At 72.6% G+C, this 54,776-nt stretch carries 55 protein-coding genes and 1 pseudogene (1 of these 56 running past the window's edge); 27 read left to right on the top strand and 29 right to left on the bottom strand.

Annotated elements, in window-relative coordinates; all coding sequences use genetic code 11:
• Positions 1 to 192 precede the first annotated feature (192 nt).
• The 5 genes and pseudogenes from ACZ3J7_RS20120 to ACZ3J7_RS20140 all read right to left on the bottom strand — a co-directional run bounded on the left by ACZ3J7_RS20120 (position 193) and on the right by ACZ3J7_RS20140 (position 3,017).
• Positions 193 to 417, bottom strand: coding sequence for a hypothetical protein (locus ACZ3J7_RS20120; RefSeq protein ID WP_465622818.1), 225 nt, complete (start codon positions 415 to 417; stop codon positions 193 to 195).
• Positions 410 to 1,657, bottom strand: a complete 1,248-nt coding sequence (locus ACZ3J7_RS20125; protein WP_465622820.1) for a PIN domain-containing protein — start codon at positions 1,655 to 1,657, stop codon at positions 410 to 412. Before ACZ3J7_RS20125 ends, ACZ3J7_RS20120 begins: the two co-directional genes overlap by 8 nt.
• A gap of 92 nt (positions 1,658 to 1,749) precedes the next feature.
• A pseudogene (locus ACZ3J7_RS20130) lies at positions 1,750 to 2,028 on the bottom strand (IS256 family transposase); the annotation flags it as partial.
• Between the two features lie 167 nt (positions 2,029 to 2,195).
• Positions 2,196 to 2,624, bottom strand: a complete 429-nt coding sequence (locus ACZ3J7_RS20135; RefSeq protein WP_465622822.1) for a hypothetical protein — start codon at positions 2,622 to 2,624, stop codon at positions 2,196 to 2,198.
• Positions 2,625 to 2,657: 33 nt separating this feature from the next.
• A complete protein-coding gene (locus tag ACZ3J7_RS20140) occupies positions 2,658 to 3,017 on the bottom strand; it encodes a hypothetical protein (protein ID WP_465622824.1) in 360 nt (119 codons plus the stop codon).
• Between the two features lie 525 nt (positions 3,018 to 3,542).
• On the opposite strand from ACZ3J7_RS20140, the gene ACZ3J7_RS20145 reads away from it, so the two are divergent.
• Together ACZ3J7_RS20145 and ACZ3J7_RS20150 are read left to right on the top strand one after the other, a co-directional pair.
• Positions 3,543 to 6,395, top strand: coding sequence for an AfsR/SARP family transcriptional regulator (locus tag ACZ3J7_RS20145; protein WP_465623437.1), 2,853 nt, complete (start codon positions 3,543 to 3,545; stop codon positions 6,393 to 6,395).
• A gap of 203 nt (positions 6,396 to 6,598) precedes the next feature.
• A complete protein-coding gene (locus ACZ3J7_RS20150) occupies positions 6,599 to 7,084 on the top strand; it encodes a hypothetical protein (RefSeq protein ID WP_465622826.1) in 486 nt (161 codons plus the stop codon).
• Positions 7,085 to 7,456: 372 nt separating this feature from the next.
• Here the strand turns inward: ACZ3J7_RS20150 and ACZ3J7_RS20155 are convergent, their stop codons facing one another.
• Positions 7,457 to 8,803 carry a helicase associated domain-containing protein gene (locus tag ACZ3J7_RS20155; protein WP_465622828.1) on the bottom strand — a complete coding sequence of 449 codons (1,347 nt, stop codon included), beginning with the start codon at positions 8,801 to 8,803 and terminating at the stop codon, positions 7,457 to 7,459.
• Here ACZ3J7_RS20155 and ACZ3J7_RS20160 point away from each other — a divergent pair.
• Positions 8,796 to 9,038, top strand: coding sequence for a hypothetical protein (locus ACZ3J7_RS20160; protein WP_465622831.1), 243 nt, complete (start codon positions 8,796 to 8,798; stop codon positions 9,036 to 9,038). The genes ACZ3J7_RS20155 and ACZ3J7_RS20160 overlap by 8 nt on opposite strands.
• Before the next feature lie 139 nt (positions 9,039 to 9,177).
• On the opposite strand, the gene ACZ3J7_RS20165 is transcribed toward ACZ3J7_RS20160, so the two are convergent.
• The 3 genes from ACZ3J7_RS20165 to ACZ3J7_RS20175 all read right to left on the bottom strand — a co-directional run bounded on the left by ACZ3J7_RS20165 (position 9,178) and on the right by ACZ3J7_RS20175 (position 11,549).
• Entirely contained in the window at positions 9,178 to 9,612 is a 435-nt protein-coding gene (locus tag ACZ3J7_RS20165; protein ID WP_465622834.1) for a hypothetical protein, read from the bottom strand.
• Positions 9,609 to 11,168: a hypothetical protein gene (locus tag ACZ3J7_RS20170; RefSeq protein WP_465622835.1), complete on the bottom strand. Its 1,560-nt coding sequence runs from the start codon at positions 11,166 to 11,168 to the stop codon at positions 9,609 to 9,611. Before ACZ3J7_RS20170 ends, ACZ3J7_RS20165 begins: the two co-directional genes overlap by 4 nt.
• 204 nt (positions 11,169 to 11,372) lie before the next feature.
• Entirely contained in the window at positions 11,373 to 11,549 is a 177-nt protein-coding gene (locus ACZ3J7_RS20175; RefSeq protein ID WP_465622837.1) for a hypothetical protein, read from the bottom strand.
• A gap of 833 nt (positions 11,550 to 12,382) precedes the next feature.
• Here ACZ3J7_RS20175 and ACZ3J7_RS20180 point away from each other — a divergent pair.
• From ACZ3J7_RS20180 to ACZ3J7_RS20210, 7 genes are all read left to right on the top strand, one after another.
• Complete coding sequence (locus ACZ3J7_RS20180; RefSeq protein WP_465622839.1) at positions 12,383 to 13,216, top strand: lysostaphin resistance A-like protein; 834 nt, start codon at positions 12,383 to 12,385, stop codon at positions 13,214 to 13,216.
• Positions 13,213 to 14,445: a sensor histidine kinase gene (locus ACZ3J7_RS20185; protein WP_465622841.1), complete on the top strand. Its 1,233-nt coding sequence runs from the start codon at positions 13,213 to 13,215 to the stop codon at positions 14,443 to 14,445. Before ACZ3J7_RS20180 ends, ACZ3J7_RS20185 begins: the two co-directional genes overlap by 4 nt.
• Positions 14,442 to 15,113, top strand: coding sequence for a response regulator (locus ACZ3J7_RS20190; RefSeq protein WP_465622843.1), 672 nt, complete (start codon positions 14,442 to 14,444; stop codon positions 15,111 to 15,113). Before ACZ3J7_RS20185 ends, ACZ3J7_RS20190 begins: the two co-directional genes overlap by 4 nt.
• Before the next feature lie 100 nt (positions 15,114 to 15,213).
• Positions 15,214 to 15,510 carry a transposase gene (locus tag ACZ3J7_RS20195; protein WP_465622845.1) on the top strand — a complete coding sequence of 99 codons (297 nt, stop codon included), beginning with the start codon at positions 15,214 to 15,216 and terminating at the stop codon, positions 15,508 to 15,510.
• On the top strand, positions 15,507 to 15,647 hold the full coding sequence (locus ACZ3J7_RS20200) for a hypothetical protein (protein ID WP_465622847.1): 141 nt from the start codon (positions 15,507 to 15,509) through the stop codon (positions 15,645 to 15,647). The genes ACZ3J7_RS20195 and ACZ3J7_RS20200 overlap by 4 nt, the downstream gene beginning before the upstream one ends.
• Positions 15,648 to 15,699: 52 nt before the next feature.
• Positions 15,700 to 15,876: a hypothetical protein gene (locus ACZ3J7_RS20205; RefSeq protein ID WP_465622849.1), complete on the top strand. Its 177-nt coding sequence runs from the start codon at positions 15,700 to 15,702 to the stop codon at positions 15,874 to 15,876.
• A gap of 236 nt (positions 15,877 to 16,112) precedes the next feature.
• A complete protein-coding gene (locus tag ACZ3J7_RS20210; RefSeq protein WP_465622851.1) occupies positions 16,113 to 23,441 on the top strand; it encodes a LamG domain-containing protein in 7,329 nt (2,442 codons plus the stop codon).
• A 772-nt stretch (positions 23,442 to 24,213) separates the two neighbouring features.
• Here the strand turns inward: ACZ3J7_RS20210 and ACZ3J7_RS20215 are convergent.
• Both ACZ3J7_RS20215 and ACZ3J7_RS20220 read right to left on the bottom strand, forming a co-directional pair.
• Positions 24,214 to 24,753 (bottom strand): transposase, encoded by a 540-nt coding sequence (locus tag ACZ3J7_RS20215; protein ID WP_465622853.1) that lies wholly within the window; start codon positions 24,751 to 24,753, stop codon positions 24,214 to 24,216.
• Between the two features lie 26 nt (positions 24,754 to 24,779).
• Positions 24,780 to 25,055 carry a hypothetical protein gene (locus ACZ3J7_RS20220; protein ID WP_465622855.1) on the bottom strand — a complete coding sequence of 92 codons (276 nt, stop codon included), beginning with the start codon at positions 25,053 to 25,055 and terminating at the stop codon, positions 24,780 to 24,782.
• A gap of 501 nt (positions 25,056 to 25,556) precedes the next feature.
• Here ACZ3J7_RS20220 and ACZ3J7_RS20225 point away from each other — a divergent pair.
• Complete coding sequence (locus ACZ3J7_RS20225; protein ID WP_465622857.1) at positions 25,557 to 26,066, top strand: hypothetical protein; 510 nt, start codon at positions 25,557 to 25,559, stop codon at positions 26,064 to 26,066.
• 205 nt (positions 26,067 to 26,271) lie between these two features.
• Here ACZ3J7_RS20225 and ACZ3J7_RS20230 read toward each other — a convergent pair whose 3' ends face one another.
• Entirely contained in the window at positions 26,272 to 26,415 is a 144-nt protein-coding gene (locus tag ACZ3J7_RS20230) for a hypothetical protein (RefSeq protein WP_465622859.1), read from the bottom strand.
• 199 nt (positions 26,416 to 26,614) lie between these two features.
• Here ACZ3J7_RS20230 and ACZ3J7_RS20235 point away from each other — a divergent pair, with 199 nt between their 5' ends.
• Complete coding sequence (locus tag ACZ3J7_RS20235; RefSeq protein WP_465622861.1) at positions 26,615 to 27,049, top strand: Imm63 family immunity protein; 435 nt, start codon at positions 26,615 to 26,617, stop codon at positions 27,047 to 27,049.
• 274 nt (positions 27,050 to 27,323) lie between these two features.
• Here ACZ3J7_RS20235 and ACZ3J7_RS20240 read toward each other — a convergent pair whose 3' ends face one another.
• Complete coding sequence (locus tag ACZ3J7_RS20240) at positions 27,324 to 27,449, bottom strand: hypothetical protein (protein ID WP_465622863.1); 126 nt, start codon at positions 27,447 to 27,449, stop codon at positions 27,324 to 27,326.
• An 802-nt stretch (positions 27,450 to 28,251) separates the two neighbouring features.
• The gene (locus tag ACZ3J7_RS20245; protein ID WP_465622865.1) at positions 28,252 to 28,428 is read right to left on the bottom strand and encodes a hypothetical protein; all 177 of its coding nucleotides are present in this window, start codon (positions 28,426 to 28,428) and stop codon (positions 28,252 to 28,254) included.
• Positions 28,429 to 28,626: 198 nt separating this feature from the next.
• Between ACZ3J7_RS20245 and ACZ3J7_RS20250 the strand changes: the two genes are divergently transcribed.
• Both ACZ3J7_RS20250 and ACZ3J7_RS20255 read left to right on the top strand, forming a co-directional pair.
• Positions 28,627 to 28,947, top strand: a complete 321-nt coding sequence (locus ACZ3J7_RS20250) for a hypothetical protein (RefSeq protein ID WP_465622867.1) — start codon at positions 28,627 to 28,629, stop codon at positions 28,945 to 28,947.
• Between the two features lie 19 nt (positions 28,948 to 28,966).
• On the top strand, positions 28,967 to 29,278 hold the full coding sequence (locus ACZ3J7_RS20255; RefSeq protein ID WP_465622868.1) for a hypothetical protein: 312 nt from the start codon (positions 28,967 to 28,969) through the stop codon (positions 29,276 to 29,278).
• Between the two features lie 264 nt (positions 29,279 to 29,542).
• Here ACZ3J7_RS20255 and ACZ3J7_RS20260 read toward each other — a convergent pair whose 3' ends face one another.
• Positions 29,543 to 29,713 (bottom strand): hydrophobic protein, encoded by a 171-nt coding sequence (locus ACZ3J7_RS20260; protein WP_465622871.1) that lies wholly within the window; start codon positions 29,711 to 29,713, stop codon positions 29,543 to 29,545.
• A 150-nt stretch (positions 29,714 to 29,863) separates the two neighbouring features.
• Here ACZ3J7_RS20260 and ACZ3J7_RS20265 point away from each other — a divergent pair, with 150 nt between their 5' ends.
• Together ACZ3J7_RS20265 and ACZ3J7_RS20270 are read left to right on the top strand one after the other, a co-directional pair.
• A complete protein-coding gene (locus tag ACZ3J7_RS20265; RefSeq protein WP_465622873.1) occupies positions 29,864 to 30,037 on the top strand; it encodes a CsbD family protein in 174 nt (57 codons plus the stop codon).
• Positions 30,038 to 30,431: 394 nt separating this feature from the next.
• On the top strand, positions 30,432 to 30,854 hold the full coding sequence (locus ACZ3J7_RS20270; RefSeq protein WP_465622875.1) for a VanZ family protein: 423 nt from the start codon (positions 30,432 to 30,434) through the stop codon (positions 30,852 to 30,854).
• Positions 30,855 to 31,197: 343 nt separating this feature from the next.
• On the opposite strand, the gene ACZ3J7_RS20275 is transcribed toward ACZ3J7_RS20270, so the two are convergent.
• The 3 genes from ACZ3J7_RS20275 to ACZ3J7_RS20285 all read right to left on the bottom strand — a co-directional run bounded on the left by ACZ3J7_RS20275 (position 31,198) and on the right by ACZ3J7_RS20285 (position 33,683).
• Entirely contained in the window at positions 31,198 to 31,908 is a 711-nt protein-coding gene (locus tag ACZ3J7_RS20275; RefSeq protein WP_465622877.1) for a type 1 glutamine amidotransferase domain-containing protein, read from the bottom strand.
• A 146-nt stretch (positions 31,909 to 32,054) separates the two neighbouring features.
• The gene (locus ACZ3J7_RS20280) at positions 32,055 to 32,984 is read right to left on the bottom strand and encodes an acetoacetate decarboxylase family protein (RefSeq protein WP_465622879.1); all 930 of its coding nucleotides are present in this window, start codon (positions 32,982 to 32,984) and stop codon (positions 32,055 to 32,057) included.
• A gap of 123 nt (positions 32,985 to 33,107) precedes the next feature.
• Positions 33,108 to 33,683 (bottom strand): TetR/AcrR family transcriptional regulator, encoded by a 576-nt coding sequence (locus ACZ3J7_RS20285; protein WP_465622882.1) that lies wholly within the window; start codon positions 33,681 to 33,683, stop codon positions 33,108 to 33,110.
• A gap of 70 nt (positions 33,684 to 33,753) precedes the next feature.
• On the opposite strand from ACZ3J7_RS20285, the gene ACZ3J7_RS20290 reads away from it, so the two are divergent.
• Positions 33,754 to 34,962: a saccharopine dehydrogenase family protein gene (locus ACZ3J7_RS20290; protein WP_465622884.1), complete on the top strand. Its 1,209-nt coding sequence runs from the start codon at positions 33,754 to 33,756 to the stop codon at positions 34,960 to 34,962.
• Between the two features lie 453 nt (positions 34,963 to 35,415).
• Positions 35,416 to 36,339: an NAD-dependent epimerase/dehydratase family protein gene (locus ACZ3J7_RS20295; protein WP_465622886.1), complete on the top strand. Its 924-nt coding sequence runs from the start codon at positions 35,416 to 35,418 to the stop codon at positions 36,337 to 36,339.
• A gap of 170 nt (positions 36,340 to 36,509) precedes the next feature.
• Here the strand turns inward: ACZ3J7_RS20295 and ACZ3J7_RS20300 are convergent, their stop codons facing one another.
• On the bottom strand, positions 36,510 to 36,833 hold the full coding sequence (locus ACZ3J7_RS20300; protein ID WP_465622889.1) for a hypothetical protein: 324 nt from the start codon (positions 36,831 to 36,833) through the stop codon (positions 36,510 to 36,512).
• 274 nt (positions 36,834 to 37,107) lie between these two features.
• Here ACZ3J7_RS20300 and ACZ3J7_RS20305 point away from each other — a divergent pair, with 274 nt between their 5' ends.
• Both ACZ3J7_RS20305 and ACZ3J7_RS20310 read left to right on the top strand, forming a co-directional pair.
• On the top strand, positions 37,108 to 38,304 hold the full coding sequence (locus ACZ3J7_RS20305; protein ID WP_465622891.1) for a sensor histidine kinase: 1,197 nt from the start codon (positions 37,108 to 37,110) through the stop codon (positions 38,302 to 38,304).
• Positions 38,305 to 38,347: 43 nt separating this feature from the next.
• Entirely contained in the window at positions 38,348 to 39,046 is a 699-nt protein-coding gene (locus ACZ3J7_RS20310; RefSeq protein WP_465622893.1) for a response regulator, read from the top strand.
• A gap of 61 nt (positions 39,047 to 39,107) precedes the next feature.
• Here the strand turns inward: ACZ3J7_RS20310 and ACZ3J7_RS20315 are convergent, their stop codons facing one another.
• Positions 39,108 to 40,829, bottom strand: coding sequence for a protein kinase domain-containing protein (locus tag ACZ3J7_RS20315; RefSeq protein WP_465622894.1), 1,722 nt, complete (start codon positions 40,827 to 40,829; stop codon positions 39,108 to 39,110).
• Between the two features lie 510 nt (positions 40,830 to 41,339).
• On the opposite strand from ACZ3J7_RS20315, the gene ACZ3J7_RS20320 reads away from it, so the two are divergent.
• Positions 41,340 to 41,798: a hypothetical protein gene (locus tag ACZ3J7_RS20320; protein WP_465622896.1), complete on the top strand. Its 459-nt coding sequence runs from the start codon at positions 41,340 to 41,342 to the stop codon at positions 41,796 to 41,798.
• Positions 41,799 to 41,977: 179 nt separating this feature from the next.
• On the opposite strand, the gene ACZ3J7_RS20325 is transcribed toward ACZ3J7_RS20320, so the two are convergent.
• Together ACZ3J7_RS20325 and ACZ3J7_RS20330 are read right to left on the bottom strand one after the other, a co-directional pair.
• Positions 41,978 to 42,103 (bottom strand): hypothetical protein, encoded by a 126-nt coding sequence (locus ACZ3J7_RS20325; RefSeq protein ID WP_465622898.1) that lies wholly within the window; start codon positions 42,101 to 42,103, stop codon positions 41,978 to 41,980.
• Positions 42,104 to 42,299: 196 nt separating this feature from the next.
• Positions 42,300 to 42,551 carry a hypothetical protein gene (locus ACZ3J7_RS20330; protein ID WP_465622901.1) on the bottom strand — a complete coding sequence of 84 codons (252 nt, stop codon included), beginning with the start codon at positions 42,549 to 42,551 and terminating at the stop codon, positions 42,300 to 42,302.
• Positions 42,552 to 43,533: 982 nt separating this feature from the next.
• On the opposite strand from ACZ3J7_RS20330, the gene ACZ3J7_RS20335 reads away from it, so the two are divergent.
• Positions 43,534 to 43,836: a hypothetical protein gene (locus tag ACZ3J7_RS20335; protein ID WP_465622903.1), complete on the top strand. Its 303-nt coding sequence runs from the start codon at positions 43,534 to 43,536 to the stop codon at positions 43,834 to 43,836.
• 299 nt (positions 43,837 to 44,135) lie between these two features.
• Here ACZ3J7_RS20335 and ACZ3J7_RS20340 read toward each other — a convergent pair whose 3' ends face one another.
• Positions 44,136 to 44,483 carry a hypothetical protein gene (locus ACZ3J7_RS20340; protein WP_465622907.1) on the bottom strand — a complete coding sequence of 116 codons (348 nt, stop codon included), beginning with the start codon at positions 44,481 to 44,483 and terminating at the stop codon, positions 44,136 to 44,138.
• A gap of 523 nt (positions 44,484 to 45,006) precedes the next feature.
• Complete coding sequence (locus ACZ3J7_RS20345; RefSeq protein WP_465622909.1) at positions 45,007 to 45,624, bottom strand: TetR/AcrR family transcriptional regulator; 618 nt, start codon at positions 45,622 to 45,624, stop codon at positions 45,007 to 45,009.
• A gap of 108 nt (positions 45,625 to 45,732) precedes the next feature.
• On the opposite strand from ACZ3J7_RS20345, the gene ACZ3J7_RS20350 reads away from it, so the two are divergent.
• Complete coding sequence (locus ACZ3J7_RS20350) at positions 45,733 to 47,163, top strand: amidase (RefSeq protein WP_465623439.1); 1,431 nt, start codon at positions 45,733 to 45,735, stop codon at positions 47,161 to 47,163.
• Between the two features lie 140 nt (positions 47,164 to 47,303).
• Here ACZ3J7_RS20350 and ACZ3J7_RS20355 read toward each other — a convergent pair whose 3' ends face one another.
• On the bottom strand, positions 47,304 to 48,014 hold the full coding sequence (locus ACZ3J7_RS20355; RefSeq protein ID WP_465622911.1) for a TetR/AcrR family transcriptional regulator: 711 nt from the start codon (positions 48,012 to 48,014) through the stop codon (positions 47,304 to 47,306).
• Between the two features lie 56 nt (positions 48,015 to 48,070).
• Here ACZ3J7_RS20355 and ACZ3J7_RS20360 point away from each other — a divergent pair, with 56 nt between their 5' ends.
• Positions 48,071 to 48,580: a cupin domain-containing protein gene (locus ACZ3J7_RS20360; protein ID WP_465622913.1), complete on the top strand. Its 510-nt coding sequence runs from the start codon at positions 48,071 to 48,073 to the stop codon at positions 48,578 to 48,580.
• 27 nt (positions 48,581 to 48,607) lie between these two features.
• Here ACZ3J7_RS20360 and ACZ3J7_RS20365 read toward each other — a convergent pair whose 3' ends face one another.
• The 4 genes from ACZ3J7_RS20365 to ACZ3J7_RS20380 all read right to left on the bottom strand — a co-directional run bounded on the left by ACZ3J7_RS20365 (position 48,608) and on the right by ACZ3J7_RS20380 (position 51,132).
• The gene (locus ACZ3J7_RS20365; RefSeq protein WP_465622915.1) at positions 48,608 to 48,829 is read right to left on the bottom strand and encodes a hypothetical protein; all 222 of its coding nucleotides are present in this window, start codon (positions 48,827 to 48,829) and stop codon (positions 48,608 to 48,610) included.
• A gap of 355 nt (positions 48,830 to 49,184) precedes the next feature.
• Positions 49,185 to 49,634, bottom strand: coding sequence for an SRPBCC family protein (locus ACZ3J7_RS20370; RefSeq protein WP_465622917.1), 450 nt, complete (start codon positions 49,632 to 49,634; stop codon positions 49,185 to 49,187).
• Positions 49,635 to 49,720: 86 nt separating this feature from the next.
• Positions 49,721 to 50,749, bottom strand: a complete 1,029-nt coding sequence (locus ACZ3J7_RS20375; RefSeq protein WP_465622919.1) for a zinc-dependent alcohol dehydrogenase family protein — start codon at positions 50,747 to 50,749, stop codon at positions 49,721 to 49,723.
• Complete coding sequence (locus tag ACZ3J7_RS20380) at positions 50,746 to 51,132, bottom strand: nuclear transport factor 2 family protein (protein WP_465622921.1); 387 nt, start codon at positions 51,130 to 51,132, stop codon at positions 50,746 to 50,748. The genes ACZ3J7_RS20375 and ACZ3J7_RS20380 overlap by 4 nt, the downstream gene beginning before the upstream one ends.
• Before the next feature lie 95 nt (positions 51,133 to 51,227).
• Between ACZ3J7_RS20380 and ACZ3J7_RS20385 the strand changes: the two genes are divergently transcribed.
• The 3 genes from ACZ3J7_RS20385 to ACZ3J7_RS20395 all read left to right on the top strand — a co-directional run.
• Entirely contained in the window at positions 51,228 to 51,812 is a 585-nt protein-coding gene (locus tag ACZ3J7_RS20385) for a TetR/AcrR family transcriptional regulator (protein ID WP_465622923.1), read from the top strand.
• 280 nt (positions 51,813 to 52,092) lie between these two features.
• Positions 52,093 to 53,013: an NADP-dependent oxidoreductase gene (locus ACZ3J7_RS20390; RefSeq protein ID WP_465622925.1), complete on the top strand. Its 921-nt coding sequence runs from the start codon at positions 52,093 to 52,095 to the stop codon at positions 53,011 to 53,013.
• Between the two features lie 179 nt (positions 53,014 to 53,192).
• Positions 53,193 to 54,776, top strand: the 5' portion of a protein-coding gene (locus tag ACZ3J7_RS20395) for a prolyl oligopeptidase family serine peptidase (protein ID WP_465622927.1). 501 nt of this gene lie beyond the right edge of the window; the window shows 1,584 of its 2,085 coding nt (coding positions 1–1,584); the start codon lies at positions 53,193 to 53,195; its stop codon lies off the right edge, out of view.

Raw genomic sequence — 54,776 nt, forward strand, 5'->3', positions numbered from 1 at the left:
ACCGGGGCGGTCCGATGATCGTATGCGTGCCTGGAGCCGGGAGGAGCAGCGGAGTGGGGCTTGCTCATCGAACCGGTGGGCAAGCCCCACTCCGCGCCGTCAGGGCCCTCGGCGGGGTTGGTCTTCTTTCGCATGGAATTCCCAACTCCCTTCGGGGGATCCTGCGTTACGCCGGGATCCGGCCGGTGTCGGTCAGGCGGCCGGCTGCGGCGGGGCGGCGAAGCGGCCAGCGGGGGTGCGGTGCAGCCAGCCCCGGTCCGCCAGGCGCTTGAGCTTGTCGCGCACCGGCTCGACCTGCCCGGGCTGAGTGCCTCTGCCGCGCCTGACGCTGACGTCCTTGGCCGGGACCGGCTCCGGTGCCCCGGCCACGATCTTCACGATCGCCTGGTAGTCAGCGGGCAGAACGCTCTCATCCATGCCCTGTTCGCGGTGCGGGACCAGCAGCATCCCGCCCGCCCCGGGCGCGCTGGTGACCCGTTCCAACTTCGCGGCCATCTCCGGGTCGTCGGTCCACCCGGCACGCTGGGCGTCGGCGAACTGCCCGAACACCACCTCGGTCGCCTCCAGCCGCGATCCCGTGCCGGAGCCCCGCAAGAGCGAACGGGAGTGAAGACGCCGTGACCCACGGCTGCGTCAGGGTGTGCCAGGCCAGCACCCCCAGGTTCTGGTTGACGGCCCCAGGCGCCGACGCTTTCGCCATGCCAGTGGACGCCATGGCCAACCACTGGGTGATGTCCTGCGGATACTGCTCACTGACGTGGGAAATGCAGCCGAGAACGAACGAGGCCACCGATTGCGGCTCGGTCCATGCCTGTGGGCGAGACAGCGCTTCCGCGACGGCCTTCGCCCGCCAGCCGTCCGCAAGGGCGGCCGCAGTGTGGAGGTCGTGGGAGAAGCCGATGTCGACGTAGTAGTGGCGCAGGAGTTCTGCCTTGGCGAGCAGCACCTCGTCCTTACTGAGCTGGCCTGCTGCTGTTACTGCGTCGAGGAGGTCGAGAGTTCCGAACGCAGGGACCTCGCTGGAGTATGCGAGGGAGCGCAGCACTCGGTCGTCGGTCCACAGGACCAGCCTGTGTTCCTTCGCGTGGTCGAGTGCGGTGAGCCACTGGCCTGTGCGGTGCGCAGGGAGTGGGAAGCATCGCAGCTCCGGATGCGGGACCCTGGCAGTGGACTTCAGGATCTCGAGCACACGGCCCGCCGTGGAGCGGTACCGCTCCAGCTCGCCCTCTTCCTCCGGACGAACGCCCGGTTTCTGTCCTTCGGGATCCCAGATGAGCGTGAGGTCTGACTGCAGGGCCAGCGAGTCCTTCGCCTGCAACGCGTCCTGGAACAGCTGATCGGTGGTGACGACTCCATCAGGGATTCCGATCAGAATCTCGGCCAGCCGAGGATCCAGCGGCGCCAGAGTGTGGGCGACGGTCGGATCGATGACAGCGCGGGTGCTCTGGGCCACAGTGATTGCTTCAGCGCCTGCGGCATCGGCCGTGACGCCGCGGGCGTACACGAACCCGGCAGCGCGGCGCAGGCTGGCCTCGGTGCAGGTGCGGCCCACCACCGACGTCAGGATGCCCAGCGGAAGGTCGCCGCTGCCGATCTTCTCCCGAATCTCTTGGGTGCTCTCGTATGCCTGCCTCAGATCGTCGGCAAGGTTGACCAAGGGGTCGTCGTCGGGGCCCAGTCGCACCGCACGAAATTGGGAGCTGCCGGGGAAGCGTTCCAAGTAGCGCTCGGTGGCTTCTCGAAGGCGTTGAGTGCCGCCTTCCAACGGGTCATCCAGCGTTTGCGGCCGGCCCCGGTCGGATCGTGCCTCTCGTAGCCGAGATGGTCCGTCGTCTCACCTTCGAGGGCGGACTCCAGGAGCCTCTTCGTCAGCTGCTGGAGCAGGCCTCCGGTGCCGGTGAGCTGGAGCCCGCTTGCGCGGGCCCGGTCGACCAGCTGCCCGATCAACTGGTCGTCCAGGGCGTCCGGCTGCAACTCCGCCGGTCGTACGGCCTTCACGGCCTCGGCCGAGACGGTCACGTATGTCATCAGGTGCTACTTCCTTGATCGGGAGTTGCACCGTTCTTTTTACAGACCCGAATCCTCGGCCGGCGGAGGCGTGCAATCTGGTCCTGGCCCCCGGGTTGCCCTGGGCGCCAGGACCAGGGCGCGGCTGGGACTGTCGCTCCTAGCGGTTCGCCTGGATCGACTTGGCCCTATGGACGTCCGAAGATCTTGTACCAGCTGCCGCAGCTGTAGTCCGAGCCCTGCTCGGTGACGCACTCCATGACCTCGACCCACGCGGTGTCCGAGGCGAAGTTCCATGTGAACGTGTTGGTGACCTGGTTCCCGACCGCGTTGAGGTTTTCAGTGCGGTCGCTCCAGCCATCGCCGTAGGTCGCCCGAACGTACACGCGGGCACCGTGCCCGTCAGCCTTCGTGTCCTTGATGTTCGTCGTGACGTAGTAGCGGCCACCGCTAACGTCCCAGGTCCCCCAGGCGTGCGCTCCGACGACATCGGCCTGCGTGTACTGGGCGGTCCAGTTAGTGCCCGCCGCATTGGCAGTCCCGGCGGAGATACCCAGGGCCACTCCTGCGGCGACCGCGATCGTGCCACAAGACTGCAGAACTCGCTTTACGCGCATTTGCTCTCCTCAAGGTCGGTTGGGTGAAGGTGCTCAGCAGGGAGCGGTGACGTTGCCGCAGTAGATCCAGCCGTAGAAGGTGTGGGGGGTTCCGTTGCCGGTGACGTACTGGACGTAGTACCAGCGATTGCCGGAACTGCTGTTGTAGGCGTAGTGGCTCCAGCGCACCGTTTCGCCGGAGCCCGGCCGCCACACCTCGCCGCATGAGGCCGCGTAGCACTCCCTGATCGGGCCATTGTTCAGTGTGGTGGTCGGGGTCCACACGGCAGCAGAGATCTCGCGGGTATCGGGACCGGGGTTGCTCGTGTCGGCCGCGATGGCACTGGTGGCGGTGCCCGTCAGCACAGCGGCCGTGGCGGCTAGGAGAGAGATCGTATTGCGTATCTTGCGCATGTGTACCTGCTTTCGGCTTGGTCCGGATGCTGTGGTGACACTGTGCCGAAACGGTCTTGCGGGAATCTGGGACGAACCTTGACTCCGTTGGCGGCCGCCTCTGCGCACCCGGACCTGCCTGGCGTTCGGCGGGGCGAGGGGCGGCATCTTGGCGGAGGCGAAGCCGATCGGCTTGTCCGTGGCCTAGGACCAGGAGCGGCAGGGGCGCGAGCAGCGGCACGGGCTGACGAGCTGCTCGCCGGTGGGTGAGCGGTCTTGCCGCACGGCAGAGCGAGGGGACGTACCGCACGGTGCCGGGTCGGGCGGCCGATGGGTCGAGCAGGTCTGCGGGCGGGAGGTCGTGCCGGGCGGGGAGGGGCAACTGGAAGAGGAGCCGGCCTGCGATCTCGGCGCAGGTGCCGCCGGAAGCCCACTCGCCGGCCTGAATCGGGGGCAGATCTTGGACAGACCTTGAACCGCCTGTACGGGCGGTTGCGCCGTGGCTACGCTGCCGATGGGAGACCGGCGGGAGGGTGGTGCGCGGTGATGGAGTTCGGCCTGCTCGGTACGATCGAGGCTTTCGTGGACGGCCGTGCGGCAGACGTGGGGCACCTTCGGCAGCGGTGTGTGCTGGCCGTCCTGCTCATGAACGTCAACCAGGCCGTGTCCGTCGACGAACTCGTCGACCGGGTCTGGGGGGACTGGGCACCGCAGCGCGTCAAGGGGACGCTGTACGGCTATCTGTCCCGGCTGCGGCAGGCACTGGTTCCGGAACCGGCCCCGGCGCCACAGGCGCGGATCGTGCGCCGGCCCGGGGGCTACGTCCTGGAAGCGGATCCGCTGTCCGTGGACGTCCACCGCTTCCGCGACCTGATCGCCTCGGCTCGCACCGCCGACGACGAACGGGCGGCGGCACTGATGCACCAGGCTCTGGACCTGTGGCGGGGGCAACCGTTCGCCACCGTGGACACCCCCTGGTTCTCCGACCTGCGCCGGGCGCTGGAGGGGGAACGGTTCTCCGCCGAACTGGACCGTATCGACGTCCGATTACGGTGCGGACAGCATGGCGAACTACTGCCCACGCTCACCGCACTGGTCTCGGAGCACCCTTTGGACGAGCGGCTGGCCGGCCAGTTCCTCCTCGCTCTCCACCGCGGGGGCCGCCCCGCCGACGCGCTGGCCGGTTACCAAAACATCCGACAGCGGTTGGACCAGGAGCTGGGGATCGATCCCGGGGCCGCGCTGCAACAGCTTCACCAGCAGATCCTCGTCGGCGACCCGGCCCTCAGCGCTCCCGGCGCTGCCACTGCCGCGGTCGTAGGGGCCTCCCCCGACGACCTCCGCACCACCGACTCTACCGCCGCCGTTCGGTACCCGATGCCCCGCCAACTACCCGCAGCACCTCTCCGGTTCGTCGGCCGCCAGGTCGAACTGGCCCGGGTCGAGGAACTCCTGCGCGAGCCCGGCCCGGGAATGGCACCGCCCCTGCTGGTGATCGACGGGACGGGCGGGGTGGGTAAGACCTGGCTCGCCGTGCACTGGGCCCGCCGACAGCTTGACCGCTTCCCGGACGGCCAACTCCACCTGGACCTGCGCGGGTTCGCCCCCGACGACGAGCCGATGCCCACGCACCAGGCGCTGGCCTGCCTGCTCGACGGCCTCGGCGTACCCGACAGCGCCCTGCCTGCCGGCACCGACGCCCGCGTCCGTCTGCTGCGCAGCCTCACCGAGGACAAACGGCTGCTGGTCCTCCTCGACAACGCCCGGGATACCGACCAAGTCGTTCCCCTGCTCCCCACCGGGCCCTCCTGTGCGGTCCTGGTGACCAGCCGCACCCGGTTGAGCGGCCTGGTGACAGCACACGGGGCCCGGCCACTGACCTTGGACGTCCTGACCCCCGCCGAGGCGCACCAGTTACTCGAACGCCACCTCGGCACGGAACGGATCCGAGCCGAGTCCCGGGCGGTGGAGGAGATCGTCGCATGCTGCGCCCGGCTGCCGCTGGCCCTCGGCGTGGTCGCCGCACGCGCCACTGCGCACCCGCACTTCCCCCTGGCGGCACTCGCCACCGAACTGCGTGAGTACCAGGACGCACTAGACGCCCTGAGCACCGGCGAGCAGCACACCGACGTCCGTGCCGTGCTGTCGTGGTCCTACCGGGCACTGAGCGTGCCTGCGGCACGGCTCTTCCGCCTTCTTGCCGCACACCCCGGCCCCGACCTCGCCCTGCCCGCGGCGGCGGCCCTGGCGGGCGCACCGATACGGGCGGCGCGACCGCCGCTGGTTGAACTCGTCCGCGCCCACCTCGTCACCGAGCCCACCGCAGGCCGCTACGCCTCCCACGACCTGCTACGCGCCTACGCGTTCGAGCTTGCCGCCGACGATCCTGAACGCCCCGCCGCCCTGCACCGACTGATCGACCACTACCTGCACTCCGCGCACAGCGCCGACCTCCTGCTGTCCCCGCACCGCGCGCGATCGGTCCCACCACCCCTGCCGGAGGACATCACGGTGCAGCGGCCCGGGGACCACGAGCAGGCCATGACCTGGTTCGCCGCCGAGCGTGAGGCCCTCCTCGCCCTGGTCACCGCCGCGGAGCGGGTCGGTCTTGACGAGCAGTGCTGGCACCTGTCCCGTGCGATCACCACCTACCTGGGACGTCGCGGTCACTGGAGCGACCTGGCCCGGGTTCAGCACACCGCACTGGCGGCCGCGACCCGCCTCGGCGATCGCGGCCAGCAGGCCGAGTCCCACCGGGAACTCGGCTGCGCCCACACCGAGACCGGGCACTTCGACCGGGCCCACCGCCATCTGGGGCTCGCCCTGGAGCTCCACCAGGCGCTCGGCGACGATGCTGGAATCGCCCGCACCGAGGTGATGCTCGGCTGGATCTGCGAACGCGAGGGTCGCCACCGCGACGCCCTGGGGCACGACCAGCGGGCGCTGGAGCTGTTCAAGGAACTCGGGCACCGCGCTGAACAGGCCCGGGCGCTGAACGCGGTCGGCTGGGACCACGCTCAGCTCGGCGACCACCGGGAGGCGGTGGCATGCGCCGTGCAGGCTCTGCGCCTCCAGGAGGAGCTGGGCGACGTCCGGGGCCAGGCCAACACCTGGGACACCCTCGGTTACGCCCACCAGCAACTCGCCGAGCACGTCGACGCCGTCCGCTGCCACGAACAGAGCCTGAAGCTCCACCGCACGGTCGGACACCGCTACGGCGAGGCCGAAGCCCTCGCCCACCTGGGCGACGCCCATCAGGCCACCGGCGACCCGGTGCTCGCCCAGGAGGCCTGGACTCAGGCCCTGCACATCTTCCTCGACCTCGGCAACGCGGAGGAGGAGGCTGCCAGTCTCCGGAGCAAGATCGCCGACCTCAACATCCCTGGCACCTCGCCCTGACATCCACGTCACCACGACCGTTTGCTGGCTCGGCACCGCACGGAGAGCACCGGCCGACCTGATCGGCCTTCCCGGCCAGAGCGGCCGTTCGTCGAGTCAGCCTGTCCGTTTAACGTACAGCCTCGAATAGACGGGCCCGGTGATCACTCGTTCGGGCCGAGCTGGCCGACCTGCCGCTGCCGCGCGTCGCAGACGGCCGCCTGGTGCTCGCGGTGGACGTCCCACCGTGGCTGCGGCCGGATGCCGGGGCCTGCCCGGACCGCTCGTTCTGCCACACCTACCGCCGCGGCAACGCCAAGCATCAGATGATCCTCGGCCGGTCGCACTCGTTCGTCGTCGCGCTGGAGACCGGGCGGACGTCGTGGATGCCGCTCCGGGACGCGGTGCGGCTGGAGCCCGGTGCCGACCTGGTCGCCGTCACCACCACCAAACTCCGGTACGTGGTAGTCCGGTTGATGACGGCGGGGCAGTGGAGGGCCGGAGCACTCCCACTACGGGCGCACCACCCCCGGACAGCCCTGGTACCCGCCCGACATGGCCGACGTGCGGTGCGCGGAGTGCGAGCGGGCACTGCGCGGCCTGTAGGGCGGTCGTGGCGTCGGAGGCGGCGCGGGTGCGGCCGGGATGAGTCATCGCCTCGGATATCACCGGTATCCGAGGCGATGGGGCGTCAGGCATCTACCGCTTGAGCTGGGATCGGACGGATCGATACGCGGCCGCAGACGCCGTAACGACGAGCGCGGGGCGAGTCCGCCAAGGAAGCCGGGCGGAGCCGCCTACAGGATCTCGCGCATCGAGCCACCGCCATCGCGCGCCAAGTGTGGCGGTCGCCGAGTCGACAGAGCCTGCGACGAACCCGATCACCAAACTGCTCGGTGTTCCCGGTGGGCCTGGCAGCGAGCGGCCGGGCGCCGATGCTCTCGGCGTACACCCACGTGACCGCAGTCTCGACCGTGTTAAGGCTGCGCAGCACCGCGCGCGATGCCTCCGGAAGTCGGGAGCGGGGCACGGACGGCCGTCCGTGCCTAGTGGGCCGGGACGGCGGGGTCTTGCGGGGCGGGTCATCCGGTGACGGTTTCGGCGTGCCGGGTGAGCGCGTCCAGGAACGCGGTCTGGTGGTCGGTGGGCTTGCCGTCGGTGCGGGCCCCCGTCTGCTTGCGCAGCCATGTACCGGGGCGGAAGACCGGGTCGTCGCCGAGGCCGGTGCGGTTGGCCGGGCCGTCGAGGGTGCCGCCGGCGGCGAGGTAGGCGAGCAGGCGACGGTAGGAGCGGTTCCAGTCCGGTTCCAGGCGCCACAGCTCGTCCAGCGCGTCGAGCTTGGCCGCCTGGTCCTTGGTGAGGCCCGCGGCCTTGCGCTGGCGGCGCATCCACGCGCCCACCGCGTAGTCGTCCAGCTTCGCGGTCGCCGGGATCGCGAGGTGGCCGTGCTGGCGGTGGAACGCGGCGGCGTACGCGAAGCCGCGCTCCCAGGCATTGGCGTTCTTCGACCAGATCATGCCGAGTGCTTCCAACTCGCTGACGCGGGCCGGGTCGAGCAGGCCCTGGCCGTTCAGGTGGCGCTGGCGGGTGAGCCAGGAGATCAGCTCGCCGTGGCGGGTCTTGCCGGTGGGGTCGAGGTGGCCGTGCTGCAGGTGGAACACGGTGGCGACCGCGTGCATGCGCTGCCACTCGACCGCGCGGGGGTTGACCGCCCGCAGCTTGACGGTCTGGAGGATCCGAGCCGCGTGCTGGCGGGCGTTGATCCGCAGCCACTCGATCGGCGACTCGACCGGGGCCGGCGGCTGCCCGCCTTCGGCGGCTTCGGCGGCCTGGTCCTCGGTCGGCTTGGCCGCGGTGGTGTGCGCGGTGCCTTGGGAGCGGGAGGCGCGCAGCTCGGTGATCCGGCCGACCACGCGGGCGTCGTGCGCGGCCAGGGCGCGCAGGACGCGCCAGATGGTGCGGAAGGAGCTGGCCTCGATCTCGGCGTCAGCCTCGGCCTTCACGGCCTCGGCCGGGTCCGCGGTGGCGGTGTCGTCGCCGATCTCCGGCGTCGGGAGGTAGACCGGGATGATGACCCAGGACATCTCGCCCTGGCGGTAGGACTGGCGCAGCGCGCGGCCGACGGCCTGGACGATGTCGATGACCGAGCTCTTGGGGTCAGCGAAGCAGATGGCGTCCACGGCGGCCACGTCGATTCCCTCCGTCAGGAGTCGGCTGTTGCACAGGATGCCGCACTCCTCTCCGTCCTCGCCGGTGTGGGCCTTGAACTCGGCGAACGCGGCCCGGCGGTCCCCCAGCCGGTCGGCACCGGCCACCGCCTTCGCCCAGATCCGCTCCGGGCACTCGGCGTCGGGCAGCAGCTCCGAGGCCTCCAGCAGGCTGCCGGCGAACTCCCGCGCTCCGGCCACCCGGGAGTGGAACGTGATCACGCGGCGCAGTCCGAGGTCGGCGACCGCCCCGCAGCGACCACGCCTCGGCGGTCTGCTCCAGCAACTCGATCGTCGGCACCAGCACCAGCGCCCGCCCCCGAGCGGCCAGGCGCCGGTCGCCGCGACCACCGTCGCCCAGCCGCCGTCCTTCACCTCGCGCACCGCGGCCGCCACCGCGTCCTTCTGGAACCAGTGCAGCGGCAGCGGGTTCACCGTGGCGGTGCCGGACGGCTGAGCCGGGACCGACTGAGCGGCCGCGGCGCGGACCGCGGCCGGCACGGCGGCCTCGGTGGTGGTCGTGGTCTCCGCGGCGGTGCGTCTCCTGTTCTGCCGGGCGGTGCAGGGTGGTCGAGCGGCGGGTGGCCGGGGCCCTTTCAGTCGGGGAAGGCGTAGCGGTTGAGAGCGTCGATCAGGTTCTCGACCAGGTCGCCGAACTGGGTGATCTCCCCATCGGCGTCGAAGCAGCCCCCGGTGAGGAGGATGTCGGCGAGCTCGTCGGTCAGCTCCTGGGCGTCCGCTTCGGTGGGCGGGGCGGCCGGGTCGAGGACGACGCCGCGTGCCTGGGCGGCTCGGCGTAGCAGGGTGAGCTTTTCGTCGGTGCCGGTGAACCAGGTTGGGCGGCCAGGGTCCGGTGCGCTGGGGTTGCGCGTGGGGGTGGTGAGGAGACGGTGGGCTGTGCTGGGTGAGACGCGAAGGTTCCAGGCGATCTGGCTGATCGTGTGGCCGCTGTCCTTCAGTTCGGCGGCCTGGCGGCGCAGTTCTTCCCGCTCGGCGGGGCTGCGGCGGTTGAAGGCCTGTTCGGAGCTCACTGGTTCTCCTCGGGGATCCAGCCGCGGACCTCCGGATAGGCGATGTCGGCGTCCTCGACCGCGCGGCCGGTCTCCACCAGCCACTCCTTCATCGCCTCGGTGACGTCGCCGTGGTGCTCGGCGACGCGCTGGGACCACTCGACGGCGTCGAAGCCTCCGGTGGAGGAGCTGCCGTAGGTGCGCTCCTCGGTGCCGTCCGCGCGGGGGATGAAGCCGCGGCGGAGGCCGCCGGAGTCCTTCTCCGAGCCCGCGCTGTAGACGTACTGGTCGGCCCTCATCCGCACGGTGAAGGCGAGGCGGGCGCCGGCCTGGCCGGTGGCGTGGACGACCGGGGCGAGGTGGCTTGCGCCGGACTTGATGGCCTGCTTGCCCGCGCGGCCGGTCATCGACTCGCCGGGCTTGCCGACCGTGTCCTTGCCCCGCACCCGGGCCTTCTGGCCGGTCTCGGTGGTGCGGCGCTTGGTGTTCGCCTCGGCCACAGCGGACAGCGCCTCGGTGTCGCGCTCGCCGCCGCGCACCGCGCGCACGACCTGGCGCAACGCGCCGACGAACGCCGCTCCCTTGCCCTTGGTGAAGAAGTGCGAGACCAGGCTCGCGTCACGGCCGAGGATCTTGGCGACCTGGCGCTTGGTGTAGCCCTGGTCGATCAGCTCCTGGGTCAGGCGGGCTGCTTCGTTCGGCTGGTTCGGGTCGGCCGGGCTCACTGGTCGGCTCCCTTCTCGGCGAGGTGGGCGCGGCTCAGGCCGCGCAGCTTGAGGTACTGCTCCTGGCTGGTCGGGTGCTTGATGGGGCCGGTGAGGTGGCCCTTGAGGAGGTAGTCCCCGGGCTCCCCGCAGTACTGCCACATCTGGCGCCCCCGTCAGGGGGATGCCGTCGGTGCCGAAGTACACGACCGTACCCGGCCGGGCGTGGAGGGCGCCGGCGTAGCCGATGACCTCCTTGCCCTGGCGGTACTTCATGTCCAGCAGCACCGCCCGGGCCCCCGACCACACGTACGCCGCCCACTCGGGGTGCGCGTTGGGGTCGCGGGAGAACCCGGCCTGCCGCTGCCACGTCACCACCGTCTCGTCCTGGCCCAGGATCTCCACCCCGGCCGGGAGCGCCTCGCCAACGGGGGTGGTGCCGGAGACCAGGCGCGGGCGCTGCGCGAACCCACCCAGGCCGAACAGCAGCACGGAGCGCACCGCGCGGGAGGCGAGGTACGCGGCGGTGCGCTGGCGCTCGTCTCCGTGCAGCTTCGAGAGGTTGGTCAGGTCCGCCCACGCGGCCTTGAGCCGCTTGCCCCACTCGTCGAGCGGCTTGCCGTGCTCGAACAGCAGGCCGCCGAGGATCTCGACCTTCCACGGCATCAGGTGGTTGGACAGGGCGAGGTGGATCTCGGCGGCGGCCGGGGCGGTGTTGGACGCGCCGGTGATGGTCCAGAACACGGTGCCGGCGTCCTTCGCGGTGACCGCCAGGCCGTACGGACGGGCGGGCCAGGGCTCGGCCGCCCCGATGCCGGGCACGGCGGTGGGCAGCAGGCTGATCAGGGTGGTCTGCAACTCGGCGGGGGTCACCGCCGGAACGTACCTGCGGGCTGTTCGGGACCGGGCGGGCGAGGTCCGTGCCCAGGCCGGGTTCACCGGAGCGGCCCTCGGCGGCCAACTCGCGGACCCGTCGAAGCGGACCGGGCAGCTGGGAGAGAATCGGGCTGGTGCGCGCCGCTCCCCATTGCCTGCGGCGCGCACCGCCTTCTGCTGCCCGGGGCTGTAGAAGCAGGATCAGGCCCGCTGGGCGGGCGTGCGCCGGGCTGTGGGCGGGGTGGTGATGTCGGTGTCCGGCTCCAGGAACGGCGAGCGGTCGGCGGGCAGCGGGATCGGGCGCTCGCCGACCGGGAGGGTCTGGTCGACGGCGGGCTCGGAGAAGGCCAGCCCCAGGGGGCGGCGGTCGGGACTCATGGGAACAGTCTGACCTACCGCCGACGAACTACCAGCGTCCGTCCCGGCCCTTTGCCGCCTGCCGCCCTCCCCGGAGCCGCCGGCCCGGCGCGGCAGGGCGCAGGGCTGGCGGGACAGCGGGCGGGGCAGTTCACTCAACGGCATATGGGTGCGGCGCCGGGCCGGGCGCACCACGGCCGTGCGGCGGGTCCGGTCGGCGGGCAGGGCCGGGGCTTCGGTGCGGGGCCGGGCCTGCGACACGGGCGCGATGGAGGGCGCCGGGCGGGTGGCCGCGCGGAGCTGGAGGGAAGGATGCGGCGGTCCTTCTCATCGTCGGTGGGGCCGCCGTACGGCTCAGCCTCGAGACGGTGGTGCACGAGCTGCTGCCGCTGGAGCAGGCCGTACTGGCGCACCGGAAGATGGACGCGGGCGAGGTCTTCGGTCGGATCGTCCTGCCCCCGCGACCCCTGCGGGACTGACCGGCCGACCGCGGTGGACCCCGTCCAGCCGTTGTCGGACCCCGCCCGGCCGCGGCGGGACCTCGCCCGACCGGATCCGGCCCGGTCCGGCGGGTGCTCCGGCGGTACGGTGGCAGGGGCGCGAGGGGTTCGAACAGGGGGGGCTCGGCCATGGAATCGACCCCGGGACAGGTCTTCCGCACCGCTGGTGCGCGGCGCCGACGGAGCGGGACGCCGACACCCGGCCGGGCCGGCCGTCCCCCGCGAGAGCTACGTGCGGGTGTCCTCCGCGGGGTGACGATTCCTCACCGCTCGCTCCCTAGCGTGGGGTTCAGCCGCGGCGCACCGCCGCGGACCGGTCGCAGGGCCGGGAACGCAACCGAGGGAAGAGTCGTCATGAAACTGGTGTGGCAGTGCCTGGCCGTGGTCGTGGTCTGCGCGGTCGGCGGTCAGTGCAGCACCGCGGTCCAGGGCAACCCCTGGCTCTCGCTCCTCGTCGGCACGCTGGCGGCCGTGCTCACACTAGCCGTCTACCGGTGGGTCGTGGGACGCACCGAGCGGCGCCCGGTCACGGAGCTGGCCCGCGAGGGGGCGTCCGGGGCGCTGCTGCGGGGCCTGGTCCTCGGGGTCGTGATGTTCGGGGCCGTCATCGCGAACATCTACCTCCTCGGTGACTACGCGGTCCACCGCTTCGGTTCGGCGTCCGGGGCGGTCGGGATGGTGGGCTTCATGGCGGGCGCCGCCGTCACGGAGGAGCTGATGTTCCGCGGCCTGCTCTTCCGGCTGGTGGAGCGCGGCCTCGGGACGTACCTGGCGCTGGCGCTGTCGAGCGTGGTGTTCGGCGCGGCCCACCTGCTCAACAAGAACGCCACCCTGCTGGGCGCCATCGCCATCGCGATCGAGGCGGGCGCCATGCTCGCCGCCGCGTACGCCGCCACCCGCTCCCTGTGGCTGCCGATCGGCCTGCACTTCGGGTGGAACTTTGCGGAGGGCGGCATCTTCGGCACCGAGGTCTCGGGCAACGGCGACGTCCACGGGCTGCTGGACTCCTCGACGTCGGGCGCCGAACTGATCACCGGCGGCGAGTTCGGCCCGGAGGCCAGCGTGTACGCGATGCTGTTCGGCGCGCTGGTCACCGCCGCCTTCCTGGTGCTGGCCCGCCGGCGCGGCCACGTCGTCCCCCGCCGGCGCGCCGGGCGCGTCGGCGCCCTCGCGGCGCTCGCCCGGTGAGGGGCCTGCGGGAGGCCGGTCGGGTCAGGCACCGGCTCGACGTCACCGTCCGCGACCTCCCCCTCGGGGTGCTGCTGCTGGCCCTGTCGTTCCTGCCGGGGCTGCGCGGCCACGGGACGCAGGTCGGGGACGTGCCGACCCGCCCGTTCGACGCGATCGCCGCCGCGGCCCTCGCGCTGGAGTGCCTCCCGCTCGCGGTGCGCCGGCGGTGGCCGGCGGTCTGCATCGCCCTGGTGGCGTGCGGCTTCGCCCTCGACCAGCTGCGCGGCTACCACTCGTCCGCCGGCGCCGCCCTGCCCCTCGCGCTGATCAGCACCGGCTCCCACCTGGAGCGGGGCCGGCGCACCACCGTGGTCCTGCTGTCCGCGGCGTACCTGCCGCTGGCGGTCGCGCTCACCCGGCTCGGCTCGGGCGGCGAGTCGCCCACGGAGTTCGCGGCGTTCTACCTGGTCCTCACCATGGCTTGGGGGGCCGGGGCGTGGCTGCGCTCCACCCGGGCGGCGGAGGCCGGACGGCGCGAGCGGGTCGCCGCCGAGACCCGCGCCGCCGAACGCGCCCGCATCGCCCGCGAGTTGCACGACGTGGTGACCCACCACGTGACCGCGATGGTCGTCCAGGCCGAGGCCGCCCGCTACCTGACCGCCGCACCCGAGCGGCTGGAGCAGTCGCTGACCGCGGTCAGCGACACCGGCCGCCGCGCCCTGACCGACCTGCGCCACCTGCTGGACTTGCTCAACCCCGACCACGGCACCGGCCACCGAAACAGCACCGACAGCGGTCGCGGCACCGGCACCGGCACCGGCACTGGCACGGCGGAGACTTCGGAGCCCAGGACGCCGACCGTCGGCCGGGTCCTCACCCTGGTCGAGCAGACCCGGCAGGCCGGGCAGCCCGTGGACTTCAGCGAACACGGCACCCCGCCGGAATCGACCGGCAGCGCCGACCTCGTCGCCTACCGGGTGGTGCAGGAAGCCCTGACCAACGCCCTCAAGTACGCTCACGGCAGCCGCACTTCCGTACGGCTGCGGCACGGGGAGAGGGAGATCACCGTGGAGGTCAGCACGGACGGGACCGGCACGCGCGCCGCCGCCGTCGCCTCCGGCGGCGGACGGGGACTCGCGGGACTGCGCGAACGCGTCGGCCTCCTGGGCGGCGACTTCAGCGTCGGCCACGGACCGGACGGCGCCTTCACCGTCCGGGCCCGCATCCCCGCCGGCGGCGCCCGGTGAGCGCACCGATCCGGGTCCTGGTCTGCGACGACCAGATGCTGGTCCGCACCGGCCTGGTCACCATCATCGGCGCCCAGCCCGACATGGAGGTCGCGGGCGAGTGCGGCGACGGGCGCACCGGCGTCGACCTCGCCCGCCGGGTGCGGCCCGACGTCGTCGTGATGGACATCCGCATGCCGGTCCTCGACGGCCTGGAGGCCACCCGCCTGCTGGCCGGCGCCGGAGTGCCCCACCCGGTCAAGGTCCTCGTGGTGACCACCTTCAACCTGGACGAGTACGTCTACGAGGCCCTGCGCGCCGGCGCCAGCGGCTTCCTCCTCAAGGACGCCCCGCCGGACCGGCTGCTCAACGGCATCCGGACCGTCTCCGCCGGCGCGGCCCTCCTCGACCCCGACGTGACCCGCCGCCTCGTCGGGCACTACGCGGCCCGCATCCGCCCCGCCGAGGACACCGCCCGCGACACCGCCCGGGACACCCCGCTCACCCCCCGCGAGCTGGAGGTGCTCCGCCTCGTCGCCGAGGGCCTCTCCAACCAGGAGATCGCCGCGGCCCTCGTCATCAGCCACGAGACCGTCAAGACCTTCGTCTCCCGCATCCTCGCCAAACTCCAACTCCGCGACCGCGTCCAGGCCGTCGTCTACGCCTACCGGCACGGCCTGGTCGCCTGATGGCGGCACCGACCCACGCTCCCGGTGGGTTTGATCCGCTTTGACGGACACTCCTGATAGGGGCTTCGGCCCTGGAAGGATGATGTCCATCATGGGGAGCATGGGGAAGAAGCCGTGCCCTCGCCGCTCGTTCACGCCGGAGTTCAAGGCCGAGATCGTCGAGCTGTGCCGCCGTGGCGATCGGTCCGTCGGTCAGGTGGCCAAGGACTTCGACCTGACCGGGACCGCGGTGCGGGACTGGGTGAAGCAGGCCGAGGTCGATGCGGGCGAGCGGGACGGGCTGACCAGTGACGAGCGGGAAGAACTGGCGAGGCCGCGGCGGGAGAACCGCCGGCTGCGGGAGGACGTGGAGGTCCTCAAGCGGGCCACGGCTTTCTTCGCGCAGGAGACCCGGTGACGGTGCACCCGTTCATCGAGGCCGAGAAGCAGGCAGGTCACAGCGTCAAGCGGGCGTGTGAACTGCTCAAGGTCTCCCGGGCCGCCTTCCACACCCGCCGAACCGCCGTGCCCAGGCGGCTCAGGTGGGGCGGATGACGGGGGAAAGGGGCTGGGCGGGGCGCACCGTCGGAGTGCCGCGGTCGATGTGGTGCTGGACGACGGCGGTCAGGGTCGTATCGACGCGGGCCAGGCACACGAGGCGCCGGGTCCAGGTGATGCCGTCCGCGCCCTCCTTGAGGGCCCCGACCGGGCCGCCAAGGTCCTCACCGGCCGCTTCGCCGACCTCCTCCCCCACGACGCCGCCGCGGCCCGCACCCTCACCTGACCCCTGGGGGTGCGCTGCCGGGTGGTGCAACGGCTTCCCGCTCGACCTGCCATCGAAGTTCGGCCACCTGACCGTCAATCAAGTCATAAGCGGAGCAACCTTGTTCACTTCCTGCTTGCGGCCCGCCCACCGCTGCCAGACTGGCCGGCGCCCCGCGAGGGGTGCGAGGCGTGTCCGTCGCCGCTCCGGGTCGGGGGAGAACGGGAGCGGCGTTCCGTGCGTGTGGGAGGGGAACAGTGGCAGCTCAGGAATCCTTGCTCAAGATCTACGGTGACCGGTCGTACCGGCACGTGACGATGGCCCGGCACCAGGGCACGACCATCGCGTTCGCGATGGACGCGTCCCGCCGGATTGTGTACGCGGTGCTGGACCTGGCCGGCCAGCAGTCCAAGGGGGACGCGGACGCGGCGTACTGGAGCGACAACCCGGCCGAGCTGGTCCTGCCGCGGGAGATCGCCGAGGTGGGGTTCGCCGTGGTCGGCGCGACCGCGATGCCGACGGTCAAGCGCGGCGGCGCCGAGGCGGCCGTCGACGAGCGGCCGTTGGACAGCGAGATCGACCCGTTCCTGTCCACGACCGCGCGGTTGACCGCGGACGCCCCGTTCCACGTGGTGTCGGACGGCACGTACGTGGTGGTGCTGCGGCAGTCGATCGGCGAGACGCACCCCGACGCCGTGCACAAGCTGGCCGACGGCGGCTGCTCCGCCAACGCCTCCCGCACCGACTACGTGCTCAGCGGCACGAAGAAGGTGCCGCTGGTCCGCGACACCCTGCTGTGCGACCGCTTCCTGCTGGTGGACGGCAAGCTCAAGCCGGTGCTGGAGGTGCGCTACAAGCGCAGCCGGCACGCCACCCGTCCCGCGTCGGCCAAGGACACCCTGGGCACCGAGGACATGGAGGGCCGGCCGTTCTACGAGCCGACCCAGGAACTGTCGTTCGTCCGCAACCTGACCCGGGGCCGGTTCGCCGCGGTGCTGGTGCCCACCGCGGTCGGCGGTGCGCGGCGCTGGCAGCTGTTCGCGCACAACGACGCCACCGGGAGGATCGACGGCTTCAGCGTCGAGCAGGGCGTCCAGGGGCTGTTCAACACCCAGGGCACGCGGTTCTACACCAGCCCGGACCCGCTGTACCGGGACGCGGTGTTCGAGCGCAGCCCGGGCACCTGCCCGTTCACCAACCAGGACCTGGTGCCGGTGGCCAGCACCGAGGGGCACGCGGAGACCGCGCTGGGCCTCAGCGGCGCCAACGACGCGCACGTCGACCTGGGCGACCCGGCGGCGCTGCGCTTCGGCGGCAAGGCGTACTCGATCGAGGCCTGGATCAAGCCCACCGCGTACGACCGCCCGGTGATCTCCCGGGGCGGGGAGTACCGGCTCGGCCTGGACGCCGGCGGGGCGCTGCGGCTGGCCCACGAGGGGGGCGCGACGACGGTCGGCTCGGTCGACGTCGTCCCCACGGACGTCTACACCCACGTCGCGGCCACCTTCGACGGGACGACCGCGAAACTGTACGTCAACGGCAAGCTGTCCGGCAGCGGGGCACTGCCGTTCACGCCGGCCACCGGCGCGAGCACCCTGATCGGCAAGCAGGTCTCCGGCGCCACCGGCCTCTTCGCGGGCGACGTCGACGAGGTACGGGTGTGGAACCGGGAGCGGTCCGCCGCCGAACTCGTGGACGACCTGAACCACCGCCTGGTCGGCAACGAGCCGGGCCTGACCGCCTACTACCGGTTCGACGAGGGCTCCGGCACCACCGCCTACGACCAGAGCGACCGGGCCCTGCACGGCACGCTCAAGGGCGACGCGAAGTGGACCGGCTCGGACGCCCCGGTCGGCGACCACCCCGGGGTGCGCCGCGACAGCTTCGTGCTCAAGGGGCGCACGGTCGAGTCCGGCATGTCCGCCGTGGTCTACCACCAGCAGGAGAACGTCGCGGCCGGCTACCGGAGCGACCCCAAGCCCGCCAAGCGGCAGGCCCGGGTGCTGCTGGCGTTCGCCGCCAAGTACGGCCAGGAGCCGGCCCTGGTGAGCCTGGACTTCGCCGTCGGCCGCGACGGCCGGCTCGCGCAGGTGCCCGACGTGCTGGACCCGGCGGTGCTCCGGCGGCCCGCGAAGGGCCAGGACTCCGAACAGGTGAGCGCCCTGCAGCAGTTGATCCGGCAGCTGGAGCCGGAGGTCGCCGCCCTGCCGGCGGAGATCACCCGGCTCTCGGCCACGGCCGGCCAGGTCGGCTACTGGCAGGGCGAGCACGACCGGCTGCTGCCGGGGTTCGACAGGCTGGAGCGGCAGTACCTCGCGGAGAAGGACGTGCCGACCGCCTGGAACTACGCCCTGGAGGTCAAGACCCCGCGCACGTCCGACGACGGCCAGGTGCTGCGGTACTTCAACGCCCCCATCAACACGTTGGTCATCATCACCCTCGTCTCCTCCCGCTCGACCTGGCGGCTGGAGGCCACCGGCGAGAGCCAGAACGGCAAGCCGTTCTACTGGCTGGTCGGCAACAACGTGAACAACCTCGACCTGCACGTCTACAAGAACGGGTCGGCGCAGAACACCCTGCTGGACACGATCGTCCGCGAACCGGGCAACCCCTTCACCCAGTTCCAGCTGACCGCCGAGGGCGAGTACACCCGCATCGTCAACCGGGGCAGCAAGCTCGCGCTGGGCCTGCCCGCCTCGTTCCCGGTCCCCGCCCCGGTCCAGGCGAACGAGTGCCTCACCGGCGACTCGGGCCTGATCAGGATGGTGCAGGTCTCGCTGCGCTCGGGGGTGGACGCGGCGTACCTGCAGGCCAAGAACGAGATGAACACCGTGCGCGAACGCCTCCAGGAGGCGAAGACGGCCGCGCAGCGCGTCAGCGAGCTCCAACTCGTCCTGACCGGCAAGCAGGCGCAGTTGAAGGACGCCCAGGAGAAGCTGGCCCGCCTGTCGACCGCCCTGCAGGGCGACGACGACCTGACCGTGGCGATGCCGCTGATCTCCGTGGACACCACCGGGCTCAGCCTCTCCGGCGGCCTGCTCGAATTCGCCCGCGGCACCGACCGGCCCGCGCTGCTCGACAGCGGCACCGGCAACGTCGTGCTGTACTTCCGCGGCGCCAACGAGCAGTTCTTCGCCGTCTACTACGACACCGCCGTCACCCGCGGCACCCAGCGGCTGACCGGCAACGGCGGCACGCTCGGCTTCCTCGCCCGCGACCCTGGCGTCCTGCTGGAGGGCGCCGTCATCAAGGTCTCCGACGGTGACGCCCCCGGCCGCTGCGACCTGACGATCACCGTCGGCGGCGACACCGAGACCTGGCGCTCGCTGCCGCGCAAGGCCGAGCAGCTGGCCGCCGCCCTGGCCGGGCAGTCCGGCCAGCCGGTCACGGTCGGCACCGTCGCCCAGGTGACCGGCAGCACCGTGGAGTTCACCGCGGCCACCACCGTCGCGGTCGCGGCCAAGGCCCACCTGCAGATCGGCGCCAACGGGTACGCCGCGTCCGCCGACGCCCCGGTCGGCGCCAAGACGCTCACCCTCACCGGGCCGGGCACCGCGGTCAAGCCGGGCGACACGGTCACCGTGGTCGGCTACGACTGGGCCCGCGCCGAGTCCACCCGGGTGGGGGTCCTGCTCTCCGCCGGCTCCCGGCTGATCACCCTGAGCACCGGCGGCGCCACTTCCGTGCCCAACGGCACGGCCGTCCCGGTGACCGGCGGCCGCGGCTGCCGCTGGCGGGCCGAGATGCCCGGGCGCGCCTTCCTGTTCGACGGCAAGGACCAGTACCTCACGCTGCCCGCCGCCCAGCAGAAGAACGCCGTCCCCGCCGGCGACCTGACCCTGGAGGCCTGGGTCAACCCCGAGGCCGGGCAGGGCCGGATCGTGCACGGCCGGACGGACGGGTCGGGGTACTCGCTGGGGCTCGCCGAAGTCGGGCTGCCGGTACGGCAGTTCGTCGGCCAGAGCAAGGAGGTGCTGACCAACTCGCTCGACCTGTCCAACCGCGACTTCACCATCGAACTGTGGGCCAAGCGCAACCAGGCCCGCGGCCGCGTCGAACCGCTGCTGTTCCACGGCGCGCCGGAGGGCCGGGTCGACCAGACCCTGCACCTGTGGATCCACCCCGACGAGACCTTCTACTTCTCGCTGTACGGCGACGACCTGAAGACCACCCAGGCCTACCCGGACCTGGAGTGGCACCACTGGGCCGCGGTGTACAAGAGCGCCACGCGCGAGCAGATCCTCTACCGGGACGGCGTCGAGGTCGCCCGCCGGACCTCCACCGGCACCTACGCGGGCAACGGCCCACTGGTGCTGGGGCAGTTCCCCTTCTCCGGCGACTACCTCGACGGCCAGATCGACGAGGTCCGCGTCTTCGGCCGCGTCCGCACCCCGCAGGAGATCTCGGCCCAGCGCTACCAGCGGATCTCCGACCGGGAGCCCGGCCTGCTGGGCCGCTGGACCTTCGAGGGGGCGGGCAGCCCGGCCTCACCGATCAAGGGCTACCAGGTGGTCGCCCGGGTCGGCGACCGGGTGCTGCGCTCGGCCGGCCGCTTCCCGTGCAACGAGTGGGCACACCTCGCCGCGACCTTCACCCAGGCCTGGGCCCTGCGCCTGGACGGCGGCGAGGGCCTGTCGGTGGCCTCGCAGGACTCGCTGAACCTCCTGGAGGACCTCACCATCGAGGCGTTCGTCCAGGTCGACAAGGTGGGCGCGCCGATGGCGCTGGTCACCAAGGGCGCGGCCGTCAACGGCGGCCGGGAGGGCGTCCCGTACCAGCTGGGCGTCCTGGCCGACGGCCGGGTGGAGTTCGCCTTCGCCGAGGCCGACGGGAACCCCGTCCGGTACGTCTCCGACCGGGCCGTCAGGCCCGGGGCCTTCCAGCGGATCGCCGTGGTGCGCCAGCGCCGCAAGGCCGAGGTGTCCGCCGCCACCGGCACCCAGGCGGCCGCGGCCGGCCAGCCCGAGCAGGACATCCGCTTCTACTTCGACGGCACCCTGGCCGGCGCCCACGTCTACGGCGGCCCGGGCGCGCAGTCCAACAGCAGCGACCTGGAGATCGGCCGGGGCCTGAACGGCGTCCTGTGCGAGGTCCGGCTGTGGAGTTCCGCACGGACGATCCACCAGATCGGCCAGCCGGTCGCCGTGCGCGAGAAGGGGCTGCTGGCGCGCTGGCCCTTCAACGAGAACGCCGGCAACACCACCCTGGACGTCTCCGGTTCCTTCCCCGCCAAGCTGCGCGGCGCCCGCTGGACCCGCGACGTCGACCCGGCCGCCAGCCCGCTGCGGCTGTACCGCAACGGCGAGCCGCTGCTCGCCACCACCGCCCCGCTCCCGGCGGACCTGCTCCCCTACGGCGACCCGCAACTCACCCTCGGCGCGCGGCTGGAGGGGGGCAGGCCCACCGACCTGCTGGCCGGCACCCTGGAGGAGGTGCGGATCTGGCGCACCGTGCGCACCCGGGAGCAGATCCTGGACAACCTGTTCACCCGCCTGCGCGGCGACAAGCAGGACCTGCTCGGCTACTGGACGTTCGACCGGGACTCCACCGCCGCCGCCACCGCCTCGGTGCGCGACGAGGGCCTGCGCGGCAACAACCTGGCGTTCTCGACGAAGCGGCCGCGGATCCTGCTCTCCACCGCGCCGGTGTCCACCGACACCGCCCAGGTGCGCTCGGCGCTCGCCGACGTCCGCACCCCGTTCCACGACACCGTCTCCGGCGCACCCGCCGCCTCCGAGTACGCCGACCTCCAGTTCGACGCCAAGGGCGAGACGCTGGGCGTGCTCAAGCGCTGCTACGGCTTCGTCCGCGACGGCCGCTGGCACCTGGTCACCGGCTACAAGGTCGGCGACCTGACCACCGAGTGGGTCGGCCAGGCCCAGTTCGACCCGCAGCTGATGGGCTACATCGAGGGTGCCCCGCCGGTGCCCTCGGAGAACCTCACCGGCAAGCCCGACGGCTTCCCCGCCGCCTCCTCGGTGGAGTTCACCGAGGCCGACCAGGTGGTGCACAGCCTCTCCGCCAGCAAGACCCGCAGCACCAACACCGCCTTCAACGTCTCCTTCGGCCTGGAGACCGTCGCCGACGTCATGACGGTCGCCGCCCCCCTCGGCTTCGGCACCGCCAGCCCGCTGGCCGAAGGCCAACTGAAGATGGCCGCGACGGCCGGCCTGGAGTTCTCCAACACCTGGAGCGAGGACACCACCGTCAGCCAGGGCAAGAACACCGCCCGCAGGACCAGGCTGGAGCTGACCGGGTACACCGAGGACCCCGCGAACGTGCTGAACTCCGACCTCGGCCCCCGGTACGTTCCCGCCAACACCGGCATGGCGCTGGTGCAGTCGCAGACCGCCGACGTCTTCGCGCTGCGCCTGGCGCACACCGGCGCCCTCGTCGCCTACCGGATGCTGCCCAACCCGGACATCCCGCTGGACTGGAACATCGTCCACTTCCCGATCAACCCCCGCTACACCAAGCAGGGCACCCTGGACGGCGGGGTCGGCTTCGACGCCTCCGGCAAGGTCCTCGACCCCGACTACCCCACCGCCGCCGGCTACGGCGAGTACAGCTACTTCAAGCCCCGCGACGCCTACGCGCTCAAGCGCCGCATCACCCGCGACCAGCAGCGGTTGCAGGCCTACTACCAGTCGATCTCCACCGACGTCGGCCACAACTCGGGCACCGAGCCCGCCGAGACCCAGGCCAAGGCGGTGCTGCGCTCGATGGGCATGTCCGCCGAGCAGCAGGAGGACGCCCGCACCGCCACCGGCAGCGCCGCCGCCACCGGCTTCGCGCACCGGGACCTGGTCAACACCTACGTCTGGACCGCCCAGGGCGGCTTCTTCGCCGAGACCACCGAGGCCACCGACGCCGTCAGCGAGACCACCTCCGGCTCGTACAGCTTCACCTACTCCTACGGCGGCAACCTCGACCTGAGCTTCGGCGCCCTCGGCCTCGGCTGGGCCTTCCACCTCGACGCCTCCCGGGGCGGCGGCTTCAGCACCACCCGGGCCAAGAGCAAGGAGGCCTCCCGCAGCTTCGGCCTCGACGTCCAGTGTGCGCCCTCGAGCGACCTGCAACGCCGGGACGCCAACGGCAAGCCGAAGTACGACGCCGCGGGCAAGCCGGTCCTGGTGCCGGGCAAGGTCGACGCCTACCGCTTCCTCACCTTCTACCTCGGCGAGAGCAGCGCCAACTTCGACGACTTCTACCACAAGGTCGTCGACCCGACCTGGCTGCAGGGCAGCAACGCCCCCGACGCGGCCGCGCTGCGCCAGACCCGCCAGAGCTCCGCCAAACCCCCGTGCTGGCGCGTCCTGCACCGGGTCACCTACGTCAGCCGGGTCCTCGCCCCCGTCCCCCCGCCCGGGGCGCCGCCGCTGGAGCGGGCCATGCGCACCGAGAACATCGCCAGCAACTACGAGCTGATCAAGCGCCTCGAACCGTACGTCCGCCCCGCCGCCACCAGCTCGGCCGGCCTCGCCGCCGCCACCCGTGACGCCCTCGCGGCCCAACTGCCCGAGCTCCTGCCCCACGCGGCCGAGATCACCGAGTACCTCGGCCACTACTTCGGAATGGAGAACTGAGCCCCCGCCCGGCTCTCGACGGCACTCGGCGTGACCGCAATCGGTCACGCCGAGTGCCGCGTCCACCATCGGGCTCAACTACTGGGCTCCGCAGGCCCGGTAGGCGGCGATCAGGTCGCGGCACCTTGCCGTCGGGCCTCGCGCTGGAGGTCGTAGCCGGGCTGGATCCGCAGGTTCTTGCCGGTCTTGGATGTGGCGCAGCGTTTCCGCAGAAGGCAGCCGGTGCGGTGGTGGCCGAAGTTCGCCGTGCGAGGAAGGCCGGGACCACGGTCCGGTGAGAGCGGGACGCCGTGACCTGCCGGCCGGCGGGCCGATGGGCGACCGGTTTGAAGAACAGCGTGTGCCCGGCCTCTGCGAGAACCTGACGCGCGGCGCCGGTGGAGTAGACGCTGTCGCCGAAGGCCTCGACGCTCCGGTCCTCGTCGGCGAGCAGGTCGCAGGCGACGTTCGCCTCGTGGTGCTCGCTCCGGGCGCCGGGGGGTGAGGGCGACGACGGTTGTCGATCGTGGTCTCGGGCTCGACGGCGAGGTGGGCCTTGTAACCGTCCTGGCGGCGGGTGCGGGTCTTGTGGACGTGGCGGGAGTCGGCATCAACGGTGGAGACGATCCGGTCGGGGGCGGTCCCCCGGGTGATGCGCCAGCGGCCGTCGGGGTCGTCAGGGTCGTCGGCGGGCCCGACGTCCTGCCCGGCGACCAAGGCCAGCAGACCCACCGCGTTCGCTGCCCTGTCGCCGAGCTGCCGCTCGGGCAGGTGCCCGAGCGGCCCGAGCGCGTCACCGACCAGGGCGTCCACGAGATCCGCGGGCCTGCTCCTCGCTCCGGGCGATGCGGGACTTGCCCGGATCGCGGTAGTCGTGCGCGGTGCGCTGCACGTCGGCGCCAGTTGCTTTCACGACCTCCCGCACCGCCTCGAACACCCGGTTCGGCGAGGTGGAACGGGCAGCACGCCGACGGAAGCAGGCCAGCAGCGACGGGTCGAACGCGGTGTCGTGCGGGCCGAGTCCGCACGCGGCTTTCCCTCGCAGGTCGCCGCGCAGTTCCTGGACCGTCTCGAAGCCCGACAGGCCGTGCAGGGCCTGCAGCGTGATCGCTGGGGCCAGGACCTGCGGCGGCATGCTCGGGCGACCGTTCGCCGACGGGTACGTGTCCGCGAACAGCAGCGCCGGGAACAGCCGGGCCGGTGCTCGGCCAGGAACGCAGACACACTCTCCGCCGGAACCAACTCCCGGCAGGTCTCCCACACATCCGGCCCGACCATCTCCCCGGCCCACTCCACCAGTGCCACAAGACGAGCCTGGGCTCACCACCCACACGGCGAGGCCGGAACCAAAGATCTTCGTCAGTCTTCTCGGTGCGGGCGGTGAACCCCCGCCCGGTTCTCCTGCGCCGTGGCCAGTTCGCGCGCGGCGCTGTCGCCGTTCCAACGCAGGTCGCGCAGCATCAACTCCCGCTGCCCATCGGAGCCGGCCGGCATCGTTCCGCAGCCGAAGCGGCCGCTGCCCAGCCCGAAGAGGTCGGTGCCAGGTTCGTGGCAGTGGCGGGCCGGGGCACTCCTCCGGGTGGAAGGCACGAAGCGGTGGCGGGTGGCGAACAAAGCCGCCAAGGCCGCGCGCACTCGGCGACCACCGCCCGCGAGACGGCACGGTCCGCACACGTCTGCTGGCAGGACGAACTGTCCCCGCACTGAATTCCCACCTGGCGACAGGGCGCTCCTGCCCCTGCCCGGCGCAGGCGTGGACATGTCGTGCTTGCCCTTCGGAGCTGTGCTGCGGAGCCTTCGAGTGGGCGGTCCAGTCGGGTGACCGCGCTCTGGCGCTACTTGACGACGGTGGTGGTGCCGCAGGCCCGGCAGTGGCGCAGGAGGGCGCCGACGGCACGTCCTGGACGACCTGGGCCGGCGCGGTGGCGCACTCGGCCGGGCAGTGGGCCGGGGCTGTTGCGGTCCGGTGGTGGCCGGGTCTCGCGCTGGGAGGCAGCCACCGGCCGGGGCGGTCGGCGACTTCGGCGGGAAGCGGTCCAGCGGATGCCCGAGCCGTCGTCAAGTCCTTGATCCGCCCGGGATAGTGTCCACGTGTTCGAGAGGGTCCCGATGAGGGGCCGGGGAGGGGAGGACGCCATGAGCGGCGCCGAGATCGACAGCGCGTGGGAACTGAGCGACAGGAAGGGCGGGGCCCTCGCGGTCCGGTGGTGGAAGTGGGCGATGTCGGCCCCGGCGGACCTCAGTCCGGTCCGCGACAAGACGGGTAGGCACGCCGCCTGGAACCAGCCGGACGATCTCTGGTTCCTCGCCGGTACCTACGGCGGCCGGGTGGTGCGGCGCTGCGCGATCCCCTCGGGCCGGCCGATCTTCTTCCCCGTCCTGAACAGGCAGCACCCCCGGTCCCAATCGAAGACGCCCCTGTCCTTGACCCCCGTGCACAGCACGGCCTCGCTCAACGGCGTACCCCTGACCCTGCGGGAGTTCTCCGCGCCGTTTTGGACGGGGCTCACCCGCCGCCACACCTGGGGGATCTGGAGCGGCATCGCCTCGCTGGCTCCCGGCCCGTACGTCCTGGAGATCAAGGCCGAGGCCACGAGCGGCTTCTGGGTCGACACGACGTACCACTTGGAAGCCGAAGCGCGTTGACCCGCCCGCGGCCTCGCGCGGCCGGATTCCCGGCACGGGAGGAGAGGTACTCCGTCCGCAACAGCCTCCCCTGCGGCAGTTCGGGCTGAAGACCGAAGGTCGGCCCTCGTGGTCGGAAAGGAACTGGAGGACATCGGGCGCGAACGTCCGGCCGGAACGGTGCGGTGACGATGACGGTGGGAAGCCCGGCGAAGGGCACTGGTCGTCAGCTGCCCATGCCGCGCATGGCCCAGGCGTACATGGAGTCGCAGGCCTCGGATTCCTTGTCGAAGCTTTCAAGGACGGAGTGCTCGACGAGTACGGGAACGTTGTCCGGCAGGTACTTGGGGCTGGGTAGGCCACGCACCATGAGGACGTACCACCTTTCGGGCACTTCGGCTTTTCGGAAGGCGAAGAAGAGTTCGCGGCGGTTCACGGGCGAAGGTCTCCGTTCAGGAAGAGGACCCCTGATCCCGGGGTCCGGAAGGCCGTTCGGGACGGCGACGGCGATCCGCGGCTTCCGGCCGCGTGCCGTCCGGAGGGCGAGCACACATGCAATAATCGTCCATATGACGATAACTGGAGAACGGTTGCGGGACGCCGTGCGCGACATGGCCGCCGAGCTCGATGGCGTCACGCCGGACGATCTCGCCGCCTTCAGCCACCAGGACTGTGCCCGCCCCTACCTCTTCGTCCGGGACGGGATCATCCACTGGGTCGTGGAGGAGCGCGGCCGAGTGCTCCATCACCGGAGCACCGGCGACCTCGCTGAGGCCCTGCACTGGGTCGCCCTCGATGCCACCCGCTCGATGGCCATGCGGTGGGAACTGCGGCAGCGAGACCGCTTCCCCGCGAACCGGGACAGTCGGATCGGCTGGCTGGCCAAGCAGGTCGAGCTGCTTCGGCGCCTTGACGCCCGATGGGCCGAGCAGTTCCGCGCAGGCATCCCCGCCCAGTGCCCGGGAGTCCGTCTGGAGGACGTGGACGCCCACCCGCTCACCTGACCGTCCGACAAGTGGGTGGGACTTCCCGCACGAGCCGGTGGTCAGCGGCCCGCCCGGCGCCGGTGCGCCCGGTCCGCGTCATCGCCCTGGAGTCCACGGGGCGAGGGGCCGCTTCAAGGTCGGCGAGCGCGGTGTCGGCGAACTCCCGCGCCGACGGGGACCGGAATCGGGCAGGGGTAGTCTGACTTCTCCCCTTGCCCTCCCCCGCAGCGTCCGCCATCGACCGGGATGCCGACGCGGCCTGACCGCCGAGGGACGTCAGATGGACGGCCCTTCACCAATGCGGGTGGTACTCGTCCTCGCAGGCTTCCTCGGCCTGTTCGACCTCCTTGGCGGAGGTGAACCGGTGGGTCTCGAAGTACTCCGCAAGAGAGTAGGGGTGCTGCGGGTCGCTCAGCATCCGGTGGAGGAACTCCCCGACGGAGCAGTCGAAGCGCTCCCAGGGGTCCCATCTGTCCCCGCGAGCGAAGACCGGCCACTTCTCCGGGTCCGGGTCCTCCGGCAGCCAGCAGAACGAGTGTCCGGCGGAGGTCGTCGCCCACTGCAGAAGCCGGAGAGTGGATCCCTCGGTGGGAACGGGCCCGCCGAACTCACCGCTGCCCGCGGTGACCAGCTGAAGGGGCAGAGGCCGTGAGCCCGGCACGCAGAGGTCGAGGCTGCCGTCGAAGGTGCCCGCGGCACCCGCTCCAGCCGGTCGACGCGGCCACCTCCTCGGCCCAGGACGGCTCAGCGGGTTTCACGGCGAGGTCATCAGCAGTGTCCATGCCGAGGAGTGGACCGCACGGCGCCGACATCAACCGCAGGGAGGTGCATGATCGGGGGCCGCGAACGGAGCCTGTGCATCTGTACTTGGCTGAGCAACTTCGAGGAGCACCTGCTGCGGCGGGAAGGGAGCACCCAGGCCCGTCTCCCGACAGGTGCACCGGCACAACCGCCCGCCCGGCCTGGCCGGGGCCCGCAGCGGCTGCCCCGCACAGACCGGCGTCGGAAGCGGGCGCTACGGTGCAGCACTGCCATGGACGCTGACGATCTTGAGCACCGACACCGTGGCGGCTCCGGCAAGAGGCGACGATGAGCCGGCAGGGCGGACCCGGTGTTCCGCATCTGCAGGAAGAGGGCAGCAGGGCCTTCCACGCCGGGACCGCGCAGGACGTGCGCTTCGTCGGCGCCCGCATTCCGGCCGAGGCGAAGGACGGCTTCGACTACGGCTTCGCGGCCTGGGACCGTTTCCACCACTCCCGCAGATCCTCCCCCGCCCGGGTCGAACAGCCGTCCCCGTCCGCGTCGACCCAGCGCCGGGATGCGGTACGGAGGCAGCCGGTACGGTGCTCTTCCGCCGCCGGCAGCGCGTCGATCGCCTCCCACAGCGTGGTGGTCACCTGCTCGCCAGTCGTGCGATGGTGTCCGAGGGCCGCTGGGACGGCCGAAGCAAGGCCAGGAGCGGACCACGGCGTTGGTCGGGACGGCGGGTCGCCTGCCTTCCCGGGCGGCTCGCTCCTGTGAGCTCTCCTGGCCCAGCTGGCGGCTCACAGGGAGGTGGTCGCGCTGTGACGCGGCAGCCGGACTATCGTCTCGCCATGGATCCGCTGACGTTCGACTACGAGGACCTGCATCTGCGCGTGGACCGGGGGGTGTTCGAGCTGTTCGTCGTGGGGAGATCCGAGCTCCGGGTGCCGCTGCGATGGCTCGGGGCACTGGTCCACTACAGGAGGCCCGACAGAGCCGGCCAGTTGTTCGTCGGCACCGTACGCGATCCGAACGCCGCGCTCTACGGGACCGACCGGGCTGCCTTCTCGTACTCCACCTCGCCGGCGTTGCGGGTCCCGCCCGGTGACGAGCCGTTGTTCCGCGCGTACTTCGCCGGGGTGGCCGCGCTCGCCGACCGGAGGGTGGTCTGACATGGGACCTGCGGAGCCGATGATCTTCCAGCACGAGCGCCTGTACATTCAGGTCGACCGAGGGATCCTTGAGGTCTTCCGGCGGACCAACGTCATCGGGTCGTACCGGTACCCGCTGGCCTGGGTGACGGTACGTGCCGAGCCACGCCGGGATGGCCGTACCCGGCTGCACTTCGGCACGGCCGAGGACTTGGGCGAACCGCTCTACGGGCGCGTGCCGGGCTATGGACCCGTCTTCTTCAGGCACGAGATCCCGACCGCGGACGAGCCCCTCTACCGCGCCTTCTTCGCCGAACTCGCCCGCCTGGCCGGCCGCCCGATCTCCACGTAGGACCGAGACCGGGTGGCCGGAACCACCCAGCCAGTCCCGCGATCAGGACGGCCCGCGCGCTGGGGCTCCTGGAGGCTGGGGTGGGCGGGGCGGGGCCTGGAGGTCGCGCTGGTTCAGGACGCGGAGACAGCCCCGCCCCGCCGCCCGGACGCCTAACCCGTGAAGAGCCCCTCACACCCGCGAGGCCCCGGCCGCGGCGGGACGGGCGGGCAGACGGAAGCGGGGCCCGCGCCGATGCGCGGGCCCCGCCGAGTGCCTGATCGGCTACCAGCGGTACCAGCGGCCGCGGCTGCCACCGGCGTTGGTGCCGCGGGCGACGAAGCCCACCAGCCACACCACCAGCACGATGATCGCCACCCACCACAGGATCTTCACCGCGAAACCCGCGCCGAACAGCAGCAGGGCCAGCAGCAGAACGAGAAGAAGGGGAACCATGAGGACCTCCACGCAGTCGGTGTCGGTGCGCCGCATGCCCCTGAACTGGCCGAATATTCACAGGAATCAGCGCGGCCGATGCGGGCATGCGTCGATCCCGACACCGCGGTGGGGGCACCGGGGAACAGACACGGCAACGAGGAGGACGCGATGAGCACGGGCGACAAGATCGAGAACCTGGGCGACAAGGTCAAGGGCACCGTCAAGGAGACCACCGGCAAGATCGTCGGCAACGAGCGCCTCGAAGCCGAAGGCAAGGCCGACCGGACCAAGGGCGACCTCAAGCAGGCCGGCGAGCACGTCAAGGACGCCTTCAAGGGCTGACCGCTCGCAGCAGTCACACCGTGGGGTCCCATCCGGCCGTCGGATGGGACCCCACCGGCGTACCGGAAAGAGCCGCGCCCAACCGCGCGGACAGCAGACAAGAGAGGAAGACGTGACAGCAAGGATCGTCGGTGCGGGGCAGGAGACGACCGGGCGCTCGGGGGCGGGCGAGCGGGCGACCGGCCGGGGGCCTGAGGCGGTGCTCGCAGATACGGCAGAGCTTCGCACGGCGGGCCGAGCCACTGCGGACGCACAGGACGCGGCTCCGGCCGGCCGCAGAACGGCCAGGAGGAGGCGGTGGGTCGCTGCCGCGGCCCGGTGGCTCGTCCTGGTCACCGCCCTCCTGGCCTCGATCGCCTTCGCGGCCGCACTGGCCCGAGTCACACTGGCACCCGTGCCCGGGGCGGTCGGCCACGTCCACGACAACCTGCGGCCCGGCAATTCGCTGCGCCACTACCTCCTGCACGCCACCGTGCTGGACGCCGTCCGGCAGGTGGGCGGGAACGTCCTGCTCGGCGTGCCGTTCGGACTACTGCTGCCGGTGCTCTGGCCGAAGGCCCGCGGCCTGTTCCGGGTGCTGCTGGCAACCGCGATGCTGATGCTGCTGGTCGAGGTGGTCCAGGGCGCGCTCATCACCGGCCGGGCCTTCGACGTCGACGACATCATCCTCAACACCGGCGGCGCCGTCCTCGGCTACCTTCTCCTGGGGCGCCGACTCGTCCGGGTGGTACGACGGGGCCGGACACCGCACGCCACCGCCCCTCACGAACAGCAGGTCCCGCCGGGCACCGAACCCGACCTGACACGGATCGACTGACACCGCGACACAAACCAGCCCGCCCCGGCAGGCCAGCCGGGGCGCAGCACGGGGGCGGCGGCCCGGGGCAGGACAGCCACGAGGAGGAACGGGACGGCAGCGCGAGGCGCGGACGCGAATGTCTCCTTCCCTGAAGCGCGCCGCCCCGACGACACCAGCGCGGCGCGGATTGCGCGCCGGCAGCAGCGGCTCGACCGCCGCCCACTGAGCATCCGCCAACGACCAGTCGTAGGGCGGCTTGCGCGAGCAGGCACACATGGCGGTGATCCTCGCGGACGGCCCGTCCGCGAGGATCACCGCCAGCACGTCACGTCTCGCAGCCGATCAAGTGCCCGACACTTTCTCAGCCGCGCCCCTTGGGCGCGTTGCCCTCGACGGCCTGGACGACCTTCTTCGCCGTGGCCTTGGCCGAGGCCGGGTTCTGGCCGGTGACGAGGTTGCCGTCGGTCACGACGTAGGGGACGAACGGCAGGGCCGCCTTCTCGTAGAGCGCGCCGCGCTGCTTGGCCTTCTCCTCGGCGTTGTAGGGGATCAGTCTGTCGACACGGGCGAGGACCTCCTCGGTCCAGGCGAATCCCGTCATCCTGCGGCCGGCGATGAGGTGGGAGCCGTCGGAGAGCCGGGTGTTGAGCAGGCCGCAGTAGCCGTGGCAGACCGAGGAGACGATGCCGCCGCGCTCGTGGATCTCGCGGGTGATGCGCTGCAGGCCCTCGCTGTCGGGGAAGTCGTACATCACCGCGTGGCCGCCGGTGAAGTAGATCGCGTCGTACTCGGAGGGGTCGATCCGGTCCGGGCTCGCCGTGTTCTCGAGCAGTGCCATCTTCCCGGGGTCGGCGTGCCAGGCTTTGGCCGTCTTGTCGTAGTTCGGGAACTTCAGGGCACGCGGTTCGAGGGGCACCGCGCCGCCGGCCGGGCTGACGAGTGTCTGTTCGTAGCCGTGTTCCTCGAAGACGTGCCAGGCGTGCGTGAGTTCGGAGAGCCACAGGCCCGTGGGGTGGGACGGGTCGTCGTAGTGGCCGACGTTGGTGACGACGTGGAGGACGCGCTTGGTCATGACTGATCTTCCTTCGTGCGGACCGGGACGGCGCGGCGGCGCTCCGTCGCAGCGGGGCGGTCGGTGGGCGGGCGCGCAGGGCGCGCAGCGTCTTGAACGCCCGGGTGCGGGTCGGCGCCGGGATCGCGGTGGTGGTCGTCCCGTCCTCAGCTCCTCCGGTCCCGGACGGAGGTGGGGACGGGCATGTGCAGGGCCAGCTGGCCCTCGGTGGTGACGTCGAGCCGGATCGTGCGGATCGGCTTCAGCGAGCGCAGGTCGTCGCTGGTGCGGCCCTGGCCGAGCTGCAGGTCCAGGCCGCGGGGGAAGTGCGTGGTGCCCGAGGCGAGCGTGTTGGTCTGACTGGTCGTGGAGTGCCAGGCGCCGTCGATGGTGGTGTAGGAGGTCAGGGTCGAGACGTGTGCGCCGGTGGGCCGGGCGGTCTGCTTCGGGGTGGGGGCCGCCAGGGCGAGGTCGAGGCCGCCCTGGTCGTTGGCGATCCTGGCGGAGGTGCGTTCGGTGTCGATGTCGACGTCGAGCTCGGTGACCCACTTGGGGAACCCGTAGCCGTCGTGGCCGCGTACCTGCGCGATGTCGGTGCTGACCGGTAGCGAGAGGACGTAGGAGTGCAGGGAGTCGTTCTTGAGCCCGGTGACCAGGTCGAGCAGGCCCGGTCCGCCGTGCCGGGCCGGTTTCACGGCGATGCCGACCGCGGCCTCGGTGTAGAAGTCGATGTCGCACACGTCGTAGCGGAAGGCCATCACGGAGACGATCCCGAGCCCGGGGGCGATCTCCAGCGGGTCCAGCTCCCGGGGCAGGCGGGCCCGGACCGCCTTGGTCGGTGCGAGCATCGTGAGCCGGGTCGTGGAGATGCGGTAGTAGAAGTTCGGCGTCAGCGTGGGTCCGATGCGGGAGTCCACGCGGCTCTTCGGCATCCGGCGGAAGAAGTCCACGCTGCTGACCCGCGGGTCCCGCGCGACCTCGTCGAGGTCGGTGTCCATGCGGAACCGGTCGTAGAGGCCGCCTTCGGGGACGGTGACGAGACGCCCTGCGAGGTCGACCCCCACGGTCCGGTCGGTCGGTTCGCCGGTTGGTGCCATGGGCTCTCTCCTCTGATGTGAGCGGCGCTAACGCCGAGGGTCGCACGGGATGTGAGCACCGTCAACACTGGAGGGCCCAAGGCGCGGCAGGGCGCAGGGCGCGCGAGGGCCGGGCGGCGTACGTCAGGAGCCGAGCGACGTGAGGGCGAGGAAGGCGCCGCGCACCCGGTCGGCGACCTCCTCCTGCGATGCGGCCCGCAGCTTGCCGTCCAGGTGCAGGCAGGCCAGCCCGTGGGCGAGCCCCCAGCCCGCCGACGCCAGCGCGGAGGCGTCCGCGCCGGGGAAGACGCGCTCCAGTGCGTCGGCCAGCAGGTCGTGCAGGGCGCCGGCGGCCTTGACCCGCTCGTCGTCGGCGTCGTCGCAGGGCTTGCCGAACATCACGCCGAACAGGGCCGGGCGCCGCAGCGCGAAGGCGACGTAGGCCACGGCGAACTCGGCCAGGTCGGAGGGGGAGGCGGGCAGGTCGCGCCCGCCGCCCAGGTCGGCCAGCAGGTCGCGGAAGCCCTCGACGGCCAGCGCGGACTCCAGGGCGTCGCGGTCCTTGAAGTGGCGGTACGGCGCGGTCGGCGACACGCCGGCCCGGCGCGCGACGGCGCGCAGCGAGAAGGGTTCGCCGCCCTCCAGCATCTCCATCGCGGCCGACAGCAGCGCCGCCCGCAGGTCGCCGTGGTGGTAGCTGCTCTTCTCGGATGTTGACATTGCTTACTTCGCCCTCCTATGCTGTGTGAGCACCGTAAACATATCGTACGTCCGAAGGAGCCGGGACCCGATGCCCCCACGCACGAACTCACGCCGCTTCGACGTCGTGCTCCTCGGCGCCACCGGCTTCACCGGCGCGCTGACCGCCGAGTACCTCGCAGCCCACCTCCCTCCCGGAGCCGGGCTCGCCCTGGCCGGACGCGACCGGGCGAAGCTGGAGGCCGTTCGCGACCGCCTCGTGCGGATCAACCGGCAGCTGGAGGACACCGCGCTGCTGCACGCCGACTCCCGCGACCCGCGGTCCCTGGCCCGGGTCGCCGAGTCCGCGCGGGTCGTGATCACCACGGTCGGCCCCTACCTGGAGCACGGCGAACCGCTGGTCGCGGCCTGCGCCGCGGCCGGCACGGACTACGTCGACCTCGCGGGCGAGCCCGAGTTCGTCGACCGGATGTACGTCGAGCACCACGCGACGGCCGAGCGGACCGGCGCGCGCCTCGTCCACGCCTGCGGCTTCGACTCGATCCCGCACGACCTCGGCGCGCTCTTCACCGTCCAGCAGCTGCCGGCCGGAGTGCCGGTGACCCTCCGGGGCGTGGTCCGCACCAACGCCACCGTCTCCGGCGGCACCCTGCACTCCGCCCTCGGCCAGCTGTCGCGCCCGCGCGCGATGCTGCGGGCCGCGGCCGGACGCCGCCGCCTCGAACCGCGACCGCACGGACGGCAGGTCCGCACCCGCACCGGCCGCCCCCGTCGCGACCGCACGCTCGGGACCTGGCTGATCCCGCTGCCCACGATCGACCCCGACGTCGTACGGCGCTCCGCGCTCGCCCGCCCGGACTACGGGCCTGACTTCACCTACTCCCACTACGCCGGGGCCCGACGCGCCGCCACCGTCGCCGGCGCGCTGGCCGGCTTCACCGCAGCGCTGGCAGCCGTGCAGGTCCCGCCCCTGCGCCGCGCCATCGGCCGACGCGTCCCCCGGGGAGAAGGGCCGTCGGCGGAACGCCGCGAACGCACCCGGTTCACCGTCGACCTCATCGGCGAGGGCGGCGGTCGGACCGTGCACACCCGGGTCAGCGGTGGGGACCCCGGCTACACCGAGACGGCCAAGATGCTGGCCGAGTCGGCGCTGTGCCTGGCCTTCGACGACAACCCGCCCACCGCCGGCCAGGTCACCACCGCCACCGCGATGGGCGAGAACCTGCTGCGCCGACTCGGCGACGCCGGCATCTCCTTCACCGTGATCAGCGCGCGGACGACGCCCCGCGGCGGACGTTGAGCAGGGCCGCCCCCGCACACCGATCGCTCCCGTCTCGCCGACGACGGCCATCGGCTCCGGCTACCACCGGCCGCCGGTCGCCGAGTTCGAGCGGCACGGGCGGCACGCCCGAGCGCGGCGAACCACGGGCGGGCCGACGCGAGAACCGGGCCCGCTGCGACGAGATTGGCGACCCCGCGCGAGCCGTCGCCGGCGCCGACACGACCCCGCACTACCGGCACCACGCCTACCGGGGCCTCCACACCGCCGCCCTGACGACGGCACGTTGGCGCCGATCGGAGCAGCCGGCGGCCTCGCTCGCCCCTTCTCGTCCGCCTCGGTGACACGCTGGCACCACACCGGCGGCCAGACGCCCCGGGCTCGACCAACGACCGCACCATCACGTGGTGCCGACGGCACCCCTCGCAGTCGAACTGCCGTCGGCACCCGCACCACCCACCGCAAGGAGACCCCGTGCAGACCGTCCTCGGCGCCGGCGGACCGATCGCCGACGAGCTCGTGAACGAGCTCCACCGCCACCACACCAAGGACATCCGCCTCGTCAGCCGCAAGCCGGCGAGGGTGAACGACACCGACGAGCTCGTGGCCGCGGACCTCACCGACGCCGACGCCACCAGCCGTGCCGTCGCGGGCAGCGACATCGCCTACCTCACCGTCGGCCTGCCCCTGGACTCGGAGCTGTGGGAACGCCAGTTCCCCGTCATGATGCGCAACGTCATCGACGCCTGCGCCGCACACGGCACGAAGCTCGTCTTCTTCGACAACACCTACATGTACCCCGGGGATCCGACGCCCCAGACCGAGTCGACGGCGTTCGCACCGGGCGGACGCAAAGGACGGGTCCGCGCACGGATCGCCACCATGCTGCTCGATGCCGTGCGGGCCGGACGGGTCGAAGCCCTGATCGGCCGCGCGCCCGAGTTCTACGGGCCCGGCCGGACGAAGAGCTACACCAACTCGTTGGTGTTCGACCGGATCAAGGCGGACAAGCGGCCGTTCGTCCCGATCGACGCCCACACCGAGCGCTCCCTGATCTGGACCCCCGACGCGAGCCGCGCCCTCGCCCTGCTCGGCAACACGTCCGACGCCTACGGCCAGACGTGGCACCTGCCCATCGACCCGGACCGGCAGTCCTACGCCCAGCTCATCGGGATCGCCGGCGAGGTCACCGGCCGCACCATCGGCTACACGGTGCTGCCGATGCTCGCCTTCCGCCTCGGGCGCCGCTTCGTCAAGCCGCTCGACGAGATGGACGAGCTGCTCGCCCGCTACCGCGCCGACAACATCTTCGACACCTCGAAGTTCGCGGCCCGCTTCCCCGAATTCCAGGTCACGAGCTACCGGGAGGGAGTGAGGCAGCTCCTCGCCGACCACTGAACCCGAACCCGTTGAACTCGAACCCGTGACGTCGGCTCCGCGGCCCTGTCCGCACAGCGCCCCTACGCCCCGGACCCGGGGCGAGGGCACGCGGCCGGGCGGCCTCCGTGGTCATCCGGGTGCGATGGACCCCTGCCGAGCAGGTGAGCCGGTGGCCGCCACCTGCCGCACTACTGCGACGCCAGCCACGCCTCCCCCGCAGAGTGGACGTGCAGGTCCACGACGACCTCCTCCCCCTCCCGCCGGCCCCGCTCCGAGATCGCGAGGCCGATCAGCGCCAGCTCGCCGGCCCGGCCCCGCAGCACGTACTGCTCACGGGTCTCTTCGCCGACACCGCCCAGTTCGTCACGCTCCCAGGCGGCCACCGCCGCCTCGGCCACGGCCCTGGGCAGTCGCACCGTGACACGGCCGACCTGGGCCTCGACCTGCTTGCCGATCGCTGCCAGTACCTTCGAGTCCTCCCGGTACCGGAGGTACTGCTCCTCATTCGCCACGGCACGAGGCTACTGCGATCACTCGGCTCGCCTCGACGGAATAAGGCGGTCCCGTCGGGATCTTCTGCTCGCCGCTCCGGACGCGCCGTTGACCGACCCGTGGTGGGCGCGGATGCCGGCGGCATCGGCCCGCAGCTGCGCGCTCCTCGGGCCGCACGTCGCCCTGGCCGTGCGGCGAGCACCTCGACCGGCGGTGCCAGTCGAGCGGTGGGCCCGCCCGTCGTCAACCCCAGGGTTGACGACGGGCGCCCCGACCGCCGCCTATGGTGCGGGGATGCGCGAGGGTGGGTACGGGCGGCTGCTTCGAGTCGATCCCGTGGTGGTCGACGCGGTGCTCGCGGCCACTTTGGCCGGGGTGACCGTCGTCTACGCCTTCCAGACGTACGCGGCCCAGTACCGGGCCCAGGGCTGGCGGCCGTTCGACGCGTGGGCGATCGGACTGACCCTCCTGGTCCACCTGCCGCTGGTGCTGCGGCGCCGTGCGCCGTGGGCCGTGTTCCTGGTCTCCTGCGCAGGGTTGCTGGTCTACGCCGCGGCCCGCTACCAGCCGTCGGTGAACCCGTGGGCGCCGCTGCTGGCCTGCTACACCGTGATCGTGCACCGTCCGAACCGGGCGACCCCCGCCGCGGCGGCGACCACCGGGGTCTGGACGGTGAGCGGGGTGGCGGCCGGCATGACGCCCGCGCTGGCGCTGGCGCAGTCGGCGATCTGCGTCGGGACGGTGTGGTACTTCGCCACCGGAATGCGCAACCTGTCCGAGCGCAACACCCAACTCGCCGACCTGACCGAGCGGTTGCGGCGGGAGCAGGCCCTACGGGCCCAGCACGCCGTGGTCGAGGAGCGGGTGCGCATCGCCCGCGAGCTGCACGACGTGGTCGCCCACCACCTGTCAGCCCTGTCCGTGCAGGCCGGACTGGCCGACTACGTCTTCACCTCCGACCCGGCCGCCGCCCGGGCGGCGCTGACCTCCATCGGGGCCACCAGCCGGGCGGCACTGGAGGAGATGCGCGGACTACTGCAGGTCCTGCGGCTGGCTCCGGAAGCCTCGTCCGAGGAGGACCGGCTCTACCACTCGGCCCCCGGCCTGGACCGGCTGGAGGAGCTGGTGGAGCGGACCAGGGCGGCCGGTGTGGCGGTGGAGGCCACCGTACGGGGCCGGGCGCGCCCGCTGCCCGCGGGCGCCGACCTCTGCGCCTTCCGGCTCGTCCAAGAGGCGCTCACCAATGTGATCAAACACGGCGGCCGACCGGTCACCGCCACCGTGGCACTGGAGTACGGGGCGGACCGGCTGACCGGCCTGGTGGCGGACGACGGGCGCGAGGGCGGCTCCGGCGTGCCCGGGAGCGGGCTCGGCTTGATCGGGATGCGTGAACGCGTCAAACTCTACGGCGGGTCGGTGGAGGCCGGTCCCCGGCCCGGCGGAGGCTTCGAGGTCGCCTTCTCGATACCCTTCCCCGTGTCCGGCGCGTAGCGGCAGGGGGCCGGGGGGCGCCGGCGAGGGGGAGACGGCAACCGTGACCACCGTACTGATCGTGGACGACCAGGTGCTGATCCGGGCGGGGCTGGCCGCCCTGGTACGGGCCGCACCGGGCCTGGAGGTGGCCGGCGAGGCCGCCACCGGCGAGGAGGCCGTCGAACTGGCCGTCCGCTGCCGCCCGGACGTGGTGCTGATGGACATCCGCCTGCCCGGGATGAGCGGCATCGCCGCCCTGGAACGCATTCTCGCCGAGGCCCGCGAACCGAAGCCCAAGGTCGTCATGCTGACGGTCTTCGACCTCGACCAGTACGTCTACGCGGCCCTGCGGGCCGGCGCCAGCGGCTTCCTGCTCAAGGACACCCCGCCCGAACGCCTGCTCACCGCCGTCGAGTTGATCGCCGGTGGCGAACTGCTCTTCGCCCCCAGCGTCACCCGGCGGCTGATCGAGACCTTCGCCCGGCAGTCCGGCCCGGACCGCGAGCAACCCGCGCGCCTGGAGGCGCTCACCGGCCGCGAGACCGACGTGCTGCGCCTGGTGGCGCAGGGCCTGACCAACGAGGAGGTCGCCGACCGGCTGGTGGTGAGCATCGCCACCGTCAAGACCCACCTGAACCGGGTGATGTCCAAACTCGGGCTTGCCAGCCGCGCCCAGGCCGTCGTGACGGCCTACGAGAGCGGTCTGGTCACCCCCGGCCTGGTCAGCTCCGGCCGGGACGCCGCGCCGGGCGGGAACTGACCGGGCGGGAGCTGACCAGGGCGGGAGCTGACCGGGCGGCCCGCCGGGCCCGGGTCTCGCCTCACAGGTTTCGGACCCGGTAGCCCGACCTGGCCTTCCGCAGGAGGTCGTCAGCGGCCTGGCCCGCCGTCTTGCCGTCCGGGACGTCCACCCAGATGGTGAGCCGCTCCTGACGGGAGCTGACCAGGATCAGGGCCTTGGACAGCCGCCGGGGCGCCCCCTTGCTGTTCTGGCTGTAGGACTCGGTGAGGATCGCCGCGTCCCGGCCCTGCTCGGTGGTGGACTCCACCGTCGCCACGCTGGCGACGCCGCCCTGGGGCGGGGTCGCCTGCTCGTGCTCCCGCTTCCAGCGCTCGGCGATGGCCCGGGCGGTCTCGGTGGACTTCTCCTTGCGGTCCGTGCCGATCCACATGTCGCCCTTGGGCGAGGTGTAGGAGGTGCCCCGGTAGGCGCTGCCGGACGTGGTCAGGTCGTCCTGGGTCTTGATGGTCCAGTCGGCCGGGGCCGCGATGGTCAGCTCCATCCGGTACTCGTCGTAGCGCCTCCACCCGTCCGGCAGGTCGTCCCCGGTCAGCTGCACGGCCAGGGCGAGCAGCAGCGCGAGCGCGACCGCGCCCACCGCGCCCGTGGTCAGGCCGGTGCGGCTGCGCAGCCAGCGCCGGGCCCGGGCCGCGGGCGGGACCGGCAGGGGGTCCGCGACCCGCAGGGTCGGGGCGTGGGGCGGGGCCGGCCGCTGCTGCGGCGGTGGCTCGGCTGCGGTGTGCAGCAGCGTCCGGGCCTGCTGGGCGGTGAGCCGGCGCTCGGGTTCCTTGAGCAGCAGCCCGGCCAGCAGGTCGGTGAGCCCGCGCGCCTGCTGCGGCGGCGGCAGTTCGGCGAGCAGGACCGCCTGCAGGGTGGAGGGGGTGGTCTGCCGACGGAACGGCGAGACGCCCTCGACGGCCTGGTAGAGCATGATGCCCAGGGACCACAGGTCGGACTCGGGCCCGGGGCGCCGCCCGAGCACCCGTTCGGGCGCGAGGTACTCGGGCGAGCCGACGAAGGCGCCGGTCTCGGTGAGCGCCTGCTCGCCCTCCACCTGCGCGATGCCGAAGTCGGTGAGCACCACCCGGTCGTACCGGCCGAGCATCACGTTGCCGGGCTTCACGTCACGGTGCAGCACGCCCGCCTCGTGCGCCGCGCCCAGGGCGCCCAGGACGGCCAGTCCGATCCTGGCCGCCTCCTGCGGGGCCAGCGTGCCCTCCTCCAGCGTCTCGGCGAGCGACCTGCCGCGCAGCAGCTCCATCACGATCCACGGCTGACCGGACTCGGTGACCACGTCGAAGATGGCGACCACCGACGGATGGTCGATCCGGGCCGCCGCCCTGGCCTCGCGCTCCATCCGCAGGTAGGTCGTACGGCGCTCGGCCGCGGTGAAGTGCTCCGGCACCTGCGGCTCCTTCAGCGCCACATCGCGGTCCACCACCTCGTCGTGGGCCCGCCACACCGTGCCCATGCCGCCCGCGCCGAGGCGCTCCAACAACCGGTACCGGCCGCCGACCAGCCGCCCCGCACCGGTCACCGGCCCCGGCCCGTCCGGCACCGTCCCGTCGGGCACCGGCCCGTCCGGTACCGGCCGGGGCGTGGAAGGGCCGGACGACAAGGCCCCCGGGCCGTTCGGCGGCTCGGCCTTCGCCGCCGCCGCGGCGCCCGCCCGCGCTCCGGACCGCTGCTCCCGCCGACGGACCGGTGACGGCGGCTGGAGACCGTAGCTGGTCGGCTCGCCCTGCACTCCGCTGATGTCCACGTCTCCCCTTGGCTCCCCCGGCGAGCCGTGCCCTCGTCCGGGACCCTGCCGCGTCGTTCGGAGACGGCCCCTTGCCGTCTCCGCCCCCCAGGAGGACGACCGTAGTGCGGGGCCCGCAGCCTGCCATCCATCCCAGGGCTGGTCGGCGGCCACAACCAGCGCTGTAGCAGCGGAGCGCCTCAACCCCAGGTAGGAGTGCCCGGCCAGGCGCCGAACCGAGGTCGGACGCACCACCTGCCCGGCGCTGCGCCGCCGGACGTCCGCACGGGTGGCGGAAGGCGGGCGATCCCGGTGCTCCGGGGAAGGAGCTCGTCGGTCCCGGTGATGCTGCTGCGGCCGTTACGGCAACGGCCGGCGCCTACCGCGCCGGTTTGAAGCACGGTTCAACTCCCAGGTGGACGCCCCCGCACGGGCGGACGGCGAACCATTGCCACCAGATGGGCGCGGCCCCTTCCACAAGGAGCTCGCCGAACCTGATGCAGCTTCACCAACCTTCGGGGGAAGACCACCATGCTCGTTCGCAAGCGCCTGTGCCTCAGCGCAGCAGCCCTCATGGCCACCACGGCCTTCACCATGATCGGTACGGCGACCCCTGCCGACGCCGACGTCATCAACTACTCCTGCGGACCTGAGCAGAACCCCTACCGGCTGACCAACACCAGCCAGCGCGACTTCGACTTCGGCGCGGTCCAGGGCAGCGGCCGGGCCGACCTGTACAACAGCACCAACCGCCCCTACAACAAGCGCAACGTCTTCTGGGTCTGGGGGCACGATCTGAACGCGGGCGACACGATCTCCCTGGACTGGTCGGACGACGGGGCCAGGAACTGGCACGCCTGCCACAAGACGGTCCCGAGTGGCGCCCACAGCACCACCACCTTCGCCGTCGACAATCCCGGCGGACGATGGTTCCGTGCCTGCCTCCACCGCGCCGGCTACTCAGGATGGGCCTGCACCTCCTGGTTCTGACACCCCGGTTCGGAAACCCCGCTCCCCCGGCGGCGCGCGGAGGGCCGGTGCGGGGGCGGCGACGTCCAGGGCGTGATCGGAGTACGCGGCGAGGCGGCCGGAGTCGTGGCCGGGCGCAGCGTGCGGACCCGGGTGCCGGCCGGGAGGAGGCCGGTGGCCTCGCGGACCCGCCCGGCGGACTACAGGTCGACCAGGACCCGGCGGGCGGCCTCGTCCACCTTCTGGTGGGCCAGGACCAGGTGCCACAACTCCCGAGCGGTGGAACGCCGGAGGAGCACGAGGGCGGTCAGGACACCGCGCCGCACCGGCGCGGTCGACTCGGCCCGACAGCGGGGACCAAAAGGTTGCCGCCTGCCCGAGAGCCCCTCCCCCGGGCCGCCTGAACTGAGGAAACACCGCTTTCGGCGGCCGGGAGCGCGAAGTGGCCGAAGGAGGAGGAGGAGGAGGAGGAGGAGGAGGAGGCGGCGAACCGCTGGTGCAACGGCGCAGCGGGTGGCCGGGTCAGGGCCAGCCGGACGGCTTCGCGGATGCGGTGGCCTCGGCGCGGGCGATCGCGTCACAGGACTCCCGCGCCTGCGCGGCCGCCCAGCCGGACGGGAGTTGCGCCCCCGGTCCGGCCGCCGTCGCCCGGGAACGCAGGGCACGCAGGGCTTCTGCCTCCGCGGAGGACAGGCCCATCTCCTGGTAGTCCCCCAGGTCGGTGCCGGCATCACCGGCGAGGAAGCTCTGCAGGTAGAAAGTGAGCTGCTTCACACACGGCTCGATCCGGTCGACGGAGCCCGACGGAGAGACAGCAGGAACGCCCGGTCGGGAGGCGGATGACGCCGACCCGTCCGTGGCTGCCTCACACCCCGCCGCCACAACCGCTGCTGCAGCCAGCCCTACCGCCCATCGCCTCAGCACCCGGCCATTCTGCCCACCACGGGGCCGCGTCGGCCAGAGGCCGGACCGGCCCGGACCGGTCCGCAGGAGGCGGATCTTCTCCAGCACGTACTCCAACTGCGTGCGGTCCGCGCCCAGTTCGACGCCGGGGCGGGTGGTGGATCGGTACGGGCACCGGACGCGTGCTGGTGGGCCCTGACGGCGGCGGAGTCCACCGAGATGTCCCAGTCGATGCCGTCGACCGCGTCCACCTCCGCCTGGACCTGCTGCAGCAGGCGTTCCCGCTCGGCATCCGTGAGATCCCCCGCCCCATGTCCGAACCGGCGAGCACGGCGGGCGATAGTCACATGATCGACCGGACGAGTCCTACAAGAGAAGGGGTGCCCGCCGAGCGTGTCGGACCGGCCGGGGTACGACTGGCCGACGGGCACCCGGGGATCTTCTGCCCCGGCCTCGGCGGGGCATGCCTGTTGCTGCCGTCACATACGGGGATGCCCGGCTGCTTCACCCCTGAGTGTCGGCAGATCCCGCCTGCAGGGCTGTTCTCCGCTGGATTTCCGCGTTTTCCTGCGGGCCGCTGGAAGACGGCTCGGCACGGTGGGTGCTGTGGGTGCAGTCCATTTCGCCGTGCAGGCTCAGTACCCGGGCGAGGGGCCCGGGTCGGCCCGCTTGCGGGCGCGGTACGGCTTCGGGGAGACGGTACCGGGCGTGGCCGGCCGGTCGTCGGCACCGGTGGGAGAGGAAGAACAGCACAGTCGTGCCGGTTTCGCCTCTGGACAGGGCGTTGGCGAGTGCTGACTCTGGAGGAGGGCGACCACAGGTGTGGTCGACCACTCATGGATCGGGGGGCCTCATGACCAACCATAGGCACGGCCACGGGCACGGCGGTGGTTCGGGCTGGGCATCGAACTGGCAGCAGGCGGCGCAGGACCAGCGCCGCCACCAGGAGGAGCAGGCGCGCGTCGAGCAGCAGGCGGCGGACAACAACCGCCGCCACCAGCAGGAGGAACAGGCCCGCCGCGAGGCGGAGGAGTACCGGCGTCGTGGGCTGTGGGAGGAGGAGCAGCGCCGCCTGCAGGAGGCGAGCGCCCGGGAGCGTCGGGCGAGGGAAGAAGCCGACGCTCCCGAGGACGGGGGCAGGGGCGAGGAGGAGTAGCGACGGTCCTGCTGGGCCCCGGCCGGGCCTCCCCCGCAGGCGGGTACTCGGCCGCTTGGTCGTCGTGCTCCGGCCGGGCCGGGCCGTCCGGGAGCCCAGCGCATCGCCGCCGGTCCCGTCCGGCGGCGCCCACCGCGCCTGGCTGAGGCGGGAGGACCTTCGCTGGGAGGTCGGTGGACGCGGTCGGTGGACCGGCTGGGCCTTGACCGTTCCCGGGTTGCCCAGCAGCGGCTCGGCTCTTGACCGACCTGCCACCGGGCTGCCGGCCCCGCAGAGCCCGAGGGCTCGAAAGCGGGCGCTCAGCAGTACGTCCGGGCCTTCTTGATGGCGGGATCGGTCTGTTGCGGGTCGAAGGTCCTGCTGAGCAGTTGCTGCGCCTCGTTCAGGGCGTCGGCGAGCGGCTGGTACTTGGCGTCCGCCAGGGCGGCCGCCTTGGCCAGTTCCTCGGCGCCGACGAGGCGGGCCACCGCGATGTCGAACGCCTGCCCGCTGTTGGTGTCGGGCATCCGTTCCGGCAGCCGCTTCACGGCCGCGCAGGCCAGCTCGCCGTCGGTCCCCTGGAGCCCGCCGAATCCGGCCCCCGACTGGCAGGCCGTCAGGGCCAGCAGCAGACCGAGCACGGCCACAGCGGTTGCCGAACGCCTCATCAGTTCCCCCACTTCAAGACTTCCGGCCATCTTCGAGGGCTTCGCTCAGGGGCATAAGTCCAATCCCGGCCAGCTTGCCCGGCTGTCGTCCCCGCAGAGTCCAAGGAGTTCAGAAGAAGACGCTCGGGTTTGGCCTGCGCGGGCGGCCGGTGGGCGAAGCAGCCCTGGGCTGGGTGGATGCCGGGCAGGGTGGCCGGGCTGAGGCAACCTCAGAAGCAAGCGCAGAAGCAATCTCGCTTCGAAGCGGTGGTCCGGCTTGCCCGACGGCCTGGCCGTGTCGACGTTTCCGGCCGCGGCCGTCCTCGCCGTTGGGCTGCCCCGCTGAGAGGGCCCACGCACCACGCGCTGTACGACCGGAAAGACGGCCCGCCGCGGGGGAAGCGCCGATGGGCCGTCTGCCGGCAGGGCCCCAAGGGCAACGGGATCCGAGGCCGCCACGGACACGAGCGCAGCGAGCGCTCCCCCGTCCCCGGCGCGCCGTCGGCCCCGCCGAGCGCAGGCGCTGGTGATCAGCGCGGCTGCTTCACGGAGCTCCGGGCAGGACGTGCCGCTCCCAGAGGCTGGTCAGGTGGGCGTGCAGGAGGTCCTGCGCCTCTTGCGAGGTGAGGCGGCCGATGAGGACGTGGGTGGTGAGGCCGTCGGCGAGGGCGAGGAGGGTGCGGGCCTCGCGTTGCGGGTCGGCGGGCGCGGCGTGTCCGGCGGTCTCGCCGGCTTCCCGGATGAGCCGGGTGAACGCCTGTTGCAGAGCCGCGTAGTTGGCTTTCAGCGTGTCGGCGAGTGGTGTGCTCACCACGGCCTGGGCGACGAAGGCGAGCCAGACCCGTGCCTCGGCGCGGTGTTCTTCCCGGAGCAGCGCGGCTTCGGTGACCGCGTGGCCCAGGGCGGTGGCGGCCGACTGGGCCGGGCTCCGGACGAGGCGGGCCCGGGCCCGCTCGGTGATCCGTTCGCCGATGTTCCCGAGGGTGAACACGAGCATCTCCTCCTTGCTGCGGAAGCAGCGCTGCACGGCGCCCATCGACACCTGGGCCCGGGCGGCGACGTCGCGCAGGGTCACGCCCTCCAGTCCGTGCTCGTCGGCGAGGCGGCAGACGGCCTCGGCGATGCGGTGGCGCCGGTCCTCGTGATCGACCTTCCTGGGCATGCCTGTGACCTCCGTCGGGCCGGCGCATTATTCGATGCGCTCGTATCGGTTCCCAGGCTACAGTTCCGATGCAATCGCATCGGAACGTGGATGGGGAGGATCGGAATCATGGGGGATGCCCTGTGGAAACTGTCGGCCTCGGCGCAGGCGCAGGCAGTGCGCGGTGGGGAGGTCCGCGCCGTCGAGCTGGTCGAGAGCCATCTGGAGCGCATCGCCGAGGTCAACCCGGAGGTGAACGCGGTCACCCAGCTCCTGGCGCAGCGCGCCCGGCAGGCCGCCGAGTGGACGGACCGGCGGCGGGCCGCGGGCGAAGAGCTGGGTCCGCTCGCCGGGGTGCCGTTCACGGTGAAGGAGACCACGGCCATCGAGGGCGTGCCGACCACGTTCGGCACCCCGCGCTTCCGCGATCTGGTGGCGCCGGCGGACGCGCCGCCGGTGGCGCGGCTGCGTGCGGCCGGGGCGATCCCGATCGGACACAGCAACATGCCCACCCTGATCCTGGCCGGGATGCACACGCGCAGCGAGCTGTTCGGGGACACGGTCAATCCCTGGGACCGCGGCCGGACTCCCGGCGGAACGAGCGGGGGTGACGCGGTGGCCGTCGCGACGGGCATGGCGGCGCTCGGGCTCGGCAACGACTCCGGGGGGTCGGTTCGGGTTCCGGCGCAGTTCTGCGGTGTGGCCGGGCTGAAGCCGACCACCGGCCGCTTTCCCGCCGACCACCGCATCGTCGGTCCGGACGATCCCGGCCCGGCGTCCCAACTGCTGGTGACCGACGGCCCGTTCGCCCGTACCGTGGGTGATCTGCGGTTGGCGTACGAGGTGTTGGCGGGCACCGATCCGCGCGACCCGCGGGCCGTTCCGGTGCCCGCGTACGGCGAGCCGCTGCCCGGGCCGGTGAAGGTCGCGGTCGTGGCGGACCCCGGCGGGCACGGCGTCCACCCCACGGTGCGCGCGGCCGTCGCGGCCGCGGCCGACGCGCTGCGGGACGCCGGGTACGACGTGCGTGAAGTGCCGGACGTGCCCCGGCTGGACGAAGCGCTCGACGCCTACGGCCGGATCGTCGCGACCGAGTTCGCCCCGACCTGGCCGGTGGTGCGGGGGCTGCTCGGCGAGGGCGGTGACCGCTACATCGCGATGACGATGGAGCGGACTCCGCCGGTGAGCGCGGACGAATTCGTGAAGCTCATGGGCACCTGGATGAACATCCGTCGGTCCTGGGCCGAATTCCTCGACGACCACCCGCTCCTGCTCGGCCCCTCGTTCACCGAACCGCCCGTCGAACCCGGGCTGGAGTCGCGCGACCGGGCCGGGCGGGACCGCGTCGGGTCGGGAATGCGCCTGTGCACCGTGACCAGCTTCGTGGGCGTGCCCGGGGTGGCGGTGCCGACCGGGGTGGTCGACGGGCTACCGTCCGGCGTGCAGATCGTCGGGCGCGCGTTCCGCGAGGACCTGTGCCTGGCCGCGGCCGAGGCGGTCGAGCAGCGGCTCGGAGTCCTCACACCGGTCGACCCGCGCTGGGGCGTTCGGGCCGGTTGACCCCTGCCGGCCACGGGTGGCACGCGCGCCACGGACGGCGGATCGAAAGGGGGTCGCAGCGGCCTCGCCGGTGGACGTCGTCAGGTCCCACCCCCACCGTCCCCGGCCGCACCCGCGAGGGCGACGTCGGCGCACCCGCCCTACGCGTCGTCCTCGTTCCGCGCCGCGCAGCCGGAGGGGGGTCCGGCGGCGGCGAGGCCGAGGCCGTGGTGCATCTGGTCGGCGATCCAGGCGGTGTACTCCCGCTCGCTCCAGCCCCGGGTCCGCACCAGGGACCGGTAGTGGGAGGGGTCGTTGAACATCCACACGACGTCCACGGCGCGCTCGCGGTCGAGGCCGGGCGGCCCGGGGTCGAGCGCCTCGACGCGGTCGACCACCATGGCGGCTCCGGCCCGCCGGTTGCGCTGCATCGTCTCCCACAGGTCGGCCGGCTCGGGGCCTTCGTCCGCGGCCCGGTGGACCACCTCGAAGATCTCCGCGGCGCGTCCGCCGATGATGCGGCAGACCTCGGCGTAGGCGTGCAGGACCGCCCGGGGCGTCCGTCCTTCCCGCACCGGCCGGAACCAGGGGCGCTCGGCCACCGGTACGGGTTCGTCGTCGCCGGCCAGCGCCCGGTCCACCACCTCGCGCAGGAGGGCGGCCTTGGAGCCGAAGGCGGCGAAGACGGTCGGCCGTGCCACGGCGGCGTCCGCGGCGATGTCGGCGAGGGAGGTGGCCGCGTAACCGCGGGCGACGAAGAGCCGGGTCGCCGCCGTGACGATCGTCTGCCGGGTCTGCCGGGCCTGCTGGTCACGCAGCGGTGAATCGTAGCGGCGCCGTCCGGGGCCGGCCGCACTGCTGTTGACGCCCATGACTCGCCATACTAGCGTTTTATTCACTGGACGCTGTCTCTCCAAAGGGAGGCGCCATGTCACCCGCCGTCCGTCCCTACGTCCTGGGAAGTGCCGAGGGTGAGGCGCTGTGGTTCCTCGGCAACCTCGTCACCGTCAAGGCCACCGGAGCGCAGACCCGGGGCCGGGTCACCGTGGCCGAGTTCCTCAACCCGGCCGGCTTCGCCCCGCCCCTGCACCGGCACCTGGAGGAGGACGAGATGTTCTACGTCCTCTCGGGTACGGCCCGCTTCTCGTGCGACGGGCAGGAACTCACCGCCCGTCGAGGAGACTTCGTCCTGCTGCCGGTCGGCCTGCCCCACACGTTCGTCGTCGGCTCCGAGGAGCCGCTGCGCTGCCTGCAGATCACCACGCCGTCCGGCTTCGAGGACTTCGCCGAGGACGTCGGCGTTCCGGCCGACGAGCGCCGGCTCCCCGACCCGGGGCCGTTCGACCCCGCGGCCCTCGGCCACGCCGCCGCGCGTCACCGCGTCGAGGTCCTCGGCCCGCCGCCGAACACGCACCCGGACCCGCGCCCGGGCGCGTAGCCGCACCGGCGGGCCCGGCCCTCCGGGCTACCGGAGGGCCGGGCGGGAGGGTCGGTTCTCCATGCCGAAGTAGCGGCTGGGGTAGTCGATGATCTCGGTGGCGTGCGGGAGGAGTTCGGGCAGGTGGGCGGCGCGTGCCTCCCGGGTGGCGGTGGCGAGGGCTCCGATTTCGAGGCGCCGGATCAGTTCGTAGGTGCTGTCGATGTTCTCGGCGCGCATCGCCTTCTCCAGCGGCGGCGGGACGGGCACCAGGACGGGCTTGCCGGCCGGACAGGCGCTGGTGGCCTTCGGCGGAGATCTCCTGCTCGGTGCGGGCCCGGCCGAAGAGTCGGACCTCGTCGATCTGGCCGTCGAGGCCGTCGCCGGCTTGAACGCACGACCGGACGGCCGGACTTCGCCGGGCCGTCACTGCCTCGGCCCGGTCACCGCAGCGGTGCCGGTGGCCCGCACCCACGGCCGTCCCGTCCAGCTCCTGGCCGGTGCAAGCAGCGGAGTGGCTCCCGTCCTGCCCCGGCGGGCCCTGGAGGCGCCCGGGGGCGGGGGTGCCGTGGAACGCGCGACGCCCCCGCCGCGGTGGGGCGGCGGGGGCGCAGGGGGTGCGGTGTCAGAGGGTGCCGCGGTAGGCGCCGGTGGAGGCGCCGCGCTCCTCGATGAAGTGCTTGAACCGCTTGAGGTCGCCCTTCACCTGCCGGTCCAGCACGCCCATCAGGTCGGCGGCCTTCTCGGCCACTCCGCCGGGCTGGAAGTCCATCTCCATCACGACCCGGGTGCGGGCGGCGTCGATCGGCTCGAAGCGCACCATGCCGGTCTGCTTCACGTCACCGTTGGTGGTGCGCCAGGCGACGTGGTCGTCCGGGACCTGGTCGACGATCTCGGTGTCGAACTCCCGGCTGACACCGGCGATCTTCGTCTTCCAGTGGTTGTGCCGGTCGTCGGTCTGGGTGATCTCCTCCACGCCGTCCATGAACTTCGGGAAGTCCTCGAACTGCGTCCACTGGTTGTAGGCGGTGCTGATCGGCACGTTCACGTCGATGGATTCCTGCACCTTGCTCATCGCTGTCCTCGCCTTCGAGTCGCTTGATCGGCCGGGCATCGCCTGCCCCGGTCTCCGGCCGGTATGCGCGGCTCCTGCCGGCCGGGCTACCGGGACGGCGTCTCGATCACCACCTTGCCGAACGTCGCGCCGGAGGCGTAGTGGCGGAAGGCGTCCACGGCCCGGTCGAAGGGGAAGGACCGGTCGATCACCGGGCGGATCCGGTGCTGCTCGACGACCTTGTTGAGCTCGCGGAACTGCGCGCGGCTGCCGACCGCGACCGGCCGCAGGACCGCGCCGGAGGCGAAGAGCCGGCGGGCGTCGATCGGCGGGGCGGTTTCCGAGACGAAGCCGACCATGGCGACGTGGCCGCCGAGGGCGACGGCGCGCACCGACTCGTCGAGCCGGCCGGCCACGTCGACGACCCGGTGCGCGCCGGTGCCGCCGGTGGCTTCGCGGACGGCGGCGGGCCAGTCCGGCTCGGCGTGGTAGTCGACCACCCGGTCCGCCCCGAGCGCGGTCAGCCGTGCGGCTTTGGCCGGTCCGCTGGTGGTGGCCACCACCCGGGCGCCGAGCGCCCGGGCGAGTTCCAGGGCGAACAGCGACACGCCGCCCGAGCCCTGGGTGACCACGGTGTGGCCGGGGCGCAGTCCGCCGTCGCCGGTCAGTGCGTTCCACGCGGTCACCGCGACGCAGGGCAGGGTCGCCGCCTCGGCGTAGGAGAGGTGCGCGGGGACCGGTACGAGCGCGTGTTCGTCGAGCACCGCGTACTCGGTGAGCAGCCCGTCCAGCGTGCCGCCGAGCTGCGGCAGGTGCTGCGGGCCGAACGGGCCGTCCTGCCAGCTCGGGAAGAGCGATGCCATGACCCGGTCGCCCGTGCGGACGGTGGAGACGCCGGGTCCGAGGGCGACGACCTCGCCCGCGCCCTCCGCGACGGGTACGACGTCGGGCCGGACGGGGAGCACGTACCGGCCGGCGAGGACCAGCAGGTCGCGGTAGCTGGGCGAGACGGCCCGGACCGCGAGCAGGACCTGGCCCGGCCCGGGCGCGGGGAGGGGGTGCTCGCGCAGGGTGAGGCCGTCGATCCCGGCGCCGCTGTCGACGTGGTAACTGCGCATCCGCGCGGGGGCGTTCACGCGGCGTCCGCGGCGAGCGGGAGTGCGCCGGTCTTGGTGAAGCCGAGGGCTTCGACGATCAGTCCGTCGGCGATCCGCATCAGGTTGACGCCGCTGACGTGACCGTGCGGGCCGTCGCCGAAGTGGTGGCGCCAGCGGATGGTGGCCCGCTCCCCCGTCACCACGACCTCGCCGGGTTCGAAGCGGGTCGTGCGGTCGGCGGCGAGGGTGCGCCAGGAGGCGAGGCAGTCGGCGCGGCCGGTGACCCGGCTGCCGTCGGGCGCGGGCTGGACGGACTCCATCACGCGGTGCTCGGCGACCAGGTCGTCGAGCAGGTCGGGGTCGTGGCGGACGAAGGCGAGGTTGAAGCGGTCGATCACGTCCGAGGCGGTGCGAGGTGACACGGAGGCTCCCCATAGATAGAACAGTCGGTCTATCGCTGTCGGCGCGACTATATAGACCGGTTGATCTACCGGTCAATCGCTGGCACCCTGGGACCATGAGCACGCGCGCCGAACCCGGTCCCCGCCAGCGCCTCCTGGACGCCGCCCAGGAACTGACGTACCGGCACGGCATGGGCATCGGCGTGGACGCGCTGCTCAAGGGTGCGAGCGTCGCCCGGCGCTCCCTGTACGAGCACTTCGGCGGCAAGGACGGCCTGGTCACCGAAGTGCTGCGGCGCAGCGCCGCCGAGGACGAGGCCCGCTACCGGCAGACCATGGACGCCGCCGGCGACGACCCGCGCGCCCGGCTGCTGGCGGTCTTCGACCGGATCGGTGAGATCATCGCCCGGGACGACTTCCGCGGCTGCCGCTACCTCGCCGCCGACCTCTCCCTCGCCGACCCCGAACACCCCGGCCACGCCGTCACCCGCGAGTACCGCGAACACGTCACCGCCCTGTTCGCCGCCGAACTCGCCCGCCTCGGCCACCCCCGGCCCGACGCCGGCGGCGACCAGCTGCTGCTGCTCGTCGACGGCGCGCTCGCCGCCGGCGCGACCCGCCCCACCACCGCCCCCGCCGCCGCCGCGCGGGAACTCGCGGAGCAGGTCATCGGGCAGGCGCCCGGCGCCCGCCGGCCGTAGCGCACGAACCGCCGGTCCGGCACCTGGGCGCCTGGCGGCGATGGGGTGCCGCCGACCGGGTCGGCGGCTCGCAGGCTGCCGGCCGCGGTGGCCGTGGTGGCCTCGCGGGTGCAGCGGGCGCCGTGCGCGGCGTCGCCGCCGGGTTCGACCGCGGTTGCGGCGCCCTGACGGCCTGTCGGCGAAGCCGGACGCCCCCGCCTGGATAGCGTGGGCCCGTGGCGCCCGCGGTTCGGCCGACGGCGCGCCGGACGGTGACGACGGCACCCCTGGAGGTCGGTTCATGCGCGCGGTGACCTACGACTCGTACGCCCCGGACAACTCGCGGCTGAGTTGCGGCGAGGTGGCGGAGCCCAAGGTGGGCCCCGGGCAGGTGTTGATCGAGGTCCGGGCGGCGGCCGTCAACCCGGTCGACTGGAAGGTGATGGCGGGCGGCCTGGACGGCATGATGGACGCGGTCTTCCCCGTCGTCCCCGGCTGGGACGTGGCCGGCGTGGTCGTCCGGACCGGCCCCGACACGCCCGAGTTCGCGCCCGGGGACGAGGTGATGGCCTACGCCCGCAAGGACGTGGTGCGGGCCGGGACCTTCGCCGAGTACGTCGCGGTCGCGGCCCCGGCGGTGGCGCGCAAGCCCGCCGCGCTCGACTGGGCGCAGGCGGCCGGGCTGCCGTTGGCCGGGCTGACCGCGCTGCGGAGCCTGAAGCGGCTGGAGGTCGGACCCGGCGACGTGCTGCTGGTGCACGGCGCGGCCGGTGGCGTGGGCAGCCTGGCGGTGCAGCTCGGGCGGGACCGCGGGGCCCGGGTGATCGGCACCGCCTCCGAGCGCAACCACGCGTTCGTCGAGGGGTTGGGCGGCGAGGCGGTGAGCTACGGCGAGGGCGTGGCCGAGCGGGTGCGCGCGCTGGCGCCCGACGGGGTGTCGGCGGTGGCGGACTTCGTCGGAGGCCAGGTGGAGGTGACGCTGGCCGTGCTCGCCGACGGCGGTCGGCACGTCTCGGTCGCCGACCCGGAGGTCGAGCGGCACGGCGGGCACTGGATCTGGGTCCGCCCGGACGGCGCCGAACTGGCCGAGCTGGCGGCGGCGGTCGACCGGGAGGCGCTCACCGTCGAGGTCGCGCAGACCTTCCCGCTGGAGCGCGTGGGTGACGCCTTCGACGCCAGCCGCACCGGCCACACCCGGGGGAAGCTGGTCATCGTGCCGTGACGGACGGCGCGGGGCCGGGAGGACCGTCCGACCCGTGCTCGCCCGCCGACGCGCGCGCCAAGGCCGCCGTTTCGCGCCGCCCGTGCGCGCAACGGCCGGGGCGTCTGCTTGGATCGGAGGCCGTCCTCCATCCCGGACGACCCCCGAGGCCGTGCGCCGGCCCGTAAGAGAGGCATCTGATGGTCAGACCGACGCTGCCCGTGGAGGTCCCCCCGACGCGCCGCGCCCCCGAGGGCGGTTACACGCTGCACGGCCGGCGCTACGAGGACCCGTACGTCTGGCTGGAACGGCTCGACGACGCCGAGACGGTCGACTGGATCGCCGCCCAGGAGGCCGTCACCCGCACGGTGCTGGACGGCGTCCCCGGCCGTGACGGTCTGCGCGCCGCCGTCGCCCGTTCCGCCCGCCACGCGCTCCTGTCCCCGCCGATCCCCGCGGGCCGGGACGGGCGCACCTTCCTCTGGCGGGCCGGTGCCGAGGACGAGAAGCCCGCGCTGGTGATGCACCGTTCGACCGGCTCCCCTGCGGAGACCGTGCTCGACCCGGGCGCCTGGCCGGCCGGCGACGTCCTGGTGTTCGCCGAGCCCTCCCCCGACGGCGCCCTGGTGGCGTTCGGCCGCGCCAGCGGCGGCACCCACGGCGCGGTGCTCCACGTCCTCGACGTCGAGACCGGCCGGCTCCTGCCCGACCGGCCGCGGGGCACCGACCACGGCTCGGTCGCCTGGCGACCCGATTCGTCCGGGTTCTTCTACACCGCCCGCCCGGAGCCCGGCGAGGTCCCGCCCGGCGAGGAGGCCTACTGGCACGCCGTCTACGACCACCGGATCGGCTCGGACGCCCCGGCCCGCAGGGTGTTCGGGGACGAGGACGACAAGGACCGCTGGTGCACCGTGAGCACCAGCGAGTGCGGCCGGTACGCCGTCATCACCGTGTGGGACTTCGTGCACGCCAACGACGTCACCCTGCTGCGCCTCACCGACGACGAGCTGATCCCGGTGGCCACCGGGATGCGGTCGGTCAACCAGGTGCAGGTGCTCGACGACTCGCTGCTCGTGTGCACCGACCTCGACGCGCCGCGCGGACGCCTGTGCGGGGCTCCCCTCACCGACCCGACCTCGTGGCGCACGCTCATCCCGGAGGGCCCGGACATCCTGCAGACCGTCACCGGGATCGGGGGCCGCCTGTACGCCGTCCACTCGCACGCCGCCTCGCACCGGGTGAGCGTCCACGCCCCGGACGGCACCCGTCTGCGGGACCTGGCGCTCCCGTCCCTCGGCTCGGTCAACCGGAACGAGGGGGCGGGCGTCGTCAGCGGGGTCACCGGCTCCTGGCACGGCGACGACGTGTGGGTGGCCTTCACCTCGTTCGTGCAGCCGCCGTCGGTCTACCGGTACCACTACGCGCACGACCGCCTGGAGGCCTACCACGTACCGGACACCGGCCTCGACCCGGCCGCGTACACCACGCACCAGGTCTGGTACGGGTCGGCCGACGGCACGCCCGTGTCGATGTTCCTCGTCCACCGCGCCGACCTGCCGCGCGACGGACGGCGACCGGTCCGGCTCAGCGGCTACGGAGGCTTCAACATCCCCGTGGAGCCGCGCTTCTCGGCCGTCAACGCCGCCTGGCTCCAGCTCGGCGGAGTGCTGGCCTACGCCAACATACGGGGCGGCGGCGAGTACGGCCGCGGCTGGCACCGGGCGGCCGTCGGCATGCGACGGCAGAACGCCTTCGACGACTACGTCGCCGCGGCCCGCCACCTG

The organism is Kitasatospora sp. NPDC015121, assembly GCF_055562955.1.

What these genes read in the sequence shown, in the direction of transcription:
- ACZ3J7_RS20275 (WP_465622877.1), bottom strand. Translation starts at nt 31,908, where the DNA reads ATGACCAAGCGCGTCCTCCACGTCGTCACCAACGTCGGCCACTACGAC.
- ACZ3J7_RS20350 (WP_465623439.1), top strand. Translation starts at nt 45,733, where the DNA reads ATGGGGGATGCCCTGTGGAAACTGTCGGCCTCGGCGCAGGCGCAGGCA.
- ACZ3J7_RS20140 (WP_465622824.1), bottom strand. Translation starts at nt 3,017, where the DNA reads ATGCGCAAGATACGCAATACGATCTCTCTCCTAGCCGCCACGGCCGCT.
- ACZ3J7_RS20260 (WP_465622871.1), bottom strand. Translation starts at nt 29,713, where the DNA reads ATGGTTCCCCTTCTTCTCGTTCTGCTGCTGGCCCTGCTGCTGTTCGGC.
- ACZ3J7_RS20355 (WP_465622911.1), bottom strand. Translation starts at nt 48,014, where the DNA reads ATGGGCGTCAACAGCAGTGCGGCCGGCCCCGGACGGCGCCGCTACGAT.
- ACZ3J7_RS20370 (WP_465622917.1), bottom strand. Translation starts at nt 49,634, where the DNA reads ATGAGCAAGGTGCAGGAATCCATCGACGTGAACGTGCCGATCAGCACC.
- ACZ3J7_RS20390 (WP_465622925.1), top strand. Translation starts at nt 52,093, where the DNA reads ATGCGCGCGGTGACCTACGACTCGTACGCCCCGGACAACTCGCGGCTG.
- ACZ3J7_RS20120 (WP_465622818.1), bottom strand. Translation starts at nt 417, where the DNA reads ATGGATGAGAGCGTTCTGCCCGCTGACTACCAGGCGATCGTGAAGATC.
- ACZ3J7_RS20385 (WP_465622923.1), top strand. Translation starts at nt 51,228, where the DNA reads ATGAGCACGCGCGCCGAACCCGGTCCCCGCCAGCGCCTCCTGGACGCC.
- ACZ3J7_RS20175 (WP_465622837.1), bottom strand. Translation starts at nt 11,549, where the DNA reads ATGAGTCCCGACCGCCGCCCCCTGGGGCTGGCCTTCTCCGAGCCCGCC.
- ACZ3J7_RS20230 (WP_465622859.1), bottom strand. Translation starts at nt 26,415, where the DNA reads ATGGTGCGTGGCCTACCCAGCCCCAAGTACCTGCCGGACAACGTTCCC.
- ACZ3J7_RS20305 (WP_465622891.1), top strand. Translation starts at nt 37,108, where the DNA reads ATGCGCGAGGGTGGGTACGGGCGGCTGCTTCGAGTCGATCCCGTGGTG.
- ACZ3J7_RS20360 (WP_465622913.1), top strand. Translation starts at nt 48,071, where the DNA reads ATGTCACCCGCCGTCCGTCCCTACGTCCTGGGAAGTGCCGAGGGTGAG.
- ACZ3J7_RS20255 (WP_465622868.1), top strand. Translation starts at nt 28,967, where the DNA reads ATGATCTTCCAGCACGAGCGCCTGTACATTCAGGTCGACCGAGGGATC.
- ACZ3J7_RS20340 (WP_465622907.1), bottom strand. Translation starts at nt 44,483, where the DNA reads ATGAGGCGTTCGGCAACCGCTGTGGCCGTGCTCGGTCTGCTGCTGGCC.
- ACZ3J7_RS20250 (WP_465622867.1), top strand. Translation starts at nt 28,627, where the DNA reads ATGGATCCGCTGACGTTCGACTACGAGGACCTGCATCTGCGCGTGGAC.
- ACZ3J7_RS20285 (WP_465622882.1), bottom strand. Translation starts at nt 33,683, where the DNA reads ATGTCAACATCCGAGAAGAGCAGCTACCACCACGGCGACCTGCGGGCG.
- ACZ3J7_RS20290 (WP_465622884.1), top strand. Translation starts at nt 33,754, where the DNA reads ATGCCCCCACGCACGAACTCACGCCGCTTCGACGTCGTGCTCCTCGGC.
- ACZ3J7_RS20225 (WP_465622857.1), top strand. Translation starts at nt 25,557, where the DNA reads ATGAGCGGCGCCGAGATCGACAGCGCGTGGGAACTGAGCGACAGGAAG.
- ACZ3J7_RS20345 (WP_465622909.1), bottom strand. Translation starts at nt 45,624, where the DNA reads ATGCCCAGGAAGGTCGATCACGAGGACCGGCGCCACCGCATCGCCGAG.
- ACZ3J7_RS20135 (WP_465622822.1), bottom strand. Translation starts at nt 2,624, where the DNA reads ATGCGCGTAAAGCGAGTTCTGCAGTCTTGTGGCACGATCGCGGTCGCC.
- ACZ3J7_RS20240 (WP_465622863.1), bottom strand. Translation starts at nt 27,449, where the DNA reads ATGCTGAGCGACCCGCAGCACCCCTACTCTCTTGCGGAGTACTTCGAG.
- ACZ3J7_RS20335 (WP_465622903.1), top strand. Translation starts at nt 43,534, where the DNA reads ATGACCAACCATAGGCACGGCCACGGGCACGGCGGTGGTTCGGGCTGG.
- ACZ3J7_RS20195 (WP_465622845.1), top strand. Translation starts at nt 15,214, where the DNA reads ATGGGGAAGAAGCCGTGCCCTCGCCGCTCGTTCACGCCGGAGTTCAAG.
- ACZ3J7_RS20280 (WP_465622879.1), bottom strand. Translation starts at nt 32,984, where the DNA reads ATGGCACCAACCGGCGAACCGACCGACCGGACCGTGGGGGTCGACCTC.
- ACZ3J7_RS20180 (WP_465622839.1), top strand. Translation starts at nt 12,383, where the DNA reads ATGAAACTGGTGTGGCAGTGCCTGGCCGTGGTCGTGGTCTGCGCGGTC.
- ACZ3J7_RS20320 (WP_465622896.1), top strand. Translation starts at nt 41,340, where the DNA reads ATGCTCGTTCGCAAGCGCCTGTGCCTCAGCGCAGCAGCCCTCATGGCC.
- ACZ3J7_RS20235 (WP_465622861.1), top strand. Translation starts at nt 26,615, where the DNA reads ATGACGATAACTGGAGAACGGTTGCGGGACGCCGTGCGCGACATGGCC.
- ACZ3J7_RS20265 (WP_465622873.1), top strand. Translation starts at nt 29,864, where the DNA reads ATGAGCACGGGCGACAAGATCGAGAACCTGGGCGACAAGGTCAAGGGC.
- ACZ3J7_RS20145 (WP_465623437.1), top strand. Translation starts at nt 3,543, where the DNA reads ATGGAGTTCGGCCTGCTCGGTACGATCGAGGCTTTCGTGGACGGCCGT.